At 63.8% G+C, this 51,978-nt stretch carries 45 protein-coding genes, 3 tRNA genes and 1 pseudogene (1 of these 49 cut by a window edge); 29 read left to right on the plus strand and 20 right to left on the minus strand.

All coding sequences use genetic code 11. The features are described 5' to 3' along the window. From serA to ilvD, 5 genes are all read right to left on the minus strand, one after another. Window positions 1–941, minus strand: partial view of a phosphoglycerate dehydrogenase gene (serA, locus tag J2S96_RS15615; RefSeq protein ID WP_306865458.1) — the 5' portion only. Its footprint begins 655 nt before the window's first position; only the first 941 of its 1,596 coding nucleotides appear in the window; it begins with the start codon at window positions 939–941; its stop codon lies off the left edge, out of view. 184 nt (window positions 942–1,125) lie between these two features. Beyond that, a complete protein-coding gene (ilvC, locus tag J2S96_RS15620; RefSeq protein WP_306865460.1) occupies window positions 1,126–2,151 on the minus strand; it encodes a ketol-acid reductoisomerase in 1,026 nt (341 codons plus the stop codon). A 104-nt stretch (window positions 2,152–2,255) separates the two neighbouring features. Continuing rightward, on the minus strand, window positions 2,256–2,768 hold the full coding sequence (gene ilvN / locus J2S96_RS15625; protein ID WP_306865463.1) for an acetolactate synthase small subunit: 513 nt from the start codon (window positions 2,766–2,768) through the stop codon (window positions 2,256–2,258). Between the two features lie 2 nt (window positions 2,769–2,770). Continuing rightward, the gene (locus J2S96_RS15630; protein ID WP_306865465.1) at window positions 2,771–4,672 is read right to left on the minus strand and encodes an acetolactate synthase large subunit; all 1,902 of its coding nucleotides are present in this window, start codon (window positions 4,670–4,672) and stop codon (window positions 2,771–2,773) included. 438 nt (window positions 4,673–5,110) lie between these two features. After that, a complete protein-coding gene (gene ilvD, locus J2S96_RS15635; protein ID WP_306865468.1) occupies window positions 5,111–6,832 on the minus strand; it encodes a dihydroxy-acid dehydratase in 1,722 nt (573 codons plus the stop codon). 308 nt (window positions 6,833–7,140) lie between these two features. On the opposite strand from ilvD, the gene J2S96_RS15640 reads away from it, so the two are divergent. From J2S96_RS15640 to J2S96_RS15650, 3 genes are all read left to right on the plus strand, one after another. Continuing rightward, window positions 7,141–8,235: a sunset domain-containing protein gene (locus tag J2S96_RS15640; protein ID WP_306865470.1), complete on the plus strand. Its 1,095-nt coding sequence runs from the start codon at window positions 7,141–7,143 to the stop codon at window positions 8,233–8,235. A 153-nt stretch (window positions 8,236–8,388) separates the two neighbouring features. Next, window positions 8,389–8,464: transfer RNA gene (locus J2S96_RS15645), tRNA-Lys, on the plus strand. 70 nt (window positions 8,465–8,534) lie between these two features. Next, window positions 8,535–8,610: transfer RNA gene (locus tag J2S96_RS15650), tRNA-Lys, on the plus strand. A 135-nt stretch (window positions 8,611–8,745) separates the two neighbouring features. Here J2S96_RS15650 and J2S96_RS15655 read toward each other — a convergent pair. Beyond that, on the minus strand, window positions 8,746–9,231 hold the full coding sequence (locus J2S96_RS15655; protein ID WP_306865472.1) for a MarR family winged helix-turn-helix transcriptional regulator: 486 nt from the start codon (window positions 9,229–9,231) through the stop codon (window positions 8,746–8,748). Between the two features lie 112 nt (window positions 9,232–9,343). On the opposite strand from J2S96_RS15655, the gene bcp reads away from it, so the two are divergent. From bcp to J2S96_RS15690, 7 genes and pseudogenes are all read left to right on the plus strand, one after another. Further along, on the plus strand, window positions 9,344–9,817 hold the full coding sequence (gene bcp, locus J2S96_RS15660) for a thioredoxin-dependent thiol peroxidase (protein WP_306865474.1): 474 nt from the start codon (window positions 9,344–9,346) through the stop codon (window positions 9,815–9,817). Between the two features lie 117 nt (window positions 9,818–9,934). Further along, window positions 9,935–10,016: transfer RNA gene (locus J2S96_RS15665), tRNA-Leu, on the plus strand. Between the two features lie 134 nt (window positions 10,017–10,150). Continuing rightward, entirely contained in the window at window positions 10,151–11,818 is a 1,668-nt protein-coding gene (locus J2S96_RS15670; protein ID WP_306865476.1) for an ABC transporter substrate-binding protein, read from the plus strand. Window positions 11,819–11,897: 79 nt separating this feature from the next. Then, window positions 11,898–13,403 carry a malate:quinone oxidoreductase gene (locus J2S96_RS15675; protein WP_306865478.1) on the plus strand — a complete coding sequence of 502 codons (1,506 nt, stop codon included), beginning with the start codon at window positions 11,898–11,900 and terminating at the stop codon, window positions 13,401–13,403. A 63-nt stretch (window positions 13,404–13,466) separates the two neighbouring features. After that, window positions 13,467–16,690, plus strand: a pseudogene (locus tag J2S96_RS15680) (efflux RND transporter permease subunit). 126 nt (window positions 16,691–16,816) lie between these two features. Beyond that, on the plus strand, window positions 16,817–17,947 hold the full coding sequence (locus tag J2S96_RS15685) for an LLM class flavin-dependent oxidoreductase (protein ID WP_306865480.1): 1,131 nt from the start codon (window positions 16,817–16,819) through the stop codon (window positions 17,945–17,947). Beyond that, complete coding sequence (locus J2S96_RS15690) at window positions 17,944–18,408, plus strand: MarR family winged helix-turn-helix transcriptional regulator (RefSeq protein ID WP_306865482.1); 465 nt, start codon at window positions 17,944–17,946, stop codon at window positions 18,406–18,408. Before J2S96_RS15685 ends, J2S96_RS15690 begins: the two co-directional genes overlap by 4 nt. 3 nt (window positions 18,409–18,411) lie before the next feature. On the opposite strand, the gene J2S96_RS15695 is transcribed toward J2S96_RS15690, so the two are convergent. After that, on the minus strand, window positions 18,412–19,218 hold the full coding sequence (locus J2S96_RS15695) for a transglutaminase-like domain-containing protein (RefSeq protein WP_306865484.1): 807 nt from the start codon (window positions 19,216–19,218) through the stop codon (window positions 18,412–18,414). A gap of 78 nt (window positions 19,219–19,296) precedes the next feature. Next, window positions 19,297–20,088 carry a hypothetical protein gene (locus J2S96_RS15700; protein ID WP_306865486.1) on the minus strand — a complete coding sequence of 264 codons (792 nt, stop codon included), beginning with the start codon at window positions 20,086–20,088 and terminating at the stop codon, window positions 19,297–19,299. Between the two features lie 124 nt (window positions 20,089–20,212). On the opposite strand from J2S96_RS15700, the gene J2S96_RS15705 reads away from it, so the two are divergent. The 3 genes from J2S96_RS15705 to J2S96_RS15715 are packed head-to-tail and all read left to right on the plus strand — an operon-like array spanning window position 20,213 to window position 22,297. Then, window positions 20,213–20,881 carry a DUF1684 domain-containing protein gene (locus tag J2S96_RS15705; protein ID WP_306865488.1) on the plus strand — a complete coding sequence of 223 codons (669 nt, stop codon included), beginning with the start codon at window positions 20,213–20,215 and terminating at the stop codon, window positions 20,879–20,881. Window positions 20,882–20,938: 57 nt separating this feature from the next. Then, entirely contained in the window at window positions 20,939–21,793 is an 855-nt protein-coding gene (locus tag J2S96_RS15710; protein WP_306865491.1) for a fumarylacetoacetate hydrolase family protein, read from the plus strand. A 12-nt stretch (window positions 21,794–21,805) separates the two neighbouring features. Beyond that, complete coding sequence (locus tag J2S96_RS15715) at window positions 21,806–22,297, plus strand: GtrA family protein (RefSeq protein WP_306865493.1); 492 nt, start codon at window positions 21,806–21,808, stop codon at window positions 22,295–22,297. Window positions 22,298–22,326: 29 nt separating this feature from the next. On the opposite strand, the gene J2S96_RS15720 is transcribed toward J2S96_RS15715, so the two are convergent. From J2S96_RS15720 to J2S96_RS15745, 6 genes are all read right to left on the minus strand, one after another. Further along, the gene (locus J2S96_RS15720; RefSeq protein ID WP_306865495.1) at window positions 22,327–23,484 is read right to left on the minus strand and encodes a cysteine desulfurase family protein; all 1,158 of its coding nucleotides are present in this window, start codon (window positions 23,482–23,484) and stop codon (window positions 22,327–22,329) included. Between the two features lie 4 nt (window positions 23,485–23,488). Continuing rightward, a complete protein-coding gene (gene nadC / locus J2S96_RS15725) occupies window positions 23,489–24,385 on the minus strand; it encodes a carboxylating nicotinate-nucleotide diphosphorylase (protein WP_306865498.1) in 897 nt (298 codons plus the stop codon). Then, window positions 24,378–26,144, minus strand: coding sequence for an L-aspartate oxidase (gene nadB, locus J2S96_RS15730; protein WP_306865500.1), 1,767 nt, complete (start codon window positions 26,142–26,144; stop codon window positions 24,378–24,380). The genes nadC and nadB overlap by 8 nt, the downstream gene beginning before the upstream one ends. Before the next feature lie 37 nt (window positions 26,145–26,181). Beyond that, entirely contained in the window at window positions 26,182–27,489 is a 1,308-nt protein-coding gene (nadA, locus tag J2S96_RS15735; protein ID WP_306865502.1) for a quinolinate synthase NadA, read from the minus strand. Continuing rightward, window positions 27,486–28,196, minus strand: a complete 711-nt coding sequence (locus J2S96_RS15740; protein WP_306865553.1) for an NUDIX hydrolase — start codon at window positions 28,194–28,196, stop codon at window positions 27,486–27,488. Before J2S96_RS15740 ends, nadA begins: the two co-directional genes overlap by 4 nt. Before the next feature lie 115 nt (window positions 28,197–28,311). Beyond that, window positions 28,312–28,791 (minus strand): Lrp/AsnC family transcriptional regulator, encoded by a 480-nt coding sequence (locus tag J2S96_RS15745; protein ID WP_306865504.1) that lies wholly within the window; start codon window positions 28,789–28,791, stop codon window positions 28,312–28,314. A 177-nt stretch (window positions 28,792–28,968) separates the two neighbouring features. Between J2S96_RS15745 and J2S96_RS15750 the strand changes: the two genes are divergently transcribed. The 5 genes from J2S96_RS15750 to J2S96_RS15770 all read left to right on the plus strand — a co-directional run bounded on the left by J2S96_RS15750 (window position 28,969) and on the right by J2S96_RS15770 (window position 33,685). Further along, complete coding sequence (locus tag J2S96_RS15750) at window positions 28,969–30,351, plus strand: amino acid permease (RefSeq protein WP_306865506.1); 1,383 nt, start codon at window positions 28,969–28,971, stop codon at window positions 30,349–30,351. A 115-nt stretch (window positions 30,352–30,466) separates the two neighbouring features. Continuing rightward, window positions 30,467–31,504, plus strand: coding sequence for a thiamine pyrophosphate-dependent enzyme (locus tag J2S96_RS15755; protein ID WP_306865508.1), 1,038 nt, complete (start codon window positions 30,467–30,469; stop codon window positions 31,502–31,504). Beyond that, the gene (locus J2S96_RS15760) at window positions 31,497–32,528 is read left to right on the plus strand and encodes an alpha-ketoacid dehydrogenase subunit beta (protein ID WP_306865509.1); all 1,032 of its coding nucleotides are present in this window, start codon (window positions 31,497–31,499) and stop codon (window positions 32,526–32,528) included. Before J2S96_RS15755 ends, J2S96_RS15760 begins: the two co-directional genes overlap by 8 nt. Beyond that, complete coding sequence (locus J2S96_RS15765; RefSeq protein WP_306865511.1) at window positions 32,521–32,850, plus strand: biotin/lipoyl-containing protein; 330 nt, start codon at window positions 32,521–32,523, stop codon at window positions 32,848–32,850. Before J2S96_RS15760 ends, J2S96_RS15765 begins: the two co-directional genes overlap by 8 nt. Window positions 32,851–32,854: 4 nt before the next feature. Next, window positions 32,855–33,685: an alpha/beta fold hydrolase gene (locus J2S96_RS15770; RefSeq protein ID WP_306865513.1), complete on the plus strand. Its 831-nt coding sequence runs from the start codon at window positions 32,855–32,857 to the stop codon at window positions 33,683–33,685. A 15-nt stretch (window positions 33,686–33,700) separates the two neighbouring features. On the opposite strand, the gene J2S96_RS15775 is transcribed toward J2S96_RS15770, so the two are convergent. Then, window positions 33,701–33,838 carry a hypothetical protein gene (locus J2S96_RS15775; RefSeq protein WP_306865515.1) on the minus strand — a complete coding sequence of 46 codons (138 nt, stop codon included), beginning with the start codon at window positions 33,836–33,838 and terminating at the stop codon, window positions 33,701–33,703. Between J2S96_RS15775 and J2S96_RS15780 the strand changes: the two genes are divergently transcribed. Continuing rightward, window positions 33,831–34,490 (plus strand): phosphoribosyltransferase, encoded by a 660-nt coding sequence (locus J2S96_RS15780; RefSeq protein ID WP_306865517.1) that lies wholly within the window; start codon window positions 33,831–33,833, stop codon window positions 34,488–34,490. The two genes, J2S96_RS15775 and J2S96_RS15780, sit on opposite strands and share 8 nt — an antisense overlap. Here J2S96_RS15780 and J2S96_RS15785 read toward each other — a convergent pair. Beyond that, entirely contained in the window at window positions 34,476–35,231 is a 756-nt protein-coding gene (locus J2S96_RS15785; RefSeq protein ID WP_306865519.1) for an AfsR/SARP family transcriptional regulator, read from the minus strand. The genes J2S96_RS15780 and J2S96_RS15785 overlap by 15 nt on opposite strands. 406 nt (window positions 35,232–35,637) lie before the next feature. Here J2S96_RS15785 and J2S96_RS15790 point away from each other — a divergent pair, with 406 nt between their 5' ends. The 6 genes from J2S96_RS15790 to J2S96_RS15815 are packed head-to-tail and all read left to right on the plus strand — an operon-like array spanning window position 35,638 to window position 43,040. After that, entirely contained in the window at window positions 35,638–36,507 is an 870-nt protein-coding gene (locus tag J2S96_RS15790; RefSeq protein WP_306865521.1) for a glycosyltransferase family 2 protein, read from the plus strand. Next, window positions 36,504–37,535, plus strand: coding sequence for a glycosyltransferase family 2 protein (locus J2S96_RS15795; protein ID WP_306865523.1), 1,032 nt, complete (start codon window positions 36,504–36,506; stop codon window positions 37,533–37,535). The genes J2S96_RS15790 and J2S96_RS15795 overlap by 4 nt, the downstream gene beginning before the upstream one ends. Beyond that, window positions 37,528–38,616 carry a hypothetical protein gene (locus tag J2S96_RS15800; protein WP_306865525.1) on the plus strand — a complete coding sequence of 363 codons (1,089 nt, stop codon included), beginning with the start codon at window positions 37,528–37,530 and terminating at the stop codon, window positions 38,614–38,616. Before J2S96_RS15795 ends, J2S96_RS15800 begins: the two co-directional genes overlap by 8 nt. Next, window positions 38,613–40,760: a glycosyltransferase gene (locus tag J2S96_RS15805; protein WP_306865527.1), complete on the plus strand. Its 2,148-nt coding sequence runs from the start codon at window positions 38,613–38,615 to the stop codon at window positions 40,758–40,760. The genes J2S96_RS15800 and J2S96_RS15805 overlap by 4 nt, the downstream gene beginning before the upstream one ends. Beyond that, window positions 40,760–42,667, plus strand: coding sequence for a hypothetical protein (locus tag J2S96_RS15810; protein WP_306865529.1), 1,908 nt, complete (start codon window positions 40,760–40,762; stop codon window positions 42,665–42,667). Before J2S96_RS15805 ends, J2S96_RS15810 begins: the two co-directional genes overlap by 1 nt. Then, window positions 42,657–43,040, plus strand: coding sequence for a hypothetical protein (locus J2S96_RS15815; protein ID WP_306865531.1), 384 nt, complete (start codon window positions 42,657–42,659; stop codon window positions 43,038–43,040). Before J2S96_RS15810 ends, J2S96_RS15815 begins: the two co-directional genes overlap by 11 nt. Window positions 43,041–43,060: 20 nt before the next feature. On the opposite strand, the gene J2S96_RS15820 is transcribed toward J2S96_RS15815, so the two are convergent. Then, a complete protein-coding gene (locus J2S96_RS15820; RefSeq protein ID WP_306865533.1) occupies window positions 43,061–43,957 on the minus strand; it encodes a glycoside hydrolase family 16 protein in 897 nt (298 codons plus the stop codon). Window positions 43,958–44,241: 284 nt separating this feature from the next. On the opposite strand from J2S96_RS15820, the gene J2S96_RS15825 reads away from it, so the two are divergent. Both J2S96_RS15825 and J2S96_RS15830 read left to right on the plus strand, forming a co-directional pair. Beyond that, on the plus strand, window positions 44,242–45,444 hold the full coding sequence (locus J2S96_RS15825; protein ID WP_306865536.1) for an alkaline phosphatase family protein: 1,203 nt from the start codon (window positions 44,242–44,244) through the stop codon (window positions 45,442–45,444). Window positions 45,445–45,656: 212 nt separating this feature from the next. Then, complete coding sequence (locus J2S96_RS15830) at window positions 45,657–46,985, plus strand: S-layer homology domain-containing protein (RefSeq protein WP_306865537.1); 1,329 nt, start codon at window positions 45,657–45,659, stop codon at window positions 46,983–46,985. A gap of 78 nt (window positions 46,986–47,063) precedes the next feature. On the opposite strand, the gene J2S96_RS20250 is transcribed toward J2S96_RS15830, so the two are convergent. Beyond that, entirely contained in the window at window positions 47,064–47,540 is a 477-nt protein-coding gene (locus tag J2S96_RS20250; protein WP_370873136.1) for an RNA polymerase sigma factor, read from the minus strand. Window positions 47,541–47,989: 449 nt separating this feature from the next. On the opposite strand from J2S96_RS20250, the gene J2S96_RS15835 reads away from it, so the two are divergent. Continuing rightward, on the plus strand, window positions 47,990–48,169 hold the full coding sequence (locus J2S96_RS15835; RefSeq protein WP_306865539.1) for a hypothetical protein: 180 nt from the start codon (window positions 47,990–47,992) through the stop codon (window positions 48,167–48,169). A 529-nt stretch (window positions 48,170–48,698) separates the two neighbouring features. On the opposite strand, the gene hpaB is transcribed toward J2S96_RS15835, so the two are convergent. Then, on the minus strand, window positions 48,699–50,153 hold the full coding sequence (gene hpaB, locus J2S96_RS15840; protein WP_306865541.1) for a 4-hydroxyphenylacetate 3-monooxygenase, oxygenase component: 1,455 nt from the start codon (window positions 50,151–50,153) through the stop codon (window positions 48,699–48,701). 69 nt (window positions 50,154–50,222) lie between these two features. Next, complete coding sequence (locus tag J2S96_RS15845) at window positions 50,223–50,762, minus strand: flavin reductase family protein (protein WP_370873137.1); 540 nt, start codon at window positions 50,760–50,762, stop codon at window positions 50,223–50,225. A 174-nt stretch (window positions 50,763–50,936) separates the two neighbouring features. Between J2S96_RS15845 and J2S96_RS15850 the strand changes: the two genes are divergently transcribed. Next, window positions 50,937–51,671, plus strand: a complete 735-nt coding sequence (locus tag J2S96_RS15850) for an IclR family transcriptional regulator (protein ID WP_306865557.1) — start codon at window positions 50,937–50,939, stop codon at window positions 51,669–51,671. Window positions 51,672–51,978: the final 307 nt, after the last annotated feature.

Raw genomic sequence — 51,978 nt, forward strand, 5'->3', positions numbered from 1 at the left:
ACGGCATCCGGGACGAGTTCGCCGGCGAGGGCGAGGCGAACGGACTTCGCCACGGAGACGCCGGCTTTTTCCTGGGCTTCATCGGTGGAGGCACCCAGGTGGGGCGTCACGATGACGTTGTCCATGCCGAAGAACGGAAGGTCGGTGCTCGGCTCCTTGACGAAGACATCGATGCCGGCACCCGCGATCTGGCCGTCTTCCAAGGCCTCGTGGAGGGCTTCTTCGTCGATCAGGCCGCCACGGGCAACATTGACCACGTAGGCCGTTTCCTTCATCTTCTTGAAGGCATCGGCGCCCAGCATGCCGACCGTTTCCGGGGTTTTCGGCATGTGGATGGTGATGAAGTCCGACTTCTCCAGCAGTTCGTCCAGGGTGACGAGCCTGACGCCAAGTTGCGCCGCGCGTGCCGAGGTGATGTAGGGGTCGTAGGCGAGGATCTCGGTCTCGAAGCCTTGCAGGCGGGCAGCCACGAGCGCTCCGATGCGCCCGAGTCCGATGATGCCGATCTTTTTCTCGAAGAGCTCGATGCCCGTGTACTTGGAGCGCTTCCACTCGCCGCCTTTCAGGGCGGAACTGGCCTGCGGGATGTGGCGGGCGAGGCTGAGGATGTGGCCGACCGTCAGCTCGGCCGCGGAGACGATGTTCGACGTCGGGGCGTTGACCACCATGACGCCGGCCTGCGTGGCGGCCTTGATGTCCACGTTGTCCAGGCCTACGCCGGCACGCGCGATGATCTTGAGGTTCTTGGCTGCGGCAATCGCCTCGGCGTCCACCTGGGTGGCTGAACGCACGAGGATGGCGTCGACGTCGACGATTGCGGAGAGCAGCTGGGAGCGGTCCGCGCCGTCGGTTTGGCGGATCTCGAAGTCCGGACCAAGGGCCTCGATCGTGGCGGGCGAAAGTTCCTCAGCGAGGAGTACTACTGGCTTGGTGCTAGTCACCGGTGACCTCTTTAGCTCTCTTTTTCAGGTGGGGTTTTGGTGAAACGATTCTTTGACGACGAAGGCCGGACCCGGTATACCGGGTCCGGCCTCCATGCCGGGCGGCTTCATTTCGAGCCTATCCCGAACGGCGTTCTGTGTTGAATTGCTACGGCGCCAGCCGCGACTTCAACTGGTGCCTTGATTAGCGGGCTGCAGAGCCTTCGACGTAGTCCTCGTCCTGCTGCTGCCAGGAGAACAGGGAACGCAGCTCGCGGCCGACACCCTCGATCGGGTGCTGCTCCGCCTTGGCGCGCAGTTCCTTGAATTCGACGGCACCGTTGTCCTGGTCCTCGATGAAGCGCTTGGCGAAGGCTCCGGACTGGATGTCGGCGAGGACGGCCTTCATGTTTTCCTTCACGTCGGGGGTGATGACGCGCGGGCCGGACACGTAGTCGCCGTATTCGGCGGTGTCGGAAACGCTCCAGCGCTGCTTGGCGATGCCGCCTTCCCACATGAGGTCAACGATGAGCTTGAGCTCGTGGAGAACCTCGAAGTAGGCGATCTGCGGCTGGTAGCCGGCTTCGGTCAGGGTTTCGAAGCCGTACTGGATCAGCTGGGAGACGCCACCGCACAGGACGGCCTGCTCGCCGAAGAGGTCCGTTTCGGTCTCTTCGGTGAAGGTGGTCTTGATGACGCCGGCGCGGGTGCCGCCGATCGCCTTCGCGTAGGACTTGGCCAGTTCCCAAGCGGAACCGGATGCGTCCTGCTCGACGGCGATGATGTCCGGGATGCCGCGGCCGGCTTCGAACTCGCGGCGCACGGTGTGGCCGGGAGCCTTCGGGGCCACCAGGATGACGTCAACGCCTTCGGGCGCCTCGATGTAGCCGAAGCGGATGTTGAAGCCGTGGGCGAAGGCGAGAGCCTTTCCTGCGGTCAGCTTGTCCTTGATGGAGTCGTTGTAGATCGCGCGCTGGTGCTGGTCCGGCGCCAGGATCATGATGACGTCGGCCCATTCGGCGGCGTCGGCAACGTTCTTGACCGTGAAGCCTGCGTCCTCGGCCTTGGCGATCGACTTCGAGCCCTCCTTGAGCGCGATGACAACTTCGACGCCGGAGTCGCGCAGGTTCAGCGCGTGGGCGTGGCCCTGGGATCCGTAGCCGACAATGGCAACCTTGCGACCCTGGATGATCGACAGGTCTGCGTCGTCGTCGTAGAACATTTCAGTCACTTGCGTAACTCCTCTTGAGTGGTTTTGTAGATATTGTCTGTGGTTCGGTATCGGGCCTTGAGCAGTACTTAAGCGGTACTTAAGACGGTGTCTTACGCTGTGGCTTAAGCGCTGCGCAGGGCCCTGTCACTCATGGAGCGGGATCCCCGCCCAACGGCCAAGGTGCCGGACTGCACTATTTCGCGGATGCCGAACGGCTCGAGCACTGAGAGCAGCGCTGCGAGCTTTTCCGGGGTACCGGTTGCCTCAATGACCACCGAGTCTGTGGACACGTCGACCACTGAGGCACGGAACAAGTCTGCAGCTTGGGTGACCTGCAGGCGTGTCGCGGCATCCGCACGTACCTTGACCAGGATGTGGTCACGTTGCACGGAAGATTCTGAAGTCAGCTCGACAATCTTGATCACGTTGACCAGTTTGTTGAGCTGTTTGGTGACCTGCTCGATGAGGTCGCCATCGGCGTCGACGACGACGGTCATCCGGGAAATCCCGGAGACCTCGGTAGGTCCAACGGCCAGGGAGTTGATGTTGAAGGCCCTCCGGGCGAAGAGGCTGGCCACGCGGGTCAGCACGCCGGGCTTGTCTTCGACCAGAACGGACAGTGTGTGGCGGGTCATGCCTAGTCCTCCTCTTCCCATTCCGGGGTCATGTTGCGGGCAACCTGGATCTGGTCGTTCGAGACTCCGGAGGGGACCATCGGCCACACCATGGAGTTCGGGCTGACCACAAAATCGATGACCACGGGTCGGTCGTTGATTTCCAGGGCCTTCTGGATGGTGGCGTCGATGTCCTCGTCCCGCTCGCAGCGGAAGGCGGCACAGCCGTAGGCGTCCGCCAGCTTGACGAAGTCCGGGATACGGATGGTGTCGTGGCCGGTGTTCAGGTCGGTGTTGGAGTAGCGGCCTTCATAGAAGAGGGTCTGCCACTGGCGCACCATGCCCAGCGAGGAGTTGTTGATGATGGCAACCTTGATGGGAATCTTATTGATGGCGCAGGTGGCCAGTTCCTGGTTGGTCATCTGGAAGCAGCCGTCGCCGTCGATCGCCCAGACCACGCGGTCGGGTTCGCCGACCTTCGCGCCCATGGCCGCCGGCACGGCGTAACCCATGGTGCCGGCTCCGCCGGAGTTGAGCCAGGCGTGGGGGCGCTCGTACTTGATGAACTGGGCTGCCCACATCTGGTGCTGGCCAACGCCCGCGACGTAGACGCCTTCCGGACCGGTGAGCGCACCGATGCGTTCGATCACCCGCTGGGGTGCACTTAATCCGTCTTCGGGCTCGGTCCAGCCAAGGGGGTAGGTATCACGGAGGTTGTTGAGGAACGCCCACCAGCCGTCGAGGTCCGGGGTGCCGGACTGTTCAAAAGCGTTACGGACGGCCTCGCTCAGTTCAGGAATGATCTCTTTGACGGAGCCGACGATTGGAACGTCAGCCACGCGGTTCTTGGAGATCTCCGCTGGGTCGATGTCTGCGTGGATGATCTTTGCATGCGGGGCGAAGGTGCTGAGGACACCTGTCACGCGGTCGTCGAAGCGCGCCCCAAGGGTGATCAGCAGATCGGATTGCTGCAAAGCGGTGACGGCGGAAACCGTGCCGTGCATTCCGGGCATGCCGACATGCTGGGGGTGGGAATCCGGGAACGCGCCGCGGGCCATCAGCGTGGTCACGACGGGAGCGCCCGTGACTTCGGCGAGTTCCCGGAGTTCGGCCGAAGCATGGGCCTTGACCACGCCGCCTCCGACATACAGGACAGGCTTGCGTGCCGCAGCGATCAGCCGGGCCGCCTCGCGGACCTGCTTGTTGTGTCCGCGGACCACCGGACGGTAGCCGGGCAAATCGATCTTGGGCGGCCAGGAGAAGGTCATGGTGCCCTGCTGCGCATTCTTGGCGATGTCCACAAGGACGGGACCGGGACGACCGGTGCTCGCGAGGTGGAAAGCCTCGGCCATGACATGCGGAATGTCATTGGGATCCGTCACCAGGAAGGAATGCTTGGTGATCGGCATGGTGATGCCGACGATGTCTGCTTCCTGGAAGGCATCCGTGCCGATGACGGACGCCGATACCTGGCCGGTAATGGCCACGAGGGGCACGGAGTCCATGTGGGCATCCATGATGGCGGTAACGAGGTTGGTGGCACCGGGGCCCGAGGTGGCGATGCAGACGCCAACCCGTCCGGTAACCATGGCGTAGCCTTGCGCTGCGTGGCCGGCTCCCTGTTCGTGACGGACCAGGACGTGATTCATCTTGGAGGCCATCAAAGGGTCATAGGTGGGGAGGATCGCGCCACCGGGCAAACCAAAAATATCGTCCACGCCGAGTTCTTCGAGCGAGCGGACAATAGCTTCCGAGCCGGTCATCACCGTTGGGGGTACAACGTTGTTCGGCCCGAGTACAGGAGAGAGAGTTGCAGCATTGTCGACGACGGCGTCAGCCGGACGGTCGACCTTTTCCGGAGCCTTGGGGGCTCCAGCGGACTTTGCAGCCATCAGCGAGGGGCTGATCGGCGATCCTTTGCTCATCGGACTCTTCCTTTGGGGATCTTCAATTAGTGAAAGGTACTGCTTGGGTACTGCGTTCTTGCGGGTTCTTGCTTGATGCGCCTTCTCCTGAAAACAGGAAATAAAAAAACCCCTCAGCCTTGCGGCTCTTCGAGGGGTTGCGCGTGACGGTTCGTTACCAGTCGGGCTAGGAGGCCACGCGCTTGGTAAGTACGACAGTGCCCACGGTGGCGCCGACAGTAACGAATGCGATCATGCGTTCAGTGTTCCCTCTTTGTGAGATTGGTGTCAAACGATGAAGATGTCATCTCACTATGTGGACCTCGTTGTCCACGGATTGGGCATGCTCGCTTTTCCCTGGCGACAAGCCCGCGCTGGCGGCAGGCGGCAGGGCTTAGTAAGGCTGATTCCGAGGTCCCCTGGCGATGCGGCGGCCACGCCGCATCGCCAGGGTAGGAATCACCCGCAGTAGGCGCCCGTCGAGGCGCTGTGCACCAGCTTGGCGTACTTGGCGAGGACACCCTTGCTGAACTTGGCCGGGAGGGGCTCCCAGCCTTCCTTACGGGACTCGAGCTCGGCGTCGTCAACCAAGAGGTCGAATGAACGTGCAGCAATGTCCACGCGGATCTTGTCGCCGTCCTTGACGAAGGCGATCGGTCCGCCGTCGACGGCTTCCGGCGCGACGTGCCCGATGCACAGACCCGTGGTGCCGCCGGAGAAGCGGCCATCGGTCAGCAGGAGCACATCCTTGCCGAGGCCAGCACCCTTGATGGCGCCGGTGATGGCGAGCATCTCACGCATGCCCGGACCACCCTTGGGTCCTTCGTAACGGATCACGACGACGTCTCCGGCCTTGATCTCGCCCTTGTCCAAGGCGTCGAGGGCGCCCTGCTCGCGTTCGAACACGCGGGCAGTGCCTTCGAAGACATCGGCGTCGAAGCCGGCGCTCTTCACGACGGCACCTTCCGGCGCCATCGAACCGTGCAGGATGGTGATGCCGCCGGTCTTGTGGATCGGGTTGTCCAGCGCGCGCAGGATCTTGCCGTCGAGGTCCGGCGGGTTGATCGAGGCGAGGTTCTCGGCGAGGGTCTTGCCGGTAACGGTGAGGCAGTCGCCGTGCAGCAGGCCGGCGTCGAGCAGTGCCTTCATGATGACCGGCACGCCGCCGATCTTGTCGACGTCGGTCATGACGTAGCGGCCGAAAGGCTTGAGGTCGCCCAAGTGCGGGATCTTGTCGCCGATGCGGTTGAAGTCGTCCAGGGTCAGCTCGACCTCGGCCTCGCGGGCAATTGCCAGCAAGTGGAGGACGGCGTTGGTGGAACCGCCGAAGGCCATGGTGACGGCGATGGCGTTCTCGAACGCCTTCTTGGTCATGATGTCCCGGGCGGTGATGCCGAGGCGGAGCAGGTTGACCACTGCCTCGCCGGACTTGCGGGCAAAGTCATCACGACGGCGGTCTGCCGAGGGCGGGGCAGCCGAGCCCGGCAGGGACATGCCGAGTGCTTCGCCGATGCACGCCATGGTGTTGGCCGTGTACATACCGCCACAGGCGCCTTCACCAGGACAGATCGCGCGTTCGATGCGGTCCAGGTCGCCCCTGCTCATCTTTCCGGCGGCGCAGGCGCCCACGGCCTCGAAGGCGTCAATGAGGGTGACTTCCTTCTCCGAGCCGTCTTCGAGCTTGACCCAGCCCGGCATGATGGAACCGGCATAGAGGAAGACGCTGGCGAGATCCAGGCGGGCGGCCGCCATCAGCATGCCCGGGAGGGACTTGTCGCAACCGGCCAGCAAAACGGAGCCATCGATGCGCTCGGCCTGCATGACGGTTTCAACGGAGTCGGCAATGACCTCGCGCGAAACAAGGGAAAAGTGCATGCCTTCGTGGCCCATGGAAATGCCGTCCGAAACGGAGATGGTGCCGAACTGCATGGGGAAACCACCACCGGCGTGAACGCCTTCCTTGGCGCCCTGTGCGAGCCGGTTCAGCGAAAGGTTGCAGGGCGTAATTTCATTCCACGAGCTCGCGACGCCGATTTGGGGCTTGGCGAAGTCGTCATCGCCCATCCCTACGGCCCGGAACATGCCTCGCGCGGGGGCGGCATGGATGCCGTCCGTTACGACCCGGCTGCGTGGCTTGATGTCCGGCTGGTTGTCTGTCGCAATGGGGGTGTGGTCACTCATGGGCACGAGTCTATGACTCCCGGACTGTGAGCAACGACCAGGATTGGCGGGTTTGGGCGAATTTATCGCTATTTCATTCAATATTTCATTCAAATAGCGGACAGGCGTCTCAACATGTGAGACGGACATCACTATCGTACCGCAGCTCCAACCCGCGGCATCGCGCGTCCGTCCGGCGGCATCGCGCGATCCGCGAAAGTGGCGAATCGATTGACCAACATCGATTGACTAACCTAGACAGCCCCGTGACGCGGACGTAACGTCAAATCACGACAACAACTGCGCCACTCGAGCAGAAGGGCTCCCCCATGGATTGGTTGATCTGGGTCATCGTCATTGTGTTGATCGTCGCAATTGTTTGGTGGCTCCTGAGCCGCAACAAGGCAAAGCCTTCCGAAAGCCCCATCTCCCCATCTTCTTCCTCGCCGACCGCCTCGTCGCCACAAATGGACGTCGCTTCCGCCGCCGTGACAGGCTCAGCCCCGCTCGTCGCTGCAACAGCGACCAGCGAACAAGATCTAGCCGAGTCGCGCGCGGCCGAACCCGAGCCGGAACCGGCACCTGCAGCGGGCGACGTCGAGGACCGCGAGCGCCCTGCCCCTCCCCTCGAAACCGGAATGACGGGGACTTCCGAGTCCCCGGCGACCGGAAGCCCGGCGGAGGAGCCCGAGTTCGAGGAGCCCGAGTTCGAGGAGCCCGTTTTCGAGGAACCCACGCTCGCGGAACCGGTCCTGTCCGAAGACGCGGTTTCCAAAGCCCCGGCACCGACCCCTGGCGAGCCGGAACTTGAGGGTGGAGTGACAGCCGACGATGTGACAGCGGCCGACGACGGTCCCTCCGGAGCTGGCGGTCCGGCGTCGGGCACGGAAGCAGCCACGCCCGAACAGTTAGCCGACAGCGCGGAGTGGGAAGCCACGTGGAGCGAAGGCGCACCCGCGGCCGCTGCGCCGATCCATCACCGCGAGTACACGGATGCGCACGCACCGACGCTTCCCGGCGCGGAATCCGCAGCGGCGGAGGCCGCCGATACCTCTGCCGAGACGGCGCAGGCAGATGTGCGAACAGAGGTGCAGGCAGATCGGGGAGGAACTCCCGGCGCGGCCCGGTCGCCCGTTGAGCCGTCGCCTGTTGATGAGTCAACCACCCAGGTCCCGGACTCCACGAACGCATCGCCGCTGGGCGGGCACCTGGCCGCCGAGCAGCCGTACGGTGAAGGCTCGGCTGCGGCCGGCGCCGACGGGAGCGGCCCTGATGGCTACACAGTCAAAGGCAACGCCGACACCATGACCTACCACGATGAAGACAGCCCGTCCTATGACGACGTCAAAGCCGAGGTCTGGTTCGTTTCAAGCGCCCACGCCGAGGCGGCAGGTTTCCGGCCACCTCGCAGGAACCGCCGCTGACCCTGACTTTTCACCGCTCCTGAAGCGCCCCCGGAGGTGACGCGGAGTAGGTCCGTGCCGATTTCACACTTCGGCAACTGTCGTGTAGAGTTACATGTCGTTGCGGAGATCAACGAGGGAAGAAAAGCCCTCCGTTGATTGAAATCGACAAATGCACCTCTAGCTCAATTGGCAGAGCAATTGACTCTTAATCAATGGGTTCCGGGTTCAAGTCCCGGGGGGTGCACCAAAGGGAACAACCCTTGAGCGGCAGCAGCCGCTCAAGGGTTATTTCTTTGCGTTGCGAGCAACAAACAATTGCACCTCTAGCTCAATTGGCAGAGCAATTGACTCTTAATCAATGGGTTCCGGGTTCAAGTCCCGGGGGGTGCACCAAAAGGAAGATCCCTGGATGGCTGAATGGCCGTCCAGGGATCTTTTTTGCTTTTCGGCCGGCTTCGCGTTTTCGGCGCCTCGATCCGGACCCCACTTCACCGGGCCGAGACTTCACCCGGGCCGGCCTGCGGAGGCTTATTTGGAAGCTTCGCCGGACGCCAGGCCTGAATCCATTGCGACAATCTCGTTTGCAACCGCCGAGGATTGGTTGGTCGCCAGCTCCCGCACCAGTGCTTGAAGTTCCCGCCGCAGTTTGGCTGTATCCACGGGTACAGGTTCGAGCACTTCGCGTTCCAGCTGCGTGGCGAGCCCCAGGGTGTGCTCCCCCGCCTCGGTCAAACTAACCACCTGGCTCCGGCGGTCGGACATGCTGCGCGCACGGCTGACGTGGCCGTGGGCCTCGAGCCTCGAGAGCGTCTTCCCCATTGTCTGCGCCTGAACCCGGACGATCTGCGCGAGCGTCGACTGGGTGGTCGGTCCCTTGACGGCAAGAACTTCCATGACAATGACCCCGGCATGGGTCAGGTCCATACCGCGCAATTTCTCGTTCCAGGCATGCTCCACGAGACGCGCGGCCGTGGAGAGCAGGCGCCCGGTGGGCCACCGTTCCATATCAGGCATAAATGTCAGTATATAGACCACTCCGAGCGGATCAGGCTCCGGAGGGCGCAATTCGTGAAGCGCGCGACTCGTCACTAAGCTAAGTGGTCGCGGACGCTAGCAAGGAGCACAAATGGCTGAACGACTCATTCCCGGCGACTTTGCGCCGGACTTCACCCTCAAAGACCACACGGGTCGCGAGGTCAGCCTGGCCTCGCAGCGCGGCCGTAATACGGTCATCTACTTCTACCCGGCGGCTTCCACGCCGGCATGCGCCAAGCAGGCCTGCGACTTCCGGGATTCCCTCGCCGCCCTTCAGGCTGCCGGTTACGACGTCCTGGGTATCTCTCCGGACACGGTAAAGGACCTGGAAAAGTTTGCGGCCGAAGAATCACTCACCTTCCCCCTGCTTTCCGACGAAGGACACCGGGTAGCCGACGCTTATGCGGCATGGGGCGAAAAGAAGAACTATGGGCGCACGTACCAAGGGCTGATCCGCTCAACGATCGTGGTGGATCCCGACGGCAAGGTTGCCGTGGCCCAGTACAACGTGCGGGCTACCGGCCATGTCGCGAAGCTCCGCAGGGATCTCAAGCTCGACAAATAGCCACAGCGCGGCCGCAGAGCCGCGGCTGCACCGGCCGGTGCAAAACCGCGGGTACAATAGAGGCCGGTATATGACCGTAGCGGGGAATCCCGCAAACCGGTCCGGGTACCAGCGCCAGCGCGAGTGGTGAAATTGGCAGACACGCAGGATTTAGGTTCCTGTGCCTTCGGGCGTGGGGGTTCAAGTCCCCCCTTGCGCACCTTCATGAAGTGCCCCGGTCCTTGGCCCGGGGCACTTCCCGTTTTCAGCCAGGACTCAGTGCCCTGAACTAGACTGGACTGCGGTCCGGCTGCCACGGGCCCCAGCCCGTCCAACTGCCTTGAGGGGACAAGAGTGGTAAGCAGCAAGCTTCGCCGAGTCGCGCTACAAATCGGCGCAGGCCTTCTGGCCGTGGCTTTGACCTCGTGCACGGTAAGTCCCGGACCGGCACCGTCAACATCGTCCGCAGGCGACGCGCCGGCGGAGCCGAGCAAGACCTTCAACTTCGGCACCCCGTCGATGCCCCTTGGCCTCGATCCTGCACTGACGAACGACGCCGAATCGTATCGAGTCACCCGGCAAGTGATGGAAGGCCTCGTAGGAGTCGACCCGTCCACCGGTCAACCGACCCCCTTGCTTGCCACATCCTGGTCGCAAGGAAACGACGGACTCAGCTACGACTTCATGTTGCGCTCGAAGGTCACCTTCCACGACGGAACCGCGTTCGACGCCGCTGCAGTCTGCAGTAACTTCAACCGTTGGTTTAACTTCCCCGCAGCCGTGCGGCAGCAAGTCGCGGGCATCCCCTTCAAGAGCGTTTTCAAGTCATTCTCGGACGAGGCGTCGCTGTCGCTCTTCAAGAACTGCAAGGTTGTCTCTGCCGACCACGTGCAAATCAACCTGACCAAGCCCTTCACCGAATTCCTTCAGGCCTTGACGCTGCCGGCGTTCGCAATGTCATCCCCGAAAGCAATGGCCGACGGCAACGCCAACGTCCTTGACAAGAAATTGGCAGGGCAGCCGGCCTCGGCCTACGCCTCCCACCCGGTGGGCACCGGTCCTTACGCTTTCTCCTCCTGGAGCCAAGACCGCATCACCCTCACCAGCTACAAGGGGTACTGGGGCAACCGGGGAGAGATTGCCACAGTCAACTTCATTCCGTTCGACTATCCGCAAAGCCGTCTTCAAGCGCTGCTTGCAGGAAAAATCGACGGCTACGACCTGGTCACTGCGGACACCTTCGACCAACTGGTCAAGAAGGGCATGCAAATCGTCCAACGGGATCCGTTCTCCGTGATGTATCTGGGAATGAATGAGTCCGTGGCGCCGCTCCAGAATCTCGGCGTGCGCCAGGCAATCGAGATGGCCATCGACAAAGACACCCTTATCCACAAGTTCTTCATCGACAACACCTCTCCGGCGTCCCAGTTCGTTCCCCCCAAGCTAAGTGGCTTCAACAACAACGCACCGTCCTTGGGATACGACCCGGATAAGGCCAAGCAGCTGCTCGCCAAGTCCGGTTACAAGGGCGAGGAACTCAAGTTCTACTACCCGCTCAATGTCACCCGCGCCTACCTTCCCACTCCGGAAAAGATCTACGCCGAGATCAGCGCAGAGCTCACTGCCATCGGACTGAACATCAAGCCGGTACCCGTGAGCTGGGATAACGGCTACCTCCAGAAGGTCCAATCCCCGGGAGACCATGCGCTGCATTTGCTCGGTTGGAATGGCGCCTACTCCGACCCCGACAATTTCGTCGGCACCCTTTTCGGAGAGAACAACGGCGAGTTCGGCTACAGCGATCCCCAGGTGTTCTCAAAGATCGACCGGGCCCGGGGACTCCCCGAGGGCGCCGACCGCAACTCCCAGTACCAGACCATCAATGCCCAGATTGCCGCGACCGTCCCCGCAGTACCCATCGCGTTCCCCATCTCGGCGTTGGCCCTTTCCGACCGCGTCGAGAAGTACCCTGCGTCGCCTGTCTTAAACGAAGTTTTTACAAACGTTCGCCTGAAGTCTTGACGACCCGGCGCAATTTCAGTTATGGCCCCACGCGGGGATATTCTGTGACAGCCAGTGCCGCCGCTATCGGAGATAGATCGTGACCTTCATTTCCAAGACACACCACGCTGACGTCGTCCTTATTGGGGGCGGAATCATGAGCGCAACCCTGGGTGCGTTCATCAAGCAACTCGAACCCAGCTGGACCATCTCCCTCTTCGAGCGCCTCGACGAAGTCGGCCTGGAAAGCTCCGGACCGTGGAACAACGCGGGAACCGGGCATGCAGCGCTCTGTGAGCTTAATTACTCCCCCGCAGCTAAGGACGGCTCGGTGGACCCGTCCAAGGCCCTCCACATCAACGAGCAGTTCCAGCTTTCCCGCCAGTTCTGGTCACACCTGGTGGACAACAAATTGATCGGCTCCCCCAAGGGCTTCATCAACACCGTCCCGCACATGAGTTTCGTCATCGGCGACAAGCACGCAGACTTCCTCAAGGCCCGCTACGAGGCGCTCAAGCCCAACACGCTCTTCCGCAGCATGGAATACACGGAGGACCAGGCACAGATCGCCAAGTGGGCTCCGTTGATCGTCAAGGGCCGCGACGCCAAGCAGCGCGTTGCCGCCACCCGCGCGGCCGAGGGCACCGACGTCGACTTCGGAGCTTTGACCCGTGAGCTGACCGGGTACCTCGCCGCCAACGGCGTCGAAGTCAACTACGGCCACAACGTCACCAACGTCAGCAAAGCCTCCGACGGCGGCTGGGACCTTTCGCTCAAGCACCCGGCTTCCGGCGAGCACGGCCAGATCCACGCCAAGTTCGTCTTTGTCGGCGCCGGCGGTGGAGCACTCCACCTGCTCCAGGCATCGGGCATCCCGGAAAGCAAGGGTTATGGCGGATTCCCGGTGTCCGGGCAGTTCTTCCGCTGCACCGACGAGGCCATAGCCAGCCAGCACGGCGCCAAGGTATACGGCCAGGCCTCCGTGGGCGCCCCGCCTATGTCGGTTCCGCACCTTGATACCCGCTACGTTGACGGCAAGCGTTCGCTGCTTTTCGGCCCGTATGCCGGCTTCTCCACCAACTTCCTCAAGACGAGCAGCTACCTTGACCTGCCGCTGTCCATCCGCCCGAGCAACATCATTCCGATGCTGGCCGTGGCCAAGGACAACATGGACCTGACTGCGTACCTGATCAAGGAAGTGGCCAAGCGCCACGACGCCAAGGTGGAGTCCCTCCGCGAGTACTACCCCCAGGCCGACGGCGGCAATTGGGAGCTCATCACCGCAGGCCAGCGTGTGCAGATCATCAAGAAGGACTCGAAGAAGGGTGGCGTGCTGCAGTTCGGCACCGAAGTCATCACGGCGCGTGACGGCTCGATCGGTGCACTGCTCGGCGCTTCCCCCGGCGCCTCCACTGCCGTTCCCATCATGATCGAGATGCTCCAGCGCGCCTTCCCGAAGAACTTCAAGGGATGGCAGTCCAAGCTCAAGGAAATGATGCCGGGTTACGGCGTCAAACTGAACAGCAATCCGGAACTCGCGGCCGAGCTGGAAGCGAGCACTGCCCGTTCGCTCCAACTTGAGCCGGCCGACGCCGTCCAGCACTAGCAACCGCCCGGGCTGCGGCCGGTTCACGACACGAGACAGACCGTAGATCCCAGGGAGAGTGCAGTGTTCCGTCTGGCAAAGCTTTCACTGGCGAACAGGGCACTGATCGCGCTGATCACCGTCTTCGCGGCGGTGTTCGGCGTGATCACCATGTCTTCCCTGAAGCAGGAGCTCATCCCCTCGATCGAGTTCCCGCAGATCTCGGTGATCACGGCCATGCCCGGCGCGTCCCCGGACGTTGTCGACAAGCAGCTCAGCCGCCCGCTCGAAACAGCATTGAACAGCGTCGAGGGCCTGGAATCGACCACCTCGACGTCGCGGAACGGTGTTTCGCAGATCACCATGGTGTTCACGTACGGCTCGAACCTGGACCGCGCACGCAACCAGATCGATCGCGCCATCTCCAACGCCAAGCGTGTACTTCCGGCCGATGTCCAGCCCCAGTCCTTTGCAGGCAGCATCAGCGACTTCCCGATCGTGTACCTGGCGGTGTCCTCGGACAAGCCCCTCAGCGGGTTGAACGCGGACCTGCAGCGCTTGAGTGTTCCCCGACTCCAGAAACTGGACGGAGTCCGCAGTGCTGACGTGACGGGCGGAGCCACCCAGCACATCCTGATCCAACCCAAGGCCCAGGCCATGGCCGCGAACGGTGCCACGGTCCAGTCGCTCACGAACGCCCTCAAGAACAACGGACGCTGGTCCCGGCCGGAACCATCGAGGACCAGGGCAAGACGCTCTCCCTGCAGATCGGGAGCCCGGTTGACTCCCTCGACGTCATCAAGGGCTTGCCGCTCACCGGTGCGAAGGCCGGCACCACAATCGGCGGGGTTGCCGACGTGAGCATTCAGGACGACGCCGCGACCTCCATTACCCGGACCAACGGGAAGCCGACGCTGGCCCTGTCCATCACAAAGAAGCCCGACGGCGATACGGTCGCCATTTCGCATGCCGTCAAGGATTCCATTCCCAACATGGAAGCCGAACTCGGCTCCAATGCGCATTTCACCCCGGTGTTCGACCAGGCCCCCTACATCGAGAAGTCCATCAAGGACCTCACCACGGAAGGCCTTCTTGGACTCGGCTTCGCTGTGGCAGTCATTCTTGTGTTCCTGATGTCCGTGCGTTCCACACTGGTGACGGCGGTGTCCATTCCCTTGTCGCTCCTGATCACGTTCATCGGAATATCGGCGACCCACTACTCGCTCAACATCCTCACCCTCGGCGCGTTGACCATCGCGATCGGCCGGGTGGTGGACGATTCGATCGTGGTGATCGAGAACATCAAGCGGCACCTCAGCTACGGCGAACACAAGCTCGAAGCCATCTTCAATTCCATCCGGGAAGTTGCCGGTGCCATCACGGCGTCCACCCTCACCACAGTCGCCGTCTTCCTGCCGATCGCGTTCGTGGGCAACCTCGCCGGCGAACTGTTCCGGCCCTTCGCCCTGACAGTGACCATCGCCCTGTTGTCCTCGTTGCTCGTATCCCTGACCATCGTTCCGGTGCTGGCATACTGGTTCCTCAAGTCGCCGTCGCCTGCCGCGGCCGCCGTGGACCGGCGTGCCGCGGAGGACGCCCGGACAAAGGGGCATGAGGCAGAGCAACGCAGCCTCCTGCAGCGCGGGTACTTGCCCATCCTGGTCAAAACCCAGAGGCATCCGATCATCACGATCGTCGCCGCTGTCCTTGTATTGGGTGGAACGGCGGCCATGTCCCCGCTGCTCGCCACGGACCTGCTGGGCGACTCCGGCCAGAACAGCATGACCGTGCGCCAGGTACTTCCCGCCGGGACCAGCCTGGAGCAGACCGACGCCGCCGCCGCGCAGGTGGAGTCGGTCCTCCGCGGAATCGATGGCATCAAAGATGTCCAGGTCACGTCGGGCAACGCCCAGACGGGTTTCGCCGCGCTCACCTCAACCGGCGCTTCCAACTCGACGTTCACCGTGGTGACGGACGATAAGGCCGACCAGCAGAAACTGCAGGATACGGTGCGGTCCCGCCTCGCCGGGGCCTCTCCTGCCGGGAAGGTCACCGTCGGCGCACAGCAAGGGGGCCTGGGCACGTCCTCCAGCGTGGACATCACCATCAACGCCGCCAACAGTGCGGATCTCAAGACCGCGAGCGACGCCGTGGCGAAGGCCATGGACGGCGTACCAGGGAGCTCGGAGGTCGCCACCAACCTGGATGCCAGCCAGTCCGTGGTCCAGGTCAAGGTCGATCGCGCCAAAGCTGTCGCCGCCGGGCTGAACGAAGAACAAGTTGCCGGCGTCCTGGCTTCCACAGTGAGTCCCATCCCCGCAGGCACCGTCCGTATCGACACGACGGACTTCCCGGTACAGATCGGCGAAGGCACCCACTTCAAGAGCATCGCCGAGGTCAGCGCCATCAGTCTCCCGACGCCGGCCGGGCCCGTGCCGCTGTCCAACATCGCGTCGGTGCAGCAAGTGGACACTCCGGTAACGATCACCAGCAGCAACGGCCAGCGGACGGCGAAGGTGACCGTCACGCCGTCGGGCTCCAATCTGGGCGCCGTCAGCACGGCAGTCAGCGACCGGCTCGCCTCCGTGCAACTGCCGGCAGGCGTCACCGCCACGATCGGCGGCGCCACGACGCAGCAGGCGGACTCGTTCCGCCAGCTCGGCCTCGCGCTCCTGGCAGCCGTCGCCATTGTCTATGTCATCATGGTGGCCGCCTTCAAGTCCCTCGTCCAGCCGCTCATCCTGTTGGTGTCCGTGCCGTTTGCGGCGACCGGTGCCATCGCTTTGCTCCTGGTCACGGGAGTTCCGCTCGGACTGCCGTCCCTGATCGGAATGCTGATGCTGGTGGGAATCGTGGTGACGAATGCGATCGTCCTGATCGACCTCATCAACCAGTACCGCAAGCCACACGATGGAAGCCCGGGAATGAGCGTGGCGGAGGCCATCACCCACGGTGCCCAGCAGCGGCTACGTCCGATCCTCATGACCGCACTTGCGACCGTCTTCGCGCTGACGCCCATGGCTTTGGGAATCACGGGAGGCGGCGGGTTCATTTCCCGGCCGCTCGCGATCGTGGTCATCGGCGGCCTTGTTTCGTCCACGGCGTTGACGCTGGTCCTTGTCCCCGTCCTCTACAAACTGGTCGAAGGCCGACGGGAGAAGAAAGGCCTGCTCAAGGCACTCACGCAACGCCACGACGTCGTGAAGGACGGCGTTGCCGGCCACGGGGAGGGCGAACACCTGGACTGGACCACGGGAACGATCCCCAAAGTCTCCGGCCGCCGTTCCGCTTCAAGCCCCGCGGAGTAGGGCGACACAGCGGGAACAAAATGATGCCATGCCCTGTTGCAGGCAGTGATACATGCAAATGCATCTATTTTGGGATAGAATGTTGGCAGAGCCCGGATATCAATCGGGCAGGCAGAAAGGCACATCATGGAGATCGGCGTATTCAGCGTCAGCGACATCACCACTGACCCCACCACGGGCCACACCCCCAGCGAGAACGAGCGCATCAAGGCCGCCGTCGCCATCGCCAAGAAGGCCGAAGAGATCGGCATGGATGTCTACGCGATCGGCGAGCACCACAACAGGCCCTTCTTCTCGTCGTCCCCCACCACCACGCTCGCCTACATCGCGGCGCAGACTGAACGCATCACGCTCTCAACCTCCACCACGCTGATCACCACGAACGATCCGGTCAAGATCGCCGAGGACTTCGCGATGCTCCAGCACTTGGCGGACGGCCGCGTGGACCTCATCATGGGCCGCGGCAACACCGCCCCCGTCTACCCTTGGTTCGGCAAGAATATCCAGGACGGGATCGAGCTCGCCGTGGAGAACTACTCCCTGCTGCGCCGCCTCTGGGACGAGGACACTGTGAATTGGAGCGGCAAGTACCGCACCCCGCTACAGAACTTCACCTCCACGCCCCGCCCTCTCGACGGCGTCCCGCCGTTCGTCTGGCACGGCTCCATCCGCAGCCCGCAGATCGCGGAACTTGCCGCGTACTACGGTGACGGCTTCTTCGCCAACAACATCTTCTGGCCCAAGGAGCACTACCAGCAGCTGATCGGCCTGTACCGCGAACGCTACGAGCACTACGGCCACGGCAAGGCGGACCAAGCCATCGTCGGGCTGGGCGGGCAGTTCTTCATGCGCAAGAACTCCCAGGACGCAGTGAAGGAGTTCCGTCCGTACTTCGACAATGCACCGGTATACGGCCACGGGCCTTCGCTCGAGGACTTCACGTCCCAGACTCCGCTAACGGTCGGCAGCCCGCAGGAAGTCATCGAAAAGACCCTGACCTTCCGCGAGTACTTCGGCGACTACCAGCGCCAGCTGTTCCTCGTGGACCACGCGGGCCTGCCGCTCAAGACCGTCCTGGAACAGCTGGACCTCTTCGGCGAAGAAGTCCTGCCGGTCCTGCGCAAAGAGTTCGAGGACCGCAAGCCGGCCCACGTACCTGACGCGCCCACCCATGCATCCCGGGTGGCAGCATCCGTGGCCTCGGCCAGTGAGGCTGCAGCCGATTCCGTCAGCGACAACGCAGGGCGGACCCCGTGACCACCACAGCGCCGGGCTCGTCGGGCGTGCGCCTCGCCGCCGAAACCTGGGAGTCCTTGTTCCGCTCCCAAGTGGCGGTGATGCGCCGGCTCCAGGCCGGGCAGGCGTTCAAGAAGCTGCCTATCAAGGAGTATGACGTCCTGTTCACCCTCTCCCGGTGCCCCACGGGCAAGCTGCGGCTGAACGAGATCAACGACCACGTCCTGCTCAGCCAATCCAGCCTGAGCCGGCTGGTTGAAAGGTTGGAGAAGCGCGGGCTCGTGGAGCGCAGCACCGCCCCCGACGACGGACGCGGGATACTGCTGGGGCTTACCCCGGCAGGACAGGAACTGCAGAAAGAGATCGGCCGCGAGCATGTCCGCGACATTGCCGAACTTGTGGCGCCTGCGCTGACTGCCGACGAACAGCGTGAGCTTCTACGCCTGACGCAAAAGCTCCAAGCGTTCGTCGCGAGCAAGTAGTCGCTAGCGGAGAACGACGAGCTGTGCCGGATCCTCATCCGGCAGCTCGTCGGCCACTACCGCGGTGACCTTCAAGCTCTTCAACGACAGGCTGCCGCCCACAGTGGACAGGAACGCGGTATCCGAGGAATCGCGTCCGGCTGTGATGCGGAGCATGGATTCGCGCGGAGCCAGGCCGGTGGGATCGATCACGTACCACGTTCCGTCGATGTGGGCCTCTGCCACGGCGTGGAAATCCATGGGGCTCAAACCGGGCGCATACACTGCGGCGAGCCGGGCCGGGATGTCCTTCGAACGCAGGAGGGCGATGGCAAGGTGGGCGAAGTCCCGGCAAACGCCTTTGCGATGCAGGAGCGTTTCCACCGCTCCATCCGTTCCCCGCGAGGAACCGCTGACGTACCGGAGCTCGTCGTGGACCCAGTTGCGGACGGCCAGCAACAGCTCCCCGCCGTGCAGCCCGCCGAACTCGGCATACGAGGTCGGAAGGAGACGATCGGATTCGGCATAGCGGCTGGGCCGCACGTAGCGGATGAGCTCCATCCGGGAGGACTCATCGGGGACGCCGAGGCCCTCCACCGAGGCGCGGTAATCGACCGTTACCTCGCTGGGTTCGGCGAACTCCATGTAGTGGAAACGTCCGCCGTGATGGTCCGTCAGTTCAATGAGCGGAACGGCTTCGCCTTCCACCGTGACTGACAGCTCTTCGGTCAACGAGTCGTAACCTGGATTGCTGGCCACGGCGATTGCCATAGCCACTTTGGTGTTGGCGACGGTCTTGAAAACGAGCTGGGCAGCAACGGTACGTTCCATGGATCTCCGGAGTGTTGCGGCTGGACAACCCACTAATTGTGCGGAGTTGGCGCCGACGAGCGTCTGTCAATCGTGGTTCTACAGATTGACCTTCAGAGACAATAGCATCCGCTGGACGTTGGCGAATTCCGAACTCTGGTCAACGTACTTGGCGGCTTGGTCCAACGTGTCGAAGGACTTCGCGGGAGCAACTACCTCGTCCGTGGCGAACGCGTGCAGGGAAGGCATGTCCCCGAAGTAGTAGTTGCCCTTTCCCGAGGGGCCCACCACCAGGTTGCGCAACTGGCAGGCGTGGGCATCGGATCCAGCCACCAAGTTGGTGATGCCATACGAGCCGAAGAATTTGTAGCCTTGGATGACCCGGAAGACCACGTGCGGGGGGATCGTGGAATCACCGTCCGCATGGGGCAGGTCAATAGGCACGCTGCTGACCACGACGTAGGGACGCTTGGCGGCTGGATTGCAGTCAGCCGGGCTCGCCGAGGGCAAACCCGTGTGAAGGGTCGCCAGATACCCTCCCTTGGCATCTTTCACCTCGACTTTCAGGGCGCCCGGCATGGAACCGGCGTCCGGCGTGACCGATTGCGCAATCCAGTCGCTCGGAAGGTCGAAGCTGACCTTCTTGGCCGGATCCGAGTATGTCTTCCACGCCGAGGCGGTCGCACCCGCTGTCGCCGTACTTGCTGCCGAAGGGCTCCCCGGACCAGTGGAACCGCCCGACGGCGTCGCGGTCCCAGGTGCCGCACTGTCGGCCCCGGCTGTCCACACGGGTCCGCCCTTGCCCTCGGAACTGCAGCCGGCCGCGGCGACCGTGATGAGCGCACCCAGGACGGCGACTGAAACCTTCAACGGGATCCGCTTTGCTCTCATGCGCCCCAGCCTAGCGGCGTCGAACCGGCCGCCGGCCCGTCCGGATCGGCGTTTCGCACTTCCAGACCCGGCCGATGCGCTCCTGACGCCGCGTCGGCCCGCGCCGTAGGACTAGGCTGGACGCATGGCTCCCGATCTGCTTGACGAGGAAGAAAACAATGTCGCGGATATCTCCGCCGTGGACATCGCGGACTGGCGTTTGCGAACTTTTGCCATGTACGACAACGTCCGCAAGATCGCGGTGGACGACCCGTTCCAGGCCCATGTCTACTGGCGCCAGGAACGGGACCGCATGTTCGGAACCCACCCGGCCTCGGCACTGACTCCCGCCAGCAAGAAGGCGTTCTCGGGCTTGCGCACCGCAGACTACGATCCCCGGTTTCGCCGCTACGCTTCCCTCTCTCCTGAGGGCGCGGGCCAGGAGATGAACGTCCAGACGGGTACTGACGGCACGGTGCCGTTTGTCCGCCTCGGCACCTTCGATCTTGACGAACTTGGCTCGCTGGCCGTGTGGCGCCTCCGGAGCTACGGCGGCGGCATCTTCGTGCCGTTCCGCGACGCCACAGCCGGCAAACCCGGAGGAAGCTATGGCGCCGGCCGGTACTTGCTGGACACCATCAAGGGCGCCTTCCATGGCCTTCGCGGATCCGGGCAACAGGAGTTCGTGCTCGACTTCAACTTCGCCTACAACCCGTCCTGCGCATACAACGAGGCCTGGGCCTGCCCCCTGGCCGGTCCGGCAAACCGCCTGAACGCCGACATCCCGGTGGGCGAGCTCTACCTGCCCGCCTAAGCAGGTGCAAGGTAAACAGGTGCAAGATCAGCAGGCACGGGGACGTAGGATGTCTTCATGACTTCCTCACGTGCACGCCGGATCGCCCGCGTCCGACCTCTCTCCCCCGCCTCCCCGGACGAACAATTCTTCGTCGCGAACGACGCCGTCGACTTCGCTTCCGCAGAAGGCCGGCGCTGGACTGTGGTGGACAGCCCGTTCCCAGGCTCGCCGGCAAATCGCAACAGCGCCGGACGACCGGGGTGGGTTAGCGGAACCGAGGTCCCCGAGGATGCGTTCACGTTCCTGGCGCCGTCTGTTCCCGCGAACGTCTTCGGCATGGCGCACAACACCGGTCAGCCAGGCCGCGAGCTGCCTGCGCAGGCGTTTCACAAGGCGGCCACAAGCGTGATCGGACCGGGCGACGCGATCGAACTCGCCTCGGACGTCGGCTACGTGGACCCTGAAGCGGAACTCACCGTCGTCGTCGGGCGCAAGGTCCGCGGGCTCACGCTCGACAACGCGCGCGACGCCATCCTCGGTTTCACCATCGGCAACGATGTCTCGGCGAGGGACCTGCAGAAGACCGACGAACTCTGGATCAGCGCGAAAAGCCAGGACACGTTCACTCCCGCGGGACCGTGGATCGTCACTGACCTGGACGACAGCGACTTATCGATCGGCATCGTGCACAACGGCAGGGAATTGCGGACAGCCAGCACCGCCGACCTCGGATGGAAAGTGGACGAGATCCTTGTCTACCTCACCTCGTTCATGACCTTGCACCCCGGAGACCTGGTCCTCACCGGCTTCCCGGCCGAGTGCGCCAGGATCGAGCCGGGAGACCTTGTGACGTGCCGCATCGAGGGTATCGGGGAGCTCAGCAACCCCGTTCTCGAAGCATCCTGGGAGAAATTTCCCAGCTTGGTATGACAGGCTTGAGCCATGGAGCCTCCTGCCGTGCCGGCAATTGAGACGCGGCAGACACCCCTTTCCCGGCCGAAGACAAGCACGCGCCGCAAGGGCGTGCTGCGTTATCCGGTGGTCAGGCAGCTCATCCGTTTCACCGGCGTCGGAATCATCTGTACCATCACCTCGCTGGCGCTGTACGCGCTGTTCCGTCCGTGGATGGGACCCCAACCTTCCAACGCCGCAGCACTGATCATCACTTCACTCATGAACACGGCGCTGAACCGGCGGCTGACCTTCAAAATCACCGGTAGCCGGAAACGAACCCGGGACCACCTGAACGGATTGATCGTGATCGCGGTGGCCTTGGTCATCACGGGCGGGAGCCTGGGCGTACTCCATGCTTTCCGGCCCGATGCCACCCTGACCGAGGACCTCTGGACCACCACTTTGTCCGGTTTCCTCGCAACGGCAGTGCGGTTCACGATGTTGCGGCACTGGATTTTCCGCAGGGCCCGCCACGTTTGAGCACCTGCGAGCCGGTCGGATGCCGACAGTCAGAGGCGACCGATCCGCTGCACGCTCACGACGGCGGCAGCCACGGCTTCCGCGGCTTGCCCGAGTTCCGCTGAAGCCACCGTGGAGTCGAAGCTGAAGCGGACAGCAGTCTGGGCCACTTCGGTCTCGATTCCCAGGGCCAGCAGGACCGGCGAGGGAGCATCGGAACCAGCGGCGCAGGCCGATCCGCTCGAACAGACCACGCCAAGCCGCTCAAGCTCAAGCAACACCGACTCACCACTCGTGCCGGGAAAACAGAACGACGCAACGGAGGGCAACCGTTGCGAGGGGTGGCCGGTCAGCACCGCACCGGGCACAGCCCCAAGGACAGCGCGGATGAAGGCATCCCGCAACTCCGAGACACGCCCTGCCAGCCCGGACTGCGCCTCATGGGCCAGCGTCAGTGCCGTGGCCAGCGCAACGGCACCCGCCACGTTTTCCGTTCCGGAGCGCCTGCCCCGCTCCTGGCCGCCACCATGGACCAGCGGTTCAAGCCGCAGCCTTCCCTTGGCATAGAGCACCCCGCTGCCCTTCGGCGCACCGAGTTTGTGCCCGGAAATACTCAGGGCGTCGACTCCCAGTTCCTTGACGCCTATGGGCATCCAGCCCGCGGCCTGGACGGCGTCCGTATGGAACGGCACCCCGTTTTCTGCGGCCACCTCCGCGAGTTGCCGCACCGCTTGCACGGTCCCGATCTCGTTGTTCGCATACATGATGCTGACAAGGGCCGTCTGCGGAGTCAGGGCAGCCCGGAGCGCCTCAGCCGTCACGACACCATGCCGGTCAACGGGAACCACGTCCACCTCGAACCCGTGGACCCGCCGCAGGTAGAGCGCTGATTCTTCGACGGCGGGGTGCTCGATGGCGCTGATGACAACGCGATTCAGCCCAGGGTCCGCCGCACGTCTCGCGAGGGCAATTCCTTTCACTGCCAGGTTGTCTGCTTCGGTGCCGCCGGAGGTGAAAGTGATCTCCCCCGGCCGGCAGCCGAGGACCTTCGCGACCGCGGCGCGGGCCTCGGTCAACGCGTTTGCAGCCGCTTCCCCCAAAGTGTGATGGCTTGAGGGATTGCCGAACTCCCCCGTCAGATACGGCCACATCGCTTCGAGGACTTCCCTGCGGACCGGTGTCGTCGCCGCGGCGTCGAGGAAGATCATGGCGTCAGCCGAGAGCCAAGGACGGGTCCGGTGCCACATCGAGCGTCACGTCCAAGCCCAGGTCCAGTGCGCTGACACTGTGCGTGAGTCCGCCGATGGAGATGACATCGACTCCCGCGGCGGCGATGTCCGCAACGGTGTTGATGTTGACGTTGCCGCTCGCCTCGACGACGGCACGGCCGCCCACCTGCTTCACGCCGGCACGGAGTTCCTCAAGGGAAAAGTTGTCCAGCATGATTGTGTCCACGCCGGCCGCCAGCACGGGTTCGATCTGCTCGGCGCGGTCCACTTCCACTTCGAAGTGGGTAGTGTGGCCCAGCTGCGCCTTGGCGGCCTTGAGCAGTGCGGTGAGCTTGGCGGAATCGCCGCCGGTCATCACGGCCAGGTGGTTGTCCTTGGCCAGGACGGCATCGGACAAGCTGTAGCGGTGGTTGGCTCCGCCGCCACAGCGCACGGCGTAGCGTTCCAACACCCGGAGGCCGGGGGTTGTTTTCCGCGTGTCGGTGATGCGGGCCTTGGTGCCGTCGACCAGCTTGACGAACTCCGCCGTCTTCGTGGCAATGGCACTCATCCGCTGGGCAAGGTTGAGGCCGACGCGTTCGGCGAGCAGCACCGAGCGGGCCCGGCCGCTGACCCGCGCCAGGTGCGTACCGGCGTCGAACGCTTCACCATCGGCGAGCAACAGCTCCACTTCGGTGTCCGGATCGATGAGCAGCATCGCGTCGCGAAACACCGTTCCGCCGCTGAAGACCCCCGGGACCCGGGCATTGAGCACAGCGGTGGCGCGGGCTTCGGCAGGAATGAGCAGCTGCGAGGTGATGTCGCCGCTCGGCGCGTCCTCCGCGAACGCCCGCTCCAGAATGTCCCGGACGGGTGCTGCGGGGAGGGTCAGGCTAGTCATTGACGAGGCTCGCTTTCCGGCGGATCGTGTATCTCTGAATGGTTTCTTCGCGTAGTGTTTCGACGGCGTCGCTCCGGTAGTGAGCCCCGAGCGAGCCCCGTCGCGCCATTGCGGCGCGCACCAGCAGCCGCGCCGCAAGAAGCAGGTTAGCGTCCTCGTGCACCCGCGGGTCCGCGGAATCAGGAACCGCTTCAGGGCGTACGACGTCGGCCCACGCGCCGAGTGCCTCGGCCGCCTCCCGGAGCAGGCCCCCGGACCGCAGCACCCCCGCCTTGGCAGTCATCAGCCGCCGAAGGGCAGCCCGAGTGAAGGGCTCAGGGACAAGTTCAGGCTGCCACGGGGTGAGTGCCCCAGCCGGCTCGCTGGTTCCCGAAAGCGCCGTTGTTGCGTGGAGGTCCAAGCCGGCCGCCGAGCTTGCGAGGCGTTCGCCGGCGTGAGACCGGAGCGCAGGCGCCGAGGGAACTTGCGAGTCGGTCCCGCGACCGTTCGGCGGCACCGACCCAAGAAACGCTTCAACAGCCCGCCGCCCAAAAACCAGCCCTTCGAGCAAGGAGTTGCTGGCCAAGCGGTTAGCGCCCTGCACGCCGGTGCACGCGACCTCGCCGGCGGCGAGCAACCCCGGCACAGACGTCCGGCCGTGGAGGTCCGTCACTACCCCACCCATCCAATAGTGGGCGGCGGGCGCAACCGGGATGGGCTGGAGGGTCCAGTCGAGGCCGGCTTCGCGGGTCCGGGCACTGAGCGTGGGAAAGCGTTTCTCGAGGAAGCCCTCCCCCTTGTTCGCCTCCACGATCCGGGCGTCGAGGAAGACATGGCCGTTGGGATCGCCAAGCGAAGCCAGGTGCAGCGCGATGCTGCGGGAAACAACATCGCGCGGCGCCAGTTCGGCGTCCGGGTGGTAGCTTGGCATGAATCGCTCGCCGTTAGCGTCCACCAGGATGGCCCCTTCGCCGCGGACGGCTTCGGAAATGAGGAGCGGATCGGCGCCGAAGGGAGCTGGTTTTCCATCCGCGGACAGGACCATGCTCGTGGGATGGAACTGGAAAAACTCCAGGTCCGCGAGCTCGGCCCCGGCGCGCCATGCGAGCGCGAGTCCGTCGGCCGTGGCCACCGAGGGATTGGTGGTTTGGGCAAACAGCTGCCCCGCCCCACCGGTGGCGAGCAGCACGGCATCGCCGAACACACTCTCGAGGCGGCCGTTGCGCAGGAATTCAACGCCCGTCACACGTCCCTCGGACAGGATCAGCGAAGTCGCCTGGGCGTGCCCCAAGACCTGGATCTTCCCGGCGTCCTGCGCGTCAAGGACCGTTAGGATGAGTGCCTTCGCGACCCCGGCTCCCGTGGCATCTCCGCCGGCGTGCAGGATCCTCGGCGCGGAGTGGGCGGCTTCGAGCCCCAAGGCGGGATCGCCGTCGTCGTCCGTGTCGAAACGGACACCGAAACGCTCCAGCCCCAGGATGTCGAGGCGCGCTTCGGTGCACAGGACCCGCACGGCAGCCTCATCGCAGTGGCCCGCACCGGCCTTGAGGGTGTCCGCGATGTGCGCGGCGACGGTATCACCGGGGGCGGGTTCCTCGAGCACAGCCGAAATCCCGCCCTGGGCGAAGAATGTGTTGCTGTCAGCCAACACTCCCTTGCTGAGCAAAACGACGTCCGCGCCGGCCTCGGCCGCCAGCAGCGCGGAGTAGAGGCCAGCGATGCCACTTCCGACGACGACGAGTCGCCGCGCCGGGGCGCCGGGAATGCGTTCTGCAGTCATGTGAGGCTCAATTCGACTGGTCGGTACGGTCTGTGGCCTAGAGCGGCCGTGCTGCAAGCATGCGTTCGAGGGCGATCTTGGCGTTGTCCTTGACGGACTCGTCCACCGTGATGCGGTTGACCACGCGGCCTTCCACCAGTTCCTCAAGCACCCAGGCAAGGTAGCCGGGGTGGATGCGGTACATCGTGGAGCACGGGCAGATCACCGGGTCGAGGCAGAAGATGGTGTGCTGCGGGTTCTCCGCTGCCAAGCGGTTCACCATGTTGATTTCGGTGCCGATCGCGAAGGTGGTGGGCTCGGTTGCGGCGGCGATGGCCTTTTTGATGAAGTCGGTGGAGCCCGCACCGTCTGCCGCGTCAACAACCTCCATAGGGCATTCGGGGTGCACAATGACGTTCACGCCCGGGAATTCGGCGCGCGCCTTCTCGATCTGGCCCACGTTGAAGCGTTTGTGGACGGAGCAGAAGCCGTGCCAAAGGATGACGCGGGAATCCAGCAGGGTCCGTTCGTCGTTTCCGCCGAGTTCCTTGCGCGGGTTCCACATGGGCATCTGCTCGAGCGGCACGCCAAGGGCCTTGGCGGTGTTGCGGCCAAGGTGCTGGTCTGGGAAGAAGAGCACCCGCTGGCCGCGCTCGAAGGCCCACTCGAGCACCGTCTTGGCGTTGGAGGACGTGCAGACAATGCCGCCGTTGCGTCCGCAGAAGGCCTTCAATGCGGCCGAGGAGTTCATGTAGGTAACCGGAATGACCGGGGCCCGGCCTTCGGAATCAGGATCGGTGCCGAAGAGTTCTTCGAGCTGCTCCCAGCATTCCTCCACCGAGTCCTCGTCCGCCATGTCCGCCATGGAGCAGCCGGCGGCCAGGTTCGGCAAGATCACGGCCTGGTCCGCGCTGGAAAGGATGTCGGCAGTCTCGGCCATGAAGTGCACGCCGCAGAAAATGATGGCCTCGGCGTCGGGCCTGGTCAGGGCGGCGTTGGCGAGCTGGAAGGAGTCACCCACGAAATCCGCGTACTGGACAACTTCGTCGCGCTGGTAGAAGTGGCCCAGGATGACGGCCCGGTCCCCCAGGGTCTCCTTGGCGGCGCGGATCCGTGCGTCGAGCTCGGCGTCGCTGGCCAACTTGTACTCTTCGGGCAACTGTCCCTGGCGGGGCGTGGTCTTCGGAGCGTCGTCGGAGCTCGAAGCGCCGGGACCGTATGCCGGAATGCCGGCGAGGGCTTCGGCGAGGTCGTACTCCCACGGACCCTCAGCCAGAGCGGGGCTGCACGTCGAGCCTGCCGCGGAACGGCCACTCTCGGCTTCTTCCCGCGTGATCAGCTGGATAGCTGTGTTGACGCTGCTCATGGTGTACTCCTGTTGTCTGGCCCGAGTCCGGGCGTGCCGGTGAAGCGGTAGAGGCGGGGCGGGCGGTGCTTCCCGCCCTGGAGGTATTCGCCGGTTTCCTCGATTTCCGGTGTTCCCTTGATTTGCCGGCGGAAGTTCGCCGGATCCAGCTGGCGGTCCAGGACAGCCTCATAGACTTCCCGGACCTGTGCCAGGGTGAAGAATTCTCCCAGCAAGTGATAGGCGATGGATCCGTAGGCCATCTTGTTGCGCAGCCGCCACAAGGCGTAGTCCACGATCGCGTTGTGGTCGAAGGCCAATTCGGCGAGCCGGTCTGCCCGGAACCAACGGACGTTCTCGGACTCGTCGGCCAGGGCGGCTTCCGTGGGCTTGACAAGGGCCCAGTACACAATCGACACAACCCGCTGGGCAGGTGAGCGGTGCAGGCCGCCGAAGGCATAGAGCTGCTCGAGGTACTGGGGCGCCAGCCCGGTGGTCTCGCGCAGGTTCCTGGACGCGGCGTCCTGGAGGGATTCGTCGTGCTGCAGCGGCCCCCCGGGCAGTGCCCACAGGCCCTTGAATGGTTCGCGGATGCGGCGCACGAGGGGCAACCACAGCGTGGGGCGGCCGGAGCTTTCACTGGGACGGAGGGCGAAGATCACCGTGGATATGGCCAACGACGGCGGCGCGAGCCTGCGCTCTGCGACATTCGCGGAGGTGGCGTACACGGTAATCACCCCGCTTCTTTGCCATAGGGACTGGGCCGTAGGGACTGGAAAATTAGTTATAGTCAACTTGACTAGAACTAATGGTACGACTGTCCGCACACAGAGTCCAAATGTTTCAGCCCGCGTTCTCCTTGGCGGCAGCTTCCAGGAGCGGCAAGGTGCGGCCTTGGAAATGGGTATTCAGCACAATCACCGAGGATGAACGGAGCACGGTCTTCGTTCCGATGAGCTTGTCCAGCACTCGCTGCAGGTCCGAGTTCGACTTACCCACTACCCGCACCATGAGGTCGGAACTGCCGGAAACCGTGTGGACCTCAATGAGCTCGGGAATTGCGGCGAGTGCTTCGACCACCGCGTCGTGCCCCAGGTCCTGGTTGATGGTCAGCGAGCAGAAGGCGACCACAGGATAGCCGAAGCCCGCGGGATCGGGCTGTGGAACCCAAGGGGCCACCACTCCACGCTCGGACATCCGGTCCAGCCGGGACTGGACCGTGGCGCGGGCGACCTTCAAGACCCGCGACGCCTCCAGAACAGATGCACGCGGAGAGTCGGTGAAAAATCGGACAATCTTGGCATCCAACTCGTCAATGACCATCAGTTTTTCCCACTTCTGTCCATGGCCTATACAAATCGGCACTCGATACCCAGATGTCGGACCAGTTTGTAACCATCCTCTCACAAGTGTTTTTCGCCACTTTCCTTCACGAAGCGGTAAATTCGATAAGTCCCACGAGGACCAGCTGACAAATCATCCACAAGAAGGCAAACACGAATGACAACGAAGTCCACCGCTGTTCGACCCGCCATTCCTTCGCCGGGCCTTGGCCACGCCATGAAGCCGCGCCAGCTCACCATGATGGGCCTTGGCAGCGCCATCGGCGCGGGACTCTTCCTTGGCTCCGGCGCCGGAATCCACGCGGCAGGCCCGGCAGTGCTCATCTCCTACCTCGTAGCCGGCACCCTGATCATCCTCGTAATGTGGGCACTGGGCGAGATGGCGGCCGCCAACCCCAACAGCGGCGCTTTCTCTGTCTACGCGGAAAAAGCCATGGGCAAGACGGCCGGATCCACGGTCGGCTGGCTGTGGTGGCTGCAACTGGTGGTTGTCATTGCCGCGGAGGCATTGGGCGCAGCGGGTTTGCTGTACTCCGTCTGGCCGGTCATTCCCGTGTGGGCGCTGGCGTTGGTTTTCATGGTGGCCTTTACCGCGATAAACCTCGCCGGGGTCCGGAACTTCGGTGAGTTCGAATTCTGGTTCGCCATCCTGAAGGTCGCAGCCATCGTGGCCTTCCTCGTCATCGGCGCAGCCTTGCTGTTCGGCTGGCTGCCCGGCGTAACTTCCCCCGGGCTCGGAAACCTCACGGGCAACTTTGCACCGTCCGGCTGGTCTGGAATTGCGGCGGCGCTCTTCGTGGTGATTTTCGCCTTCGGCGGCACCGAAATCGTGAGCGTGGCCGCGGCGGAAACGCAGAACCCCGCACACAGCGTCGGCAAAGCCATCCGCACGGTGGTGTGGCGCATCCTGGTTTTCTACATCGGTTCGGTCCTCGTCATTGCAGCGGTGCTGCCCTCGGACTCCGAAGGCCTGAAGTCGCCGTTCTCCGGCGTGCTGGACCTCGCAGGCATCCCCGGAGCCGGCACAGCCATCACCCTCGTGGCAGTCGTAGCGCTGCTTTCCGCGCTCAATGCGAACCTCTATGGCGCCTCGCGCATGGTCTTCTCCCTGTCTGAGCGCGGCGAAGCACCTGCTTTCCTGTCGCGGCTGCGCGGCGCCCGGGTGCCCATGGCCGCCGTCGGGGTTTCCGTTGCTTTCGGCTTCGTCGCCACCATCCTGGAGCTGCTCTTCCCGGACCACGTCCTTCCCGCCTTGCTCAACCTCGTAGGCTCAACCTGCCTCGTGGTCTGGGGAACGGCACTCGTGTCCCAGTTCATCCTGCGTCGCCGCGCCGACCTCGAAGGAACCGAACTGCCGCTGCGCATGAAGGGATTCCCGTTCCTCACGGTATTCGGCCTTGTGCTGCTTGCCCTGATCTTCGTGGTGGGCTTCTCGAACGCCGAGAGCGCGGGCCAGCTCATCGGCACCTTCCTGTTGATCGCGTGCATCGCCGTCGCCTGCAGGATCGGCGCCAAGGTCAAGTCCGCACGAAACGCCTGAGAAAGATGCACAAACTGCCAGGTGTTCCCCCGGGAAAGCTAACAGTTCATGGCAGATTGCCTAGCCTTCATTAGGCGGATTGCCTACGATCCAAACAGTGACTACGGTCACGTCCATGGACTCACTTCTTCCCGCCGTGGCCGCAGCCGACGCCGCGCCCCTGGCCCCCGGACAGCTCAGGGAGCTCTATTCCCTGATGGCTGCCGTCCGGTATCTGGATACGGCAGCCGTCGCCTGGCAGCGTCAGGGGATCATCCCCGGCTACGCGCCGGAACTCGGCCAGGAAGCCGCCCAGGTCGGCAGCGCCTACGCCCTCGACACTGCACGCGACTTCGCCTTTCCGACCTACCGCGAGATGGGCGTGGCCAGGACCATGGGCGTGGACATGGTGGCTTACATGTCCACCCACAAGGCCACGTGGCACGGGGGCATGTACGATCCCCTCGCAAGCCGCCTCGCGCCCATCCAGGCAGTGGTTGCAGGATCGGTGCTTCATGCCGTCGGATGGGCCCACGGCCAGACACTTGAAGGAAACGACGGCGTTGCCCTCGCCTACTTCGGGGACGGCGCTTCTTCCCAAGGCGACGTCCATGAAGCGATGAACTTTGCCGCCGTGATGAAAGCACCCGTTGTCTTCTTCATCCAAAACAACGGCTGGGCGATTTCGGTGCCCACCGAACGGCAGGTGGCCGGAGGCTCGGTGGCGGCGCGAGCCGCCGGCTACGGAATCCCCGGTATCCAGGTAGACGGCAACGATGTTATTGCCGTCCATGAGGCCACCCGCAACGCGTTCGCCCACTGCCGCGCAGGTAACGGTCCGGTGGTAGTCGAAGCCATGACATACCGCCGCGGCCCGCACTCCACTGCCGACGATCCCGGCCGGTACCGAAGCCTCGACGACGAGCGCATCGACGCCGGCGAGGACCCCCTCGAACGGCTCCGTAAGCGTTTGCTGGCCGAAGGCGCAGCCGACGAGGCATTCTTCACCGCCGCCAACCAGGCAGCGCGGGCAGAAGAGGAAGCCATCCGCACGGGAATCGAAGCCCTCGGCCCCCGGCCCGGCAACGAGATGTTCGATTTCGTTTTCCAGGAAACCACCCCCGCCCTTGAAAACCAGGCCACCCGTTGGCGCGAGGAGTCCGAACATGTCTGAGAGCACCACCGCCACCCTCGAAGCCGCGGCACGCAACGAACAATCCGTGAAGCTTTCCATGCAACAGGCACTCAACCGGGCCTTGGACGAAGTCCTCGCCGCCGACCCGAAGACGGTGGTCTTCGGCGAGGACTGCGGACAATTGGGCGGGGTCTTCCGGATCACGGACGGACTCCAGGCCAAGCACGGGGAAACCCGGGTCTTTGACACGCCGCTCGCAGAATCAGGCATCCTGGGTATGTCCGTGGGACTCGCCATGGCTGGCTTCCACCCCATCCCGGAAGTGCAGTTCGATGGCTTCGCGTACCCGGCCATCAACCAGATCGTGTGCCAGATCGCACGGATGAACTACCGCAGCCGCGGCAAGCTCCCCATGCCGATCACCCTGCGGGTCCCGAGCTTCGGCGGCATCCGCGCCCCCGAACACCACGGCGAAAGCCTGGAGGCACTCTTCGCGCACGTTCCAGGGCTCAAGGTTGTCTCCCCGTCGGACCCCCACGACGCCTACCACCTGCTCAAGTACGCGGCTACGCGACCGGACCCGGTGATTTTCATGGAACCGAAGTCCCGGTACTGGCAAAAGGGCGACGTCGACACAGCCGACGGCGGCACACTCACGGGCGCCCGCATTGTCCGGCCGGGCCGCCACCTGACGCTGGTGGCCTGGGGCGCAATGGTGGCCCGATGCCTCCAGGTTGCCGAACTCGCGGCCGAGGACGGGATCGACGTCGAGGTCCTCGATCTGCGCTGGCTCAAGCCGATCGACGCCGAGGCACTGGCGACTTCCGTCGGTAAGACGCGGCGCGCCGTCGTCGTGCATGAGGCCCCGTTGACCTCCGGGCTGGGGGCCGAAGTGGCCCAACTCATCACCCAGAACTGCTTCGACACCCTGAAGGCGCCCGTCGAGCGGGTCACCGGGTTTGACGTGCCTTATCCGTCCGGTGACCTCGAGGACGAATACATTCCGAACATTGACCGCATCCTCCTGGGGATCCAACGAGTACTGGAGTATCGACGTGGCTGAAATCAGCTTCCCCCTGCCCGATCTTGGCGAAGGCTTGATCGAAGCGACCGTGCTGGAGTGGCTCGTCTCCCCCGGCGACCAAGTGGAACGGAACCAGCCGCTCGTGGAGCTGGAGACGAGCAAATCGGCCCTCGAGTTGCCGAGCCCGCAGGCGGGTAAAGTGATCCGTATCCACGGCGCGCCGGGCGAGACCATCAACGTCGGTGAGCCGCTGGTGGTGTTCGAAGTGCCGGACAATACTGCCGGCATCGTGGGCACCGTTCCCAAGGATGACGCACCGAAGCGCCGGGTCCGCCTGAGCGCTGTACTTGATGAGGACTGACACCATGAGCGGCAGGCACACGGAAGAGCACATCCACACTGTTGAAGGAACGGATCCGCATCTGTTCGTGGAAGTCCATGAGCCTGCCGAAGGCACCGACGCGGGGCTACGCCCCGTCCTTCTGCTGCACGGTTTCTCCTCGTCAACTAAACTCAACTGGGGCGACACCGGCTGGATCTCCACCCTCAAGTCCGCTGGCCGGCGTGTCATCACGGTGGACCTTCCAGGACATGGCAAGAGCGGTTCGCCGGAGGACCTTGACTCGTACTCGCCGAGCCGGATCCGCGCGGACCTGCTCCAGGTAGTCGCCGACGCCGGTGCGCGCCCTTTGCGTTCCGGTGACCCTGCCAGCGGGCTCGACGTCATCGGCTATTCCCTGGGTTCCCGGCTCGCCTGGGAATTCGGGGCAACCCAGCCCGAACTCGTGCACCGGCTGGTGTTGGGCGGTCCGAACAAGGAAGACCCCTTGGCGTCCTTCGATCTCGCGGCAGCCCAGCGCTACCTCGCGGACGGCACCCCCATTGAGGACGAATCCACAGCAGGGTTGCTGAAGATGGCACAGCTCTTGCCGAGCAACGATCTCTTTGCCCTCTTGTCACTCATCGAGGCCATCAAAGGCGAACCGTTCGATCCAGCCGAGGCAGTGCCCCATATGCCGATGCTCCTGGTTGCCGGCGATCAGGACGAGCGCTCCGCCACCATGCCGGAGCTCGCTTCGATCGCCGCCCACGCGGGCGGCATGGTTGAACAACTGCTCGTCCCCGGGCGTAACCACAGCAACGCAGTGACCAGCCGGATGTTCAAAGACGCCGCGGTGGCGTTCCTCGGGGTCTAGGCAGCGGCTACCGCTTTAGCGGACCAGCCGCTCCGCATTGAGCGTCATGCGTTCCAGCACGCTGAGGGCCATGACGTACTCGTCGATGCCGATCCCCATGGAAGATAGGCTTGATTCAGCGCTGGATGACGGGAAAGTGGGACGAATGGGCATGCGTTTCAAGGACCGTGCGGACGCCGGACGCCGCGTGGCAGCGGGGCTTCCCCAGCTCCGGCACCGGCCGGACACCATCTTGCTGGGGCTCGCCCGCGGTGGCGTCCCCGTGGCAGCCGCTGCCGCCGTCGAGCTCTACCAGCCATACGGCGCCGTCCTGGTACGTAAACTCGGCATTCCGGGGCGTGCAGAAACAGCGTTCGGCGCGCTCGCCTGGTCCAACGGCAGGATCGTGCGCATACTCAACCGGCCCCTCGTGGAACGCATGTTGCGGCACGGAATCACCCAGGCTTCGCTTGACGCGGTGGAAGCACGCGAGCGGGGAGAACTCCTGCGGCGCGTGAAGGCGTACCCCGGAATCGACTTCGACCTCTCGGGAAAGACAGTGGTCCTTGTGGACGACGGACTCGCGACGGGCGCAACGATGCGTGCCGCGGTCGAGGCCGCCCGTGCAGCCGGGGCAGCGACCGTCGTGGCCGCCGTGCCCGTGTCCTCCCTCGAAGCCCAAGCGTCCATCAGCCGGGTGTGCGATTTCATGATGAGCCTCCACACGCCGGGCAAGTTCCACGCCGTGGGCGCGTTCTACGAGCACTTCGAACAACTGACTGACGACGACGCGGTGCGGCTTCTGGAGCAATCAAGTGAGCGGTGAGCCGCCGAAGGCCATTTGACGGCCGCTGGCTCCGACAGCACCATGGATAAGCTTCGCGAGCGACGGGGAGGGGCCGACGCCGAATTCCTGCCTCAGATTAGTGGAGAAACTCTTGTAGGTGCGAAGGGCGGAGACGAGGTCGCCGTTGGCAAGGTGTGCCTGTATCAGCAACCGGTAGGAGGATTCCCTGAAGGGTTCCAGTGCGATGGCCAGTGTGGTTGCAGCTTTGGTCTCCTCGGTATTCCCCTGGCTGAGGTGATAGGTCGCGATCGAGTCCAGGGCCGCTGTCCGTAAAGCCTGGAAGCGGTCCTGTTCGACCAGGATCCAGTCCTCGTACCATCCGGGAAGGAGCTCCGCCGTTCGTAGCCGTTCCCAGCTCGGATACGAGTCGCGCCTCTCAGGCGCCAGTGTGTGAAGTTCGCGTTCAAGCTCAAGGATGTCGACTCTCACGTGTCCACTGAGCGCCACTGAGACGTCCGTGGTGCCATCGGCATCGAGCAGGCCCGGGAGCTCGTGGTTGATGTGCCAGATACTCACCCTGAGTCCAACCGCCGCCTGGGCATCAGAGGAGTCAGGCCAGAGCAGGCCCGAGAGGAACGTGCGCGGGCGCTCACCAAGGAGGGCGAGGGCCGTGATCAGGCGTTGTTGCCGATGCGCAACTTTCTGCCGGTGGCCTGCCCGGGTCAGCGCCCATCCATTGAGCAAGGTCAGAGACCACTGGGGCTCTGGTGTTGATATCAAGGCTCGTACCCCCGATCGAACATTGGATACCTGTTAGGCAAAAACGCTACGTCGTTAGACACTAGCCAGCGTTCAGGAGCCCGGTCACGAGTGGCCACTACTTGAATCAAGGAAGCCTAACGAATGCCCTACTTACTCGTAATCGATTCTTGCCCCGCCGGCACTGAAGCCCGTCAACAGCCGGGTCCACAGCAGAGACACGCTTCCTAGTAACGGTGCTGTAACGGGTCCGGTCCCATGCTCAAGCCAACGTGCACCTGACCTGGCGCATGTAACGGCGAGCGAAATCGAGGTGCGGTCATGAGTCATCCAGGCCCACTTTCCCGGCGACCATCCGAAAGAGGGCGCAGCATTCGTCCTGGCTGGTGTTCCGCGTTGGTGCGGACAGCGGAAGGGGGCGAGAACGATGTCCATTGGACAGTTGGAGCCTGCGAGTAGCCGGACCCCTGCTGCTTCGGCCCCAGGGACTTCGCGCCCGACGGCTTCGATCAGCGTGGTGATCCCTACCCTGAATGAGGCGTTGAATCTGCCGTGGGTGCTTAGGCGGATGCCGTCGTACGTTGACGAAGTCATCATCGTGGACGGTCGATCCGAAGACCTCACCGTGGATGTGGCACGCGCCCTTCGCTTCGACGTTGTCGTGGTGAACGAGCTGCATGCCGGCAAGGGCGCTGCCATGCGGGCAGGGTTCGCCGCAGCCACCGGGGACATCATCGTCATGCTCGATGCGGACGGCAGCATGGATCCCAGGGAGATCGGCTGGTTCGTTTCCCCGCTGCAGCACGACCACGATTTCGTCAAGGGCTCCCGTTATGTCACCGGCGGCGGTTCCGATGACTTGACGCGTTTGCGCAATCTAGGCAACCGTGCACTCACAGGGCTGGCGAACAAGGCCCTGCACTGCAACTTCTCGGATCTTTGCTATGGGTATATCGCTTTCCGCAGGGAGTGCTTGGAAGTTCTCGAACTCAAGTCGGATGGTTTCGAAATCGAGACCGAGTTGGTGTCGAGGGCGGCACGGGCGGGGCTTCGGATCGCTGAGGTGCCAAGCCACGAGCTGTCACGCATTTCAGGTAATTCACATCTGCAGACCTTCCGCGACGGGTGGCGTGTCCTCCGCACGCTGACCCGCGAGTGCGTCGGATGGGATGCACCCACGGCTGGGGTACGGCCGGAGGCCCTTCGGCGCGTGAAGTACCGCTATCCGGACATGAGGTTTCCCCACGTTCCTACGGACCCGAGTACGGTCCTGGCGATGCTGGGGGACGGCCAGTGACCGGCGGGACGGGCTGGCCCAGTGTCAGCGTGGTGATCTGTTGCTTTACCGAAGCCCGGTGGGATTTGCTGCTCCGCGGAATCGCGTCGGTTCAGGCGCAAACGTTCCGGCCGGAACAGTGCGTGGTCGTCGTTGACCACAACGACGATCTCTACCGGCGACTGGGGCTGTACCACCGGCTGACGGGTGCCCTACTGGGAGTCGAAGTGGTGGAGAACTCGGGCCCCCAAGGCCTTTCCGGCGCCCGCAACACCGGGGTCAAGGCGGCAACCGGCGACATTGTGGCCTTCCTCGACGATGACGCCGAGGCCGCCCCGGACTGGCTGGCCCGGCTCGTCCTGCTCTATGACGATCCGGATGTTTTGGCTGTCGGGGGCCGGGTTGAACCGGTGTGGGAGTCAGATCGGCCGACGCACTTTCCTGAAGAACTCGATTGGATTGTCGGCTGCACCTATAAGGGCTTGCCGAGGGTCGCGGCTCAGGTGCGCAACGTGATCGGCGCGAACATGTCCTTCCGCCGCGATGTCTTTGAGCGGGTCGGCGGCTTCAATGCTTCACTCGGCCGGCAAGGCAATCGTCCGCTCGGATGCGAAGAGACCGAATTGTGTCTGCGGGCATCCATGGGTTCGCCCGGAACCCGAGTAGTTTACGAACCGGCAGCTGTGGTTCGCCACCATGTGCCGGCTACGCGCGGCACCCTGCGCTACATGCTGGCCCGGGCCTGGTCAGAGGGTGTTTCGAAGGCTCAAGTGACCCGGCTTCTCGGCCGGAGCGAAACCCTTGGACCCGAACGCCGATATGTCCGCCGGGTACTGCCCCGCGCCGTTCTGGCCGGAATACGCGCCTGCACGCACGACGGCGACGTGGGAGGACTGGCCCGGGCCGGGGTGATCGTAGCAGTTCTGGCTGTCACCGCGGTTGGCTACCTGCAGAGCCTGTGGGAGGCGTCATCGCCCCAGATGCGGGTATCCAGCTCCGTTTTGTACCGGCTCATTCGCGACACCAGTGGAGGTAGGCCCCGTGATTAACCAGCAGATTGCCGCGTCGCCGGCAGTTGTCTTTGACGTCCACGGGCGCGTCGGAATCAGGGTCGCTCAGGGGACGCCGGGTGAGGCGCAGCTACGCGACATGCTTGCCCCCTTCCTGGGCCCCTCGACGTCGAACCTTCAGTTGGACATCAGCGGCGCCCTCACGCCCGTTTCCGGGCAATCCCATGCAGAAGACGCCTACCGGTATACAGACGACTCCTTGTTCCTCCCCGAGGACCGGGTTCGGGTCACCCGCACGGAAAGCGGCTTCATGATCGAAGGTGCGGGCGAACTGCTGACCGCCGTAGTGCCGCTTTTGGACCACCTGTGCATCAGGCAGGGCACCGCGATGGTCCACGCCGCGATGGTGAACTATCGGGGAGCGGGCATCCTGATGCCCGCATGGGGCGGAGTCGGGAAAACAAGTACGGTCGCCAAACTCCTGGCCATGCCAGGAGTCGGCTTCATGGCCGATGACTGGGGATTCATCACGGCGGAGGGGACGCTCCTGTCATACGCAAAACCAATGTTCATCAAGCCCCACCACAGGCCAATCTATCCGGACCTGTTCCAAGGAGTCCGCAAGCCGCTCGCACCGGGCTGGCTGACTTCGACGATCAGCAGTGTGGCCACCGCGGTACACCCGGTCATCGTCCGCTATCCACGCACGGCAGCGTTCACCCGGCGGTGGTCTCCCGAGCACAGAATGGTCCATCCGGCAGAAGTATTCGGCCCGGGGAAAATCGTTCCCCAGGCCCATGCAAGGATCGCCGTCTTCCTCGAACGCTTCGAGGGAACGGAGGCCCGGTTGGAGCCCCGGACAGAAGACTGGATGGCGGCGCGCATTGTGGGCAACTTTCATTCGGAATTGCCATTGGTATCGCGGCGACTCATCGAGGCCCTGGGGGCCACGGGTCTCGTCTCATTGGGCGAGCACTTCGCCGCAAAAACATCCGTCATTACCCGCGCGTTGGGCGACGTCCCGTGCTTTGTGCTGCGCATTCCCGTGGCGTGGTCAGCCGACCGGACCTCGGACTATGTCGCGGGCACCGTCACGTCCATGGTGGACGGCGGGTCGTGAGCAGCAACGCGGACGCCGGCAGCGTCCTGGACGTGTCTGTCGTGATCCCGGCGCGCAACGCCGCGAACTGGCTCGGCGAATGCCTGGAGTCTGTCTTTGACCAGAACCCCCGCGAAGTGATCGTCATAGACGGATGTTCGCATGACTCCACCGTGCAGATAGCCCGCTCCTACGGGGCGCGCGTCATCTCGGACCGGGGGCGTGGATTGCCGTGGGCGCGAATGCTCGGTGCCCGAGCCGCGCGCGCCGACCTTGTCGCGCTTATCGACGCCGACGTCGTCATGCCTCCAGGCGTTCTGGGGAACCTGGTGAAAGAGTTCCACGCAGGCGGCTTCGATGGACTGCAGTTTGGACTCGTGAGCGAGCCCGACGGCGCCGGCTACTGGGGAGCCGCCCTTGCCTGGCACCATAACCACAGCAGGGTCCGCTCATGGTTCGGCGTCAGCGCCACCCTCATGCGCCGCAGTGTGCTCCTCGACGCAGGCTTCGATGAAAGCTTCCGGTCGGGCGAGGACATCGAGCTCCGGATCCGGCTCGAGGACGGCGGATACCGCCTCGGCGTCTCGCCCACGACCTTCGTCAGGCACCGGTTCGCTGACAGCTTCGAATACGCTCGCGACCAATGGCTCCAGGACGGGGCCGGTTTGGCACGCACGATGCACAAGCACCCCCGCCGCGCCGGCTGGTTGCTCTTCTTGCCCCTCCTTGCGACGGCGCGTGGCGTCCTTCTCGCCTTGGCCACCGCTCCGCGGTACTTGCCCTACTGGGTTGGCTTCCTCCTCTACAACTACGGGTCTTTTGGCAGGACCTTGCTGCGGCTTCCCAGGCAGGGACTTTCCCTCGGTGGGAACGCCATGTGGCTCGCGGCGGCCCGAATTGCACCGATGGCCGCAGGTCTGCTTTTCTGGGCCCTTGCCGCCCTCGCGATTCCTGCCGATCGCCTGGGGCTGGCCTCGGCTGTAGTCTCCGCGACCTTGCTGACGGTGCAGCTGGGAATGCTCGGCGTCGGCCCCGCGACCCTCTCCGTGTTGCCCGCCCAGGCGGACGGCGGCCGGACCCTTATACCGGCAAGTGTCACAGCCGTGAGCTTTTCCTCCCTCATCGTGGCCGCCGGTTTGCTCGTCGTGACCTCGTTCCAGCCAACCGGAATCGGCACTGCCTGGACCAGCCCGGTCATGAGCGGCGCCTTTTTTGCCGCAACACTCCTTGCAGCGGTCGCGTACCAGCTCGATCACATCGCCGTGGCTCAAGCGCGGGCGGACCGTGCACTGACGCGCAGCCTCGTGCAGGCCGTCTTCCAGCTCGCCGCCCTCGCCACTTGCCTGTTTGCTGGCTATCGGGATCCGGCCGCCGTGGTCCTTGCCGTGGCCATGGGCGGTTTGGCCAGCGTGCTCCTCGGCCTGCACCAGCTCAGGCGCACCGATAGGGCTCCGGAGTGGACGCAGGCGAATTGGCGCGATGTCATCAAAGTCTGGAGTCCCGGCCTGCGCCAGCACGCACTCATGATTGCCGACCGTGCGCCCGGCTACGTCCTTCCGCTCGTCGTGGCAGCGGCCCTCAGTACGTCGGCTGCGGCAGCCTGGTACGTCGTCTGGATGCTGGCTTCAGCGATCTTTTTCGTTCCCCAATCAGCGGGCTACTCACTTCAGACAGCCATCGCGGCGGACACGTCCGAACCTCACGTTTCTTCACGCCCTGGCTTGATCCGGAGGGCCTTGCAGATGAGCCTCTTCCTCACAGGGCTCGCCGGTGTGCTGTTGCTGGCGGCCAGCTCCCTGGTGCTGCCGCTGTTGGGGTCCGGCTACGCGTCGGCATGGGTGTTGTTGCCTTTCCTGGTCCCGGCACTGATGCTCACATGCGTCACACAGGTCTATTACGGTGTGTGCCGTGCCACCGGACGCTTGGCCGAATCCACGATGGTCGCGGTTGCGGCGTGCGCCCTCGCGGTGGCGCCAGCTGCTACGGTCGCCCAACTCTTTGGGCTCACCGGTGTTTCCGTGCTGTGGCTGGTTGCCCAGCTGGGCGCAGCCGTGGTGGCTGGCGGCCGCCTGCTCCGTTTCTCACAGGGACATGGCCCCGCCCGGGTCAGACGCAATGTCGAGCGCACCGCCGGGTCAGCCGCGCACGGAGTATCGGCACCGTAATGGCCGTACAAGCCCCGTGGCGTGTCTCCGCCTCCCGCTTGCACCGATCCGACGTCGGTACCCAACTTCCCCTCGTCGTCACTGACGCCAAGCATTCCCGGCCACCCCAGCATCGGGCAGACCGTGGCGACCCGCGGGTTCCGGGTGCCCTCGCGGCCACGGCGGTGACCGCCCTGATCCTGGGCGTGTGGGCGCTCAAAACAGTCAACGCGCAAGACATTGGGGGCGCCGGCCTGATCCAGGTCCTGCCTGCCAGCTATTTTTTTGCCTTGGGCCTGAACCTGGCCGGCTTCGTCGGTTCCCTCGGTCTGAAGGTTCTCCGCCCGTGGTTGCTCGTCGTGCAGCTTCTGGTCTTGATCGTCATTCTGCACGGGGCCGATCCGATCATTCACGGTTTGCCCCGTTTGGAAGCCAGCTACCGCCATCTGGGCATCACCGACTACATCACGCAGACCGGAGGCCTGGACCGCAAGCTCGACGCATATTTCAACTGGCCGGGGTTCTTTGGACTGCTGGCAATGCTTTCGAATGCCACGGGAATCCACGATCTGACATGGCTTGCCACATGGGCGCCGGTCGGCGTCAACGTCTTGCTCATGCCCGCCCTGCTGGCGCTGACACTGCGCCTTAGCTCCAACCCAAGGCAGGCATGGGCAGGCGTATGGATGTTCTATCTGGCCAGCTGGGTGGGGCAGGACTACCTCTCCCCACAGGCCTGCGCGTTGCTGCTGCTGCTGACCCTGATCGCCTGTGTCCTGACGGTTTTTCCCGGATGGCCGTGGAAGCCGTCGGGCAAACTCGCCACTCGGCTCAGGAATCTTGCGCATCGCCTCGAACCCGGGAAATCGGCGCCGATGCCAATCGAGCTACCGCGCTTGGCGTTGGTCATATTGGCCGCAGTGTGCGTGGTGCTCTTGGCCGGGATGACGGTCGCCCATCAACTCACTCCCTTCGCCGCTATTCCTATCCTGGTGATGCTCGCCCTGGGCGGAAAATCCCGGTTGCGCTTCCTTCCGGTCCTTGCGTTGCTGTTTCCGGTCTGCTGGCTGGTCCTGGCCGCGACTCCTTTCCTCATCGGCCACCTGCACACTCTCTTCGGATCCATCGGCAACATCAACGCCGCGGCCTCCGCCTCGTTGCTCAACAGAGTGGGCGGTAACCCAGCCCACCAGTTCGTTGTCTATTCCAGGCTCGCGGAAGGAGCCGTGATTTGGATCCTCGCGGGACTGGGCAGCCTCCGCGGACGGCGCCTGCGGACGCCGTGGCTAGCGGCTGCATTGGGGACCATTGCGCCGTTCGTCATGTTCCCGCTCCAGTCATATGGCGGCGAACTGCTGCTCCGGATATACCTTTTCAGCCTTCCGTTCGCCGCCAGCCTCGTCGTGCTTCCGTTGCTTCCGTTGCTTCCACGTGGCCCCAGCCCACCTGGGTTGCGCCAGCTGGCCGCGCTCTTGCTGCTCGGATCGATCATCGCCACAGGCACAGTTGCCACCCGGTACGGCAACGACGCGATCGAGAACTTCACGCCGGATGAGATCGCCGTGGCCAACCAGCTTTACGCCACCGCGCCGCACGGCTCGGTCCTCATCGAAGCAGTTCACGACACGGCCTGGCGGTATGAACACTACGCCGGATACCGGTACGAGACTGTCCTCCAAGCGGAGCCGGCCCGCCCTGGCGAGCCTGAGCCGGGCTGCGCATCGATAACCCAGCTCGTCCCATCCGCCGGCGCCTACTTGATAGTCACTGCGAGCCAGATCACCGCCGCTGACGTCATCAACACGGGGCCGAGCGAAGGCTTGCAACATTTCATCGACCGGTGCGCCCTCCAAGGGGGCTGGTCAGTTGAGTACCGCAATAACGGCGGAGCGATCTACCATCTGCAGGGAGCACCGAATGGCATCTAAGCGCAAGAGAGTTTCGACGATCGCCGCCGTCGTCGCCGTTGCGGCACTGGCTTCGATTCCTCTGTCCTTCACCGGCCCTGCGGAGCTGCGTGCTGCCGTCGTAGGACCGTTCCTTCTCGCCGGCCCTGGAACGGCCCTCATGCTGTTCCTGAAACCCCCTCGAATCCGAAAGGGAACCGGGTTCGAGGTGCTCCCGTTGGCCGTGGCCATCGCGGTGAGCGTCAGCCTGGCCGCGGCTATCCTGCTCTCGACGGCGATGCTTTACACCGGCTTCTGGCATCCATCGGCGGCTGTGGCCCTCCTGGCCATGTTCACTCTGGGCCTCCTTGCTGCAGTGGACCGGCGGTCCCGGCGAAAGGAAGCGGCGTCGTAACCAAGCGCCGTGCAATCCACCTACGCCTTGGCCCAGATTGCCACCCAGGCCACCTGAAGATGCCCGGCCGTTGCCGGCGCGGGGCAGCCGGTCAGGCATGATTCGGTCTGGAGGATGTAATGCATTGGTTTGTCGGGGATGCCGACAGTATTGACACCTATCGAGACACCATCGAGGAAGAACTCAACACGTCCAGGCGTCCATTCGGTTGTCGCGGTATGCCAGGCCGTGAAGCGCGCACCAGATTGGTTTTCATGGAAAACGTTCTTGTCCGGCCGGGCCTGATGGACGGCACCGTAGAAAGACTTGGCCAGATCACCTTCGGGGTAGTCGATCTCTCCGTCACGCGGCCACACGCCGCTATCAGGCCACAGCAGCCACGCGGTCTTGAACCCCGGGAGCGCCTCGGACCTGAACCGGACCGAATACCGCCCGTACAGCAGGCTGTCGTACGGACTCCCGTTAGCCGGATCCAGCTTCGGCGCAGGTGCTGCCCCCATCGAGACACCCTTCTCGGTGTGCAGGTACATGTCGAGCATCCCGTTCTTTACGCTGAGCACCTTCGATGGGTAGTACCCCGATCTGCCACCGCTTTGCTGACCTGCGGTGTCCGGTGTCCCGTCGGCGTAGTTGACGCTCCACTTCGCGCTGTACGCCGGCCCGGGGAAACTCCCGAGCGCCACGTCACCTTCGCTGAAATCTTCGCTGAACACCTGGTGCCACCCGGGCAGGTCCCCCGCGGGCATTTGTCCGCCGGCTTGGGACGGCACCGCTGCACCCGCCCTCGAAGTTCCGGTCGGCGCGTCGAGGACACAGCCGGAGACGGCCAGTGCCAGGGAAGCGACGAGCCCGATCGCCATGCCCGCACGCCGGACCGTCTTGAAACGCCTGCCGTTTCGCCGTTCCTCCTTGTGCATGGGAGTCAGTGTGGCGGCAAACACACGCCGAAACAAGGCCCGGCCCGCTCCGTCATCCGTGCCCGGAGCATCTGTGTCAACCGCCCCGGCCGCAGATTCTCAGGGAACCCGAAGCCAGGAACCATGGCCCCGTTGAAATTAGTGTGCAAAGGTTTCCGGACCGGAACGCAACCGCGATACCTGCTACCGCCAAAAAGAGGCGTGACCCTTCGGCACAGAACTGCCGCCATGCAAGGCATGGCATTCGCCCGGGATCGGCAGGAATTTGGAGGAAGCAGCATCACATGAAACTCAGAATGAAGTCCGGCGAATCTGTCCCGGGCAACGGCTGTCCGCAACTCTGCCGTCGATGGACCGGGCGCGCCGTCCTGGCAGCCGCGCTCTTGGTGGTCAGCACGGCCTGCCAAGGTCCGTCTGGCGGCGAAACGCCGTCTGCCGATCCGGGCAGCACCATCGCCCGTTATTCCCCGTCTCCGAGCTCGGCCCCCTCCCCCACCAACAGCCCCCTGCCGACGGCCGCAGCCGGGAAAAAGATCGGGCACGTCTTCGTGATCAATTTGGAAAACGAGAGCTACAACAAGACCTGGGGACCGAATTCGGGAGCCCCGTACCTCTCCCAAACCCTGCGTAGTCAAGGCGTGCTCCTGACCCAGTACTACGGTATCGCCCATCATTCAAACCCCAACTACCTGGCCCAGATCTCCGGACAGGCGTCCAACCCGATGACGCGCAATGATTGCACGACCTACGCCCCGTTTATCCAGACCGGAACGGCGGACCCGGGCCAGCTGCTCGGATCGGGCTGCGTCTACCCCGCCTCGGTCCCGACTCTCGCCGGGCAACTGAGCGACGCCGGGAAAACCTGGAAGGGATACATGGAAGACATGGGCACGGCGTGCCGGCACCCGAACCCCGGCGCAAAGGACGATTCCCAGAACGCCAAGATCAACGACGAGTACGCCACCCGCCACAATCCTTTCGTCTATTTCACCAGCATCACGTCCTCCCCAGGCTGCCAAAACAACGTGGTGGACTACTCCAACCTCGCGAAGGACTTGCAATCCGCCGCCACCACTCCGAACCTGGCGTACATCAGCCCCAATCTCTGCCACGACGGCCACGACAGCCCCTGCGTTGACGGGGAACCCGGCGGGCTTGTGAGCGCCGACGCCTGGCTCAAGGAACAAGTCCCCGCCATCCTCAACTCCCCGGCCTACCGCCAGGACGGCATGCTGGTCATCACCTTCGACGAGGCGGACGGTAATGCGACCGGCCCCTCCGGCCTGCCTGGAGGAACAGCGGGAGGACTCATCGGCGCGCTTGTGATTTCTCCATTCAGCAGTCCAGGCACGACAACCGGAACCATGTACAACCACTACAGCCTTCTCGCCACCATGGAAGACATCTTCTCCGTCCCCCGTCTCGGGTATGCAGGAGCCCCTGGGCTGCGGAGCTTCGGGCGGGACGTGTTCAACACCCAGCTTTGACCTTCCGATTAACCCGCGCCGGCCTGCAGAAGGGATCTCGGATGTGGTAACGCAACTGTAACCGCCCCCATGGTGCCATTGGTCTCGACGGCATTCCCGGGTGCCTGGGCCGGGTACCGTCGCAATAACCTTCGCCACAGGCAGATCAGACCTGGCTTCACTTCCCAACCCCGAAGAAGCCGGGTATCGACCGTAGCTTGGAGGACGGAAGAATGAAACGACTGTACCGGTTGGGAATCTCCGGAATTCTCGGCCTCGCTTTGGGTGCAAGCGCGGCGATTGTTGCCGCACCCGCGGAGGCAGCGTCGGTCTCGTGCCAGCCGGCAACCGCGACGCCTACAGACAGCTTCCCCGGCAACACGGTGGTTGCCGACAACTTCGAATCCGGGACCTTGGCCCCGTACTCCGTCGTCACCCAAGGGACCGGCACAGCCAGTGTCAGCTCGGCCCTCTCGCACGACGGCTCCTGCTCCGCATACCTGCATGCAACCATTGACGCCGGATCGATCGCGAATATGTCAGTGCCCTTGCCGGCAGGGTCCACGCACGCCTATGCGGCCGGTTGGTTCAACATCACCACCGCCGGCGTGGCGGGCAACGATGTCCCCTACTTCCGAATCTTCTCCGGTCCCACACGGATCATGGACATCTTCCGCTACAACAGCACGTCCAACTTCGTGCTGAGGGTAACTGCGCCCGACGGAACTTTCAGCTACACCACCATGGTCTCCACCGTTGCCCTCAACAGCTGGCACCATATCGCCATCGACGTCACCGCCAACGGAAGCGCCACGGCAGCGCAGGTCTGGTTCGATGACAAGTCCGTCTTCAACTCAAGCACACTCAACGTCTCAGCAACGTCCCTGAGCAGTGTGATGCTGGGCTCCGAACACCCGACGCAGAAGGCCGATATCTACGTCGATGACCTCATCGTCAAGAACGAACCGGCCACATCGTCGTATTCCTTCACCGACGTGCCCTCAAACTACCCGTACTACAAGGAAATCACCTGGGCTGCCGACGCGAACATCACCACCGGCTGGGTCATGCCCGACACTACCCGCCAGTTCCGCCCCCTGGAGTCCATCAGCCGCGAAGCGATGGCGGCCTTCATCTACCGCTACATGGGCAGCCCTGCCTACACCCCGCCAGCAACACCCAAGTTCGCTGATGTGCCCACGAACGACCCCTTCTACAAGGAAGTGTCCTGGCTGGCAGAGCAGGGTATTACCACCGGCTACAACGACGGACCCAACGGGGCGGCGACATTCCATCCCCTGGACTCAGTCAACCGTGACGCCATGGCGGCCTTCATCTACCGCTTGAACGGAAGCCCCGCGGTCTCCGGGACCAGCAACTTCATCGATGTGCCTTCCACGTACCCCTTCTACAAGGAGATCACCTGGCTGGCCAGCAACCAGATCACCACCGGCTGGACCCTCCCTAACGGAACGAAGGAATTCCAGCCCCTCACCCCGGTTGCCCGCGACGCCACCGCGGCCTTCCTCTACCGCACCAACGCCAAGTTCCCGAGGCCCTGAGCAGGTTCCGGCAAGCGCGGAGGGACTGACGGTTGGCACCGTCAGTCCCTCTTTCCTTGGGCGGCGTTGTAGGTAGGTTCACAGTTCCGAGAGTAAGCGCCTCAGTTGTGCTCGTTCCCGGCTCAGACGTTTCCACATCGCTACCTCGCTGCACCCGCAAAGGATCGCTGCCTCCGCGGCGGACAGACCGAGCCAATAGGTTAGAACGACGGCCGCCCTGTCATCAATGTGAAGCGCTTCCATTGCTATTTCCAGATCCGTCGGCTCACAGGAATCCAGGGAGCTTCGGGAGATTCTGCCTATCGCAAGGATCAGCCGCTCTTTCTGGGCGCGGCGCCGATATTCGGTGCCGATCAAATTCCGGGCTGTCACATAGAGCCACGAGGCTGAATCCGTGCATTCGCACCCGAGGACCTTCCAAGCCAGCAAGAACGACTCACTGCAAATGTCTTGGGCCGTCTCATGATCATCGACCCTCCGCTTCACAAACGCCAAGAGTCGCGGATAGTGGATCCTAAAGTAGTCAGCAAAATCGTCTTCGGGATGTTCCCCCACAGCGCCCCAAGCCGCCTTCCTTAGCTCAGTTGCATACGCCGCCGTACATCGGCACGGATATGGTGGATGTTGTCCCTGCCACGGGGTCGCTGACCCTGACTACAACGCAGGCGGGTCCGCGCACAAGAATCATCCCCGGAAACTCTGTTCGGTGGTCCTGGCACCCTTTGACGGAGTAGGAACGGCGGACACCTAGGTTCCCCTCTTGGAAGGCAGGATTAGTTCCCCAATCCCTGCTGGAGACAACCATTAGAACAGCGTCGTCCGGCCCGTCAATGCTCACAATGCGCTCACCGATCCCTGGCTCCAGGGTCAGGGGCGCTTTCCATCCGCCGTACGTGATGCCCGCGATGGTGAAAGCAAAACCGCTCAGGTTGTCCGTGATCGGCCACGCATAGCCCGGCGGGCTGCCGGACCACGATTTCGCCGAGACGCCTAGCGCTCGGGGCGTGTCTGATGCAGGAGGTTCCGGCTGGTGGTCTGCTCCCGTGGTAAACGCATCGGGACACTCGAGGTTCGACGCCAAGGTGGGCGTCTTGGGTGGAGAGGATTCAGTTGGTGGCGATGTGTTCACCGGCTCGCAGGCCGAAAGCCCCAACGTCGCACACAGTGCGAGCATCATCCCATGAGCTGATTTCACGCGATCTATCTCCCTCGTCATCGGGAACGGCAAGCGGTCCTTATACCAAGATCAGCACGCCGGTCGCCGCGCCGACAATGCCTTCGACGACTCCCAACGGTGAGACTGGGCGCACTATCTTGTCGGCTGCCGATGTATCGCAGGCGAAGGATTTATCAAAGGCATAATTGCCGGGCTTTGTGACCTAATAGTTGCGCCAGATAGCAGATTCCTGACTTCTCGTCATAGCTGAGCGACCCGCTGTCTTTGCCGGTCCGCTAATTGAAAAGTGATGGGCGTGGGCACATCGACTTGGTGCCCAGTTGCGGGCTTGGCTGGGCAGGTGTAGAACAGCGGCTGGGCGACAGTGCAAACACCCTGCGCGTGTCGGTCCCGATCGCCGGGAACCGGGACCGATAGGGACAGCAGCCCGTACCCGGGCTCCCGCCGACCAAGCGCGGCAGGCGCAAAATGACAACGGACGACGGCGAGGCTCGCCGCCGTCGTCGTACGCCGGACCCTGTCGTCGTGCCGCGGGTTCAGTCCTGCCGCTCGAGGAATTCCCGTACGCGGGCGCGGGCCGGCTCGCGGTCGTAGCTGTTCACCAGGGCGGCCGCCATGCGCACAGGGTCACCGAAAAAGAAGTACTCATACAGGGCCTGGCGCCCGGCGAACGCGGAAATACTCGCATCGAAAGCGAGCTTGAAGAGCCGCACGCGCTCCGGCCCGGTCAAGGTCTTCGCCTGCAGGTAAAGCTCGATGTCCGGCAATGCCGCGCTGGCAACGTCCGCTTCGCCGGGGAGGGCCATGAGGCCGGATGCCGAGAACTTCCGAATGATGGCGGGGAAACGCTGGGCAACTTTGGGGTACCAGTTGCGCGCCGCGTTCAGGGTGGGCCAATGGGGCAAGAAGACACCATCCGGACTTGGAGCAGCCTGGGCTTCTGCCGCCACCATGAGGGCCTTGCCGATTTCAACGGTTTCGATCAGCTCCGCGAGGTCCTCCTGGATGTGCTGGAATCCGTCTATCCCTATCGATGCGGCAATCTCGGAGGCAAGGCCCAGGAAGAACTCGCTCTTCGCGATGGTCCGTGTGACCACCTGGTGTGTCATGAGGGCCCCGGCACCGGTCTCGGAGTAAAAGGCATTGCACAACTCAGGATGGCCGAGCATGAAGATGCGCTCGTTAGGAACGAACACGTGGTCGAAAACGACCACGGCATCCATCTCCTCGAAGCGGCTGGCGAGCGGTTCGTCGTGGGTGCTTCCGCCGTTGTAAAGCGAGGTCCGGCACAAGTAGCGCATGCCTGGCGCATCATTCGGGAGGGCAAAGGCGTAGGAGTAGGGAGCATCTTCCGGCGTCGAGCGCAGGAGCGTCGACGGGAACACGAGTAGCTCGTCGGCGATCGGTGCGATCGTGGCGAGCATGCGCGCACCGTGGACCACGATTCCATCGTCGCGTTCTTCCACGACCCTGGCCGAGAGCTGGCCCCCGAGCTGCTCGGACCCTGACACCGAACGGTTGACTTGCGGTGGGATGAGCGTGTGCGTCGCGAGGAGATCGTTCTCCCGGCAATGCTCGTAGTATCTGCGGATGTTTTCGCCGAACATCGGATCGGCCTGGGCAAACCATTTCTCCGCGCCCGCGAGCGCGGTGAGGGCGCCGTTCATGTAGTCGCCCGTCCGGCCCAGGAATCCAAGGGAGTATTCAGCCCAGGTGCGGATTGCTGCGTGCCGGTGCTCGAGGTCTTCTTTGCTGCGCGGCACCAGGAACGAGGCACTCACCCGGTCACCCGTCGTCGGGGACTCGTAGGTGAGGGCGTCCGCGTACTTCGGGTCATGCTGCATGTCGAAGAGCTTCGCGTAGGTGCGGGCCACGTTCCTGAAGGACGGGTGGTCGGCGATCTTTTCGGTGACCATTTCGCCGTCGATCAGGACGTGGGGGTTCATCGAGTTGAGCTTGTCCAAGTACTGCTGTCCGGTCCGGATTCCCATGGTTGTCTCCCATAATGGTTGAGCTGAAACGGCATTGCGTGGTGGATGCGACGTCGACGGGCGCCGCGGCTACAGAAGGTCCTCCATTCCCAATTGGCTTTCCGGGATGGTGGTGAAAGCACTGTTGGCGAAGGCGAGCGCGTCGCCGCTGCGGTAGTTGAAGTCCACCACTTCGCCAAGGTAGAGGGTGTGGTCTCCCCCGTCGTAGGCTGCCCACGGCGTGCACTCGAAGTAAGCGAGGACGTTGGGTAGCCGCGGCGCAGTCTTGCCCTCGACCCAACTGGGCTCGGGCCCGGAACGACCTGCGAAATGGAGGGCGAGCTGTTTCTGTTCGGCGCCGAGGATATTGACGCTGAAGGGACGCCCGGCGAGTTCGTCGTGGGCCCTGGTGTTACGCGCGATGCTGACCAGGACCAGCGGCGGTTCCATGGACACCGAGGTGAAGGAATTGACCGTGATGCCATGCCGCTTGGTGGCGCCGTCGAACGTCACGATGGCAACGCCTGTTGCAAAGCGGCCCAGGCTGCCGCGGAAATGATGTGCCCGCGGCCGCGAAGTGCGGCCCAGGGGTTCCGGCTCCGCATTCTGGCTGGACTTGGCAATCATCATTGATTCCTGGCTGAAGATTGTTCTACGTACGAATTTGTTCTATATTTGAATTTGTTCGTTGGATTTGTTCGATATTTGAACAACAAATTCTCATACAGAACCATAGTCCCATGTGTGTCGCAGCACAAGACTGCCGCTCAGCCGCGTGAGGCCCAACATAGGATGGAGCGCATGATGTCTCCCAGCGCCGCGAAAAGCCTGCGGGAAACGACGGCGACGGTCTCCCCGTCGCAGACCCTCTCCCGCGGAATCCAAGCCTTGGAGATCCTGGCATCGGCGGAGCGGCCCCTGACCATTGCCGAACTCGCTGGCGCCTTGGGCGTCCACCGCTCCGTGGCTTACCGGATCCTTCGCACGCTGGAGGATCACTCCTTGCTGGTGCGCGACGACGCCGGACGGGTTCAGCCCGGTCCTGGCCTTGCGGTGCTGGCCCGGGGTGTTTCCCGCGACCTCCAGACGGCCGCCCTCCCCGAGCTGACCCAGCTTGCCAACACGCTGAACATGACGGCCTTCGTAGCGGTCTGGGACCATCAGGACTGCGTCACGCTGGTCACGGTCGAGCCCCGCCACTCGGCCGCGACCTTGGCACAGCATCCCGGCACGCGCCACCCCGTGAACACCGGTGCACCTGGAATCGCGATCCAGTCCACCATGAGCGAGGAACAATGGGCCGCCCGCGCTCCAGGCCTGCCCTATCGTCCTGAAGCGGCAGAAGCTCGAAGGATCGGTTACGCGGCAAGCCATGACGAAGTCATCGCCGGCCTGTCTTCCTTGGCCGCCCCCATCCAGGTTCCGGGCGGCCGGCCCGCGGCGATCGCCGTCGTCTACATCCGCCGTGAACAGGACCAGGCCGCCGTCGGCGAAGCACTGGCCGCGAGCGCGGCCCGCATAGAGTCCCAGCTGGCGTAACCGACGCCCGTCCACCTACGGGGCCAAACCCGACAACGCCCGTCCACATACGGGGCCAAACCCGACAACGCCCGTCCACCTATCGGGCCAACCCCGACGACGCCCGTCCACATACGGCGCCAAACCCGACAACGCCCGTCCACATACGGCGCCAAACCCGACGACGCCCGTCCACATACGGGGCCAAACCCGACAACGCCCGTCCACATACGGGGGAGTGTCCGTTTAACGGTGGATTCGGGTGTTGGCGTTATGTGATTCTGCCTTCGAAGGTGATGGCGAAGGCGTTCAGTGCCGGCTTCCATCG

The sequence above is a fragment of the Arthrobacter bambusae genome (genome assembly GCF_030812595.1).
Taxonomy (GTDB): Bacteria; Actinomycetota; Actinomycetes; order Actinomycetales; family Micrococcaceae; genus Arthrobacter; species Arthrobacter bambusae_B.

Coding starts and splice junctions, on each gene's coding strand:
- ilvN (WP_306865463.1), bottom strand. CDS start 2,768: ATGACCCGCCACACACTGTCCGTTCTGGTCGAAGACAAGCCCGGCGTG.
- J2S96_RS15630 (WP_306865465.1), bottom strand. CDS start 4,672: ATGAGCAAAGGATCGCCGATCAGCCCCTCGCTGATGGCTGCAAAGTCC.
- ilvD (WP_306865468.1), bottom strand. CDS start 6,832: ATGAGTGACCACACCCCCATTGCGACAGACAACCAGCCGGACATCAAG.
- J2S96_RS15640 (WP_306865470.1), top strand. CDS start 7,141: ATGGATTGGTTGATCTGGGTCATCGTCATTGTGTTGATCGTCGCAATT.
- J2S96_RS15655 (WP_306865472.1), bottom strand. CDS start 9,231: ATGCCTGATATGGAACGGTGGCCCACCGGGCGCCTGCTCTCCACGGCC.
- bcp (WP_306865474.1), top strand. CDS start 9,344: ATGGCTGAACGACTCATTCCCGGCGACTTTGCGCCGGACTTCACCCTC.
- J2S96_RS15685 (WP_306865480.1), top strand. CDS start 16,817: ATGGAGATCGGCGTATTCAGCGTCAGCGACATCACCACTGACCCCACC.
- J2S96_RS15695 (WP_306865484.1), bottom strand. CDS start 19,218: ATGGAACGTACCGTTGCTGCCCAGCTCGTTTTCAAGACCGTCGCCAAC.
- J2S96_RS15700 (WP_306865486.1), bottom strand. CDS start 20,088: ATGAGAGCAAAGCGGATCCCGTTGAAGGTTTCAGTCGCCGTCCTGGGT.
- J2S96_RS15705 (WP_306865488.1), top strand. CDS start 20,213: ATGGCTCCCGATCTGCTTGACGAGGAAGAAAACAATGTCGCGGATATC.
- J2S96_RS15710 (WP_306865491.1), top strand. CDS start 20,939: ATGACTTCCTCACGTGCACGCCGGATCGCCCGCGTCCGACCTCTCTCC.
- J2S96_RS15715 (WP_306865493.1), top strand. CDS start 21,806: ATGGAGCCTCCTGCCGTGCCGGCAATTGAGACGCGGCAGACACCCCTT.
- J2S96_RS15720 (WP_306865495.1), bottom strand. CDS start 23,484: ATGATCTTCCTCGACGCCGCGGCGACGACACCGGTCCGCAGGGAAGTC.
- nadC (WP_306865498.1), bottom strand. CDS start 24,385: ATGACTAGCCTGACCCTCCCCGCAGCACCCGTCCGGGACATTCTGGAG.
- nadB (WP_306865500.1), bottom strand. CDS start 26,144: ATGACTGCAGAACGCATTCCCGGCGCCCCGGCGCGGCGACTCGTCGTC.
- nadA (WP_306865502.1), bottom strand. CDS start 27,489: ATGAGCAGCGTCAACACAGCTATCCAGCTGATCACGCGGGAAGAAGCC.
- J2S96_RS15745 (WP_306865504.1), bottom strand. CDS start 28,791: ATGGTCATTGACGAGTTGGATGCCAAGATTGTCCGATTTTTCACCGAC.
- J2S96_RS15750 (WP_306865506.1), top strand. CDS start 28,969: ATGACAACGAAGTCCACCGCTGTTCGACCCGCCATTCCTTCGCCGGGC.
- J2S96_RS15755 (WP_306865508.1), top strand. CDS start 30,467: ATGGACTCACTTCTTCCCGCCGTGGCCGCAGCCGACGCCGCGCCCCTG.
- J2S96_RS15760 (WP_306865509.1), top strand. CDS start 31,497: ATGTCTGAGAGCACCACCGCCACCCTCGAAGCCGCGGCACGCAACGAA.
- J2S96_RS15770 (WP_306865513.1), top strand. CDS start 32,855: ATGAGCGGCAGGCACACGGAAGAGCACATCCACACTGTTGAAGGAACG.
- J2S96_RS15780 (WP_306865517.1), top strand. CDS start 33,831: ATGGGCATGCGTTTCAAGGACCGTGCGGACGCCGGACGCCGCGTGGCA.
- J2S96_RS15775 (WP_306865515.1), bottom strand. CDS start 33,838: ATGCCCATTCGTCCCACTTTCCCGTCATCCAGCGCTGAATCAAGCCTA.
- J2S96_RS15790 (WP_306865521.1), top strand. CDS start 35,638: ATGTCCATTGGACAGTTGGAGCCTGCGAGTAGCCGGACCCCTGCTGCT.
- J2S96_RS15810 (WP_306865529.1), top strand. CDS start 40,760: ATGGCCGTACAAGCCCCGTGGCGTGTCTCCGCCTCCCGCTTGCACCGA.
- J2S96_RS15815 (WP_306865531.1), top strand. CDS start 42,657: ATGGCATCTAAGCGCAAGAGAGTTTCGACGATCGCCGCCGTCGTCGCC.
- J2S96_RS15820 (WP_306865533.1), bottom strand. CDS start 43,957: ATGCACAAGGAGGAACGGCGAAACGGCAGGCGTTTCAAGACGGTCCGG.
- J2S96_RS15825 (WP_306865536.1), top strand. CDS start 44,242: ATGAAACTCAGAATGAAGTCCGGCGAATCTGTCCCGGGCAACGGCTGT.
- J2S96_RS15830 (WP_306865537.1), top strand. CDS start 45,657: ATGAAACGACTGTACCGGTTGGGAATCTCCGGAATTCTCGGCCTCGCT.
- hpaB (WP_306865541.1), bottom strand. CDS start 50,153: ATGGGAATCCGGACCGGACAGCAGTACTTGGACAAGCTCAACTCGATG.
- J2S96_RS15845 (WP_370873137.1), bottom strand. CDS start 50,762: ATGATGATTGCCAAGTCCAGCCAGAATGCGGAGCCGGAACCCCTGGGC.
- J2S96_RS15850 (WP_306865557.1), top strand. CDS start 50,937: ATGTCTCCCAGCGCCGCGAAAAGCCTGCGGGAAACGACGGCGACGGTC.